At 65.4% G+C, this 43,590-nt stretch carries 33 protein-coding genes (1 of these 33 running past the window's edge); 9 read left to right on the top strand and 24 right to left on the bottom strand.

Features of this window, described 5'->3' with window-relative positions; all coding sequences use genetic code 11:
- The 3 genes from F3J44_RS22975 to F3J44_RS22965 form a co-directional block, all read right to left on the bottom strand.
- A partial coding sequence (locus tag F3J44_RS22975) for a non-ribosomal peptide synthetase (protein ID WP_167276344.1) occupies window positions 1–6,613 on the bottom strand: 6,613 nt, incomplete at its 3' end.
- A 1-nt stretch (window position 6,614) separates the two neighbouring features.
- Window positions 6,615–13,082, bottom strand: a complete 6,468-nt coding sequence (locus tag F3J44_RS22970; protein WP_167276340.1) for a non-ribosomal peptide synthetase — start codon at window positions 13,080–13,082, stop codon at window positions 6,615–6,617.
- A 324-nt stretch (window positions 13,083–13,406) separates the two neighbouring features.
- Window positions 13,407–14,390, bottom strand: a complete 984-nt coding sequence (locus F3J44_RS22965; protein ID WP_167276338.1) for a TauD/TfdA family dioxygenase — start codon at window positions 14,388–14,390, stop codon at window positions 13,407–13,409.
- 182 nt (window positions 14,391–14,572) lie between these two features.
- Here F3J44_RS22965 and azu point away from each other — a divergent pair, with 182 nt between their 5' ends.
- Together azu and F3J44_RS22955 are read left to right on the top strand one after the other, a co-directional pair.
- Window positions 14,573–15,025: an azurin gene (gene azu, locus F3J44_RS22960; protein WP_167276335.1), complete on the top strand. Its 453-nt coding sequence runs from the start codon at window positions 14,573–14,575 to the stop codon at window positions 15,023–15,025.
- Window positions 15,026–15,070: 45 nt separating this feature from the next.
- Window positions 15,071–16,723, top strand: coding sequence for a cyclic peptide export ABC transporter (locus F3J44_RS22955; RefSeq protein ID WP_167276333.1), 1,653 nt, complete (start codon window positions 15,071–15,073; stop codon window positions 16,721–16,723).
- Window positions 16,724–16,795: 72 nt separating this feature from the next.
- Here the strand turns inward: F3J44_RS22955 and F3J44_RS22950 are convergent, their stop codons facing one another.
- Both F3J44_RS22950 and cysK read right to left on the bottom strand, forming a co-directional pair.
- A complete protein-coding gene (locus tag F3J44_RS22950) occupies window positions 16,796–17,731 on the bottom strand; it encodes an aspartyl/asparaginyl beta-hydroxylase domain-containing protein (protein ID WP_167059520.1) in 936 nt (311 codons plus the stop codon).
- Between the two features lie 171 nt (window positions 17,732–17,902).
- Window positions 17,903–18,877, bottom strand: a complete 975-nt coding sequence (cysK, locus tag F3J44_RS22945) for a cysteine synthase A (protein ID WP_167059516.1) — start codon at window positions 18,875–18,877, stop codon at window positions 17,903–17,905.
- Window positions 18,878–19,012: 135 nt separating this feature from the next.
- Between cysK and F3J44_RS22940 the strand changes: the two genes are divergently transcribed.
- From F3J44_RS22940 to F3J44_RS22930, 3 genes are all read left to right on the top strand, one after another.
- The gene (locus F3J44_RS22940) at window positions 19,013–20,086 is read left to right on the top strand and encodes a DUF748 domain-containing protein (RefSeq protein WP_167276330.1); all 1,074 of its coding nucleotides are present in this window, start codon (window positions 19,013–19,015) and stop codon (window positions 20,084–20,086) included.
- A 213-nt stretch (window positions 20,087–20,299) separates the two neighbouring features.
- Window positions 20,300–21,145 carry a MoxR family ATPase gene (locus F3J44_RS22935; RefSeq protein ID WP_003254658.1) on the top strand — a complete coding sequence of 282 codons (846 nt, stop codon included), beginning with the start codon at window positions 20,300–20,302 and terminating at the stop codon, window positions 21,143–21,145.
- Between the two features lie 13 nt (window positions 21,146–21,158).
- Window positions 21,159–22,337 (top strand): VWA domain-containing protein, encoded by a 1,179-nt coding sequence (locus F3J44_RS22930; protein ID WP_167276327.1) that lies wholly within the window; start codon window positions 21,159–21,161, stop codon window positions 22,335–22,337.
- Window positions 22,338–22,401: 64 nt separating this feature from the next.
- Here the strand turns inward: F3J44_RS22930 and F3J44_RS22925 are convergent, their stop codons facing one another.
- Genes F3J44_RS22925 through F3J44_RS22900 form a run of 6 tightly spaced genes read right to left on the bottom strand, consistent with a single transcriptional unit; the run spans window position 22,402 to window position 26,631 of the window.
- Window positions 22,402–23,319 (bottom strand): biotin-dependent carboxyltransferase family protein, encoded by a 918-nt coding sequence (locus F3J44_RS22925; protein ID WP_167276325.1) that lies wholly within the window; start codon window positions 23,317–23,319, stop codon window positions 22,402–22,404.
- Window positions 23,316–24,002 carry a 5-oxoprolinase subunit PxpB gene (gene pxpB / locus F3J44_RS22920; RefSeq protein ID WP_167276322.1) on the bottom strand — a complete coding sequence of 229 codons (687 nt, stop codon included), beginning with the start codon at window positions 24,000–24,002 and terminating at the stop codon, window positions 23,316–23,318. The genes F3J44_RS22925 and pxpB overlap by 4 nt, the downstream gene beginning before the upstream one ends.
- A complete protein-coding gene (locus F3J44_RS22915) occupies window positions 23,999–24,772 on the bottom strand; it encodes a 5-oxoprolinase subunit PxpA (RefSeq protein WP_205300071.1) in 774 nt (257 codons plus the stop codon). Before F3J44_RS22915 ends, pxpB begins: the two co-directional genes overlap by 4 nt.
- Before the next feature lie 40 nt (window positions 24,773–24,812).
- Window positions 24,813–25,334, bottom strand: coding sequence for a DUF2937 family protein (locus F3J44_RS22910; protein ID WP_167059498.1), 522 nt, complete (start codon window positions 25,332–25,334; stop codon window positions 24,813–24,815).
- A gap of 9 nt (window positions 25,335–25,343) precedes the next feature.
- The gene (locus F3J44_RS22905; protein ID WP_167059495.1) at window positions 25,344–26,117 is read right to left on the bottom strand and encodes a class II glutamine amidotransferase; all 774 of its coding nucleotides are present in this window, start codon (window positions 26,115–26,117) and stop codon (window positions 25,344–25,346) included.
- Between the two features lie 13 nt (window positions 26,118–26,130).
- The gene (locus F3J44_RS22900; RefSeq protein ID WP_167059492.1) at window positions 26,131–26,631 is read right to left on the bottom strand and encodes an MFS transporter; all 501 of its coding nucleotides are present in this window, start codon (window positions 26,629–26,631) and stop codon (window positions 26,131–26,133) included.
- Between the two features lie 192 nt (window positions 26,632–26,823).
- Here F3J44_RS22900 and F3J44_RS22895 point away from each other — a divergent pair, with 192 nt between their 5' ends.
- Window positions 26,824–28,866 carry a S9 family peptidase gene (locus F3J44_RS22895; RefSeq protein WP_167276320.1) on the top strand — a complete coding sequence of 681 codons (2,043 nt, stop codon included), beginning with the start codon at window positions 26,824–26,826 and terminating at the stop codon, window positions 28,864–28,866.
- A 108-nt stretch (window positions 28,867–28,974) separates the two neighbouring features.
- Here the strand turns inward: F3J44_RS22895 and F3J44_RS22890 are convergent, their stop codons facing one another.
- Window positions 28,975–29,253 (bottom strand): hypothetical protein, encoded by a 279-nt coding sequence (locus tag F3J44_RS22890; protein WP_167276317.1) that lies wholly within the window; start codon window positions 29,251–29,253, stop codon window positions 28,975–28,977.
- Between the two features lie 132 nt (window positions 29,254–29,385).
- On the opposite strand from F3J44_RS22890, the gene F3J44_RS22885 reads away from it, so the two are divergent.
- Together F3J44_RS22885 and F3J44_RS22880 are read left to right on the top strand one after the other, a co-directional pair.
- Window positions 29,386–29,757, top strand: coding sequence for a YajD family HNH nuclease (locus F3J44_RS22885; RefSeq protein ID WP_016391897.1), 372 nt, complete (start codon window positions 29,386–29,388; stop codon window positions 29,755–29,757).
- 74 nt (window positions 29,758–29,831) lie between these two features.
- Window positions 29,832–30,302 (top strand): RNA methyltransferase, encoded by a 471-nt coding sequence (locus F3J44_RS22880; RefSeq protein ID WP_167059483.1) that lies wholly within the window; start codon window positions 29,832–29,834, stop codon window positions 30,300–30,302.
- 165 nt (window positions 30,303–30,467) lie between these two features.
- Here the strand turns inward: F3J44_RS22880 and F3J44_RS22875 are convergent, their stop codons facing one another.
- The 8 genes from F3J44_RS22875 to F3J44_RS22840 all read right to left on the bottom strand — a co-directional run bounded on the left by F3J44_RS22875 (window position 30,468) and on the right by F3J44_RS22840 (window position 40,265).
- The gene (locus F3J44_RS22875) at window positions 30,468–31,958 is read right to left on the bottom strand and encodes an aldehyde dehydrogenase (RefSeq protein WP_167059480.1); all 1,491 of its coding nucleotides are present in this window, start codon (window positions 31,956–31,958) and stop codon (window positions 30,468–30,470) included.
- Window positions 31,959–31,971: 13 nt separating this feature from the next.
- Window positions 31,972–32,865, bottom strand: coding sequence for a dihydrodipicolinate synthase family protein (locus F3J44_RS22870; RefSeq protein WP_167276314.1), 894 nt, complete (start codon window positions 32,863–32,865; stop codon window positions 31,972–31,974).
- Between the two features lie 75 nt (window positions 32,866–32,940).
- Window positions 32,941–34,269, bottom strand: coding sequence for an MFS transporter (locus F3J44_RS22865; protein WP_167276312.1), 1,329 nt, complete (start codon window positions 34,267–34,269; stop codon window positions 32,941–32,943).
- A 183-nt stretch (window positions 34,270–34,452) separates the two neighbouring features.
- On the bottom strand, window positions 34,453–35,772 hold the full coding sequence (locus F3J44_RS22860) for an FAD-binding oxidoreductase (RefSeq protein WP_167276310.1): 1,320 nt from the start codon (window positions 35,770–35,772) through the stop codon (window positions 34,453–34,455).
- 60 nt (window positions 35,773–35,832) lie between these two features.
- A complete protein-coding gene (locus tag F3J44_RS22855; protein ID WP_167276309.1) occupies window positions 35,833–36,549 on the bottom strand; it encodes a GntR family transcriptional regulator in 717 nt (238 codons plus the stop codon).
- Window positions 36,550–36,914: 365 nt separating this feature from the next.
- Window positions 36,915–38,312 (bottom strand): GABA permease, encoded by a 1,398-nt coding sequence (gabP, locus tag F3J44_RS22850; RefSeq protein WP_167276307.1) that lies wholly within the window; start codon window positions 38,310–38,312, stop codon window positions 36,915–36,917.
- A gap of 251 nt (window positions 38,313–38,563) precedes the next feature.
- The gene (locus F3J44_RS22845) at window positions 38,564–39,772 is read right to left on the bottom strand and encodes a hypothetical protein (protein ID WP_167276305.1); all 1,209 of its coding nucleotides are present in this window, start codon (window positions 39,770–39,772) and stop codon (window positions 38,564–38,566) included.
- 43 nt (window positions 39,773–39,815) lie between these two features.
- The gene (locus F3J44_RS22840) at window positions 39,816–40,265 is read right to left on the bottom strand and encodes a YcgN family cysteine cluster protein (protein ID WP_167276304.1); all 450 of its coding nucleotides are present in this window, start codon (window positions 40,263–40,265) and stop codon (window positions 39,816–39,818) included.
- Between the two features lie 146 nt (window positions 40,266–40,411).
- Here F3J44_RS22840 and F3J44_RS22835 point away from each other — a divergent pair, with 146 nt between their 5' ends.
- Window positions 40,412–41,005: a nitroreductase family protein gene (locus F3J44_RS22835; protein ID WP_167059456.1), complete on the top strand. Its 594-nt coding sequence runs from the start codon at window positions 40,412–40,414 to the stop codon at window positions 41,003–41,005.
- A 112-nt stretch (window positions 41,006–41,117) separates the two neighbouring features.
- On the opposite strand, the gene F3J44_RS22830 is transcribed toward F3J44_RS22835, so the two are convergent.
- The 4 genes from F3J44_RS22830 to F3J44_RS22815 form a co-directional block, all read right to left on the bottom strand.
- Window positions 41,118–42,050 carry a D-2-hydroxyacid dehydrogenase gene (locus F3J44_RS22830; RefSeq protein WP_167276302.1) on the bottom strand — a complete coding sequence of 311 codons (933 nt, stop codon included), beginning with the start codon at window positions 42,048–42,050 and terminating at the stop codon, window positions 41,118–41,120.
- Window positions 42,051–42,052: 2 nt separating this feature from the next.
- Window positions 42,053–42,346 carry a YcgL domain-containing protein gene (locus F3J44_RS22825; RefSeq protein ID WP_167276300.1) on the bottom strand — a complete coding sequence of 98 codons (294 nt, stop codon included), beginning with the start codon at window positions 42,344–42,346 and terminating at the stop codon, window positions 42,053–42,055.
- The gene (gene rnd / locus F3J44_RS22820; protein ID WP_167059447.1) at window positions 42,343–43,476 is read right to left on the bottom strand and encodes a ribonuclease D; all 1,134 of its coding nucleotides are present in this window, start codon (window positions 43,474–43,476) and stop codon (window positions 42,343–42,345) included. Before rnd ends, F3J44_RS22825 begins: the two co-directional genes overlap by 4 nt.
- Window positions 43,477–43,564: 88 nt before the next feature.
- Window positions 43,565–43,590, bottom strand: partial view of a phosphoethanolamine transferase gene (locus F3J44_RS22815; protein WP_167276298.1) — the 3' portion only. It continues 1,612 nt past the right edge of the window; only the last 26 of its 1,638 coding nucleotides appear in the window; its start codon lies beyond the right edge, outside the window; the stop codon is at window positions 43,565–43,567.

Here is a 43,590-nt window from a genome sequence, read left to right as displayed (position 1 = left end):
AGAAGAACTCCCACACCGACACGTCGAAGCTGAACGGGGTTTTCTGCAGCACGCTGTCGCTGGCGTCCAGGCCGTAGGCCTTCTGCATCCACCACAGGCGGTTGACCAAGGCCTGGTGGCTGTTGCCAGCGCCTTTCGGGCGACCGGTGGAGCCGGAGGTGTAGATCACATAGGCCAGGTTCAGCGGCGCCACGTCGATAGTCGGGTTGGCATCGCTGTAGCCGCTCAGGTCCTCGGTATCCAGGTCCAGGCTGCGCAGGCCAGCCGGGATCGGCAGGGTTTCGCGCAGGTGCGACTGGGTCAGCAGCAGGGCAACGCCGCTGTCCTCGAACATGTAGCTCAGGCGGTCCTGCGGGTATTCAGGGTCCAGCGGCACGTAGGCGCCACCGGCCTTGACGATGCCCAGCAGGCCAATGACCATCTCCAGGCTGCGTTCCATGGCGATGCCGACCAGGGCATCCGGGCCCACGCCCAGCTCGCCCAGCTTGTGCGCCAGTTGGTTGGCACGGCGGTTGAGTTCGGCGTAGCTCAGGGTGTGCTCGCCAAAGGCCAGTGCCGGGGCATCGGGGGTGGCGAACACCTGGGCTTCGATCAGCGAATGAATGCTGCGGGCATCTGGATAGGCGGCATGGGTGTCGTTCCAGGCCTGCACCATCTGCTGCTGCTCCTGCGGAGCCAGCATCGGCAGCTCGCCGACCACGGCGTCGGCATTGGCCGACAGCGCCTGCAGCAGGTTGGCGAAGTGGCTCGCCAGTTGGCCGATGGCCTCATCGCTCCACTGCGCACGGTCGTGGCTGTACTGCATCGACAGGGTCGCGCCCAGCTCCACCACCAGGGTCAGCGGGTAGTTGGTCTGCTCCTGCACCGCCACGCTGCCGAAACGCAGGCCGCCAGGGGCGCCTTGCTGCAGGGCCTCGGACACCGGGTAGTTCTCGAACACCAGGATGCTGTCGAACAGCGCGTCACCGCCCTGCCCCGCCCAGCGCTGGACATCGTACAGCGGCGTGTGCTCGAACTCGCGGGCAGCGAGGTTGGTGGCCTGCACCTGGCCGATCCACTCGGCCACGGTCTGTTCGGCACGTGGCGCACCGATCACCGGCAGGGTGTTGATGAACAGGCCGATCTGCTCCTCCACCCCAGCCAGTTCCGCTGGGCGGCCGGCCACGGTGGCACCGAAGCAGACGCTGGCCTGGCCGGTGCAACGCTGCAACAGCAGCAGCCAGGCCGACTGCACCAGGGTGTTGACCGTCACCCGGTTGGCGCGGGCGAACGCTTCGATGGCAGCGGTTTGCTCGCGGTCGAAGGCCAGGCGATGGTCGCCATAGCCGCTACCACCGCCGCTGCCGGCAATGGCCTGGGCCAGGCGGGTCGGTTCGTCCAGGCCCGCGAGCTGGGCTTTCCAGAAGGCCTCAGCAACCGCGGCATCCTGGCCTTGCAGCCAGGCGATGTAGTCACCGTAGTGGGTGGCCTGGGTGCGCGGTGTCACCCCGGCATAGCGCTGCAGCACTTCACCCAGCAGGCGCGAGGTGCTCCAGCCGTCCATCAGGATGTGATGGTTGGTGTAGATCAAGTGGTGGCTGGCTTCGCCGGTGCGCACCAGTACCAGGCGCAGCAATGGCGCAGTTGCCAGGTCGAAGCCGCGCTGGCGTTCGCCTTCGGCCAGGGTCTGCAGGGCCTGTTCCAAGGCCGGCTGGCCACGCCAGTCGTGCTCGCTGAAAGGCAGCTCGGCGTGCTTGCGCACCACCTGCACCGCCTGTTCCAGCTCGCCCTGCAGGATGAACCCGGTGCGCAGGATGTCGTGGGCATCCAACGTGGCCTGCCAGGCCTGCTTGAAGCGCTGCACGTCCAACCCGTCCACGTCCACGCGCAGCTGGTTGATGTAGTTGCCAGCCTGTTGGTCGTAGAGGGTATGGAACAGCATGCCTTGCTGCATCGGCGACAGCGGGTACAGCTTGGCGATCTGGCCAGCTTGAAGCGGCAGGCTGTCCAGTTGCCCCTGGGTCAGTGCTGCCAGCGGGAAGTCGGATGGCGTCACGCCCTGGTGCTGGGCATCGCAGCAATGTTCCACCAGTTCGGCCAGGGCCTGCTCGTAGGCCTGAGCCAGGCGCTCGATGGTGGCTGGGTGATGCACGTCGGCGCTGTAGGTCCATTCCAGGAACAGCTCGCCAGCGTAAACCTGGCCGGTGATGCTCAGCCAATTACCCAGCGGCGCACCGGCGCACTGGGTGCGCCCGGCCGGTTCACCGCTCGGGGTGAACAGCGCGTTGCCGGCACCATCGAAACTGGCATCGAACTGGCCCAGGTAGTTGAAGGTGACGCGGGGCTGGGCGGCCTGCGCCAGCTCGGCGCGCACCTGGGCGTCGCCCAGATGGCGCAGCAGGCCGTAGCCGATGCCCTTGTCCGGGATAGCGCGCAGTTGCTCCTTGATGGCCTTGACCGACTGGCCCAGGCCTTCGGCTGGGGTAAGGCGCACCGGGAACAGGCTGGTGAACCAGCCGACGGTACGGCTGAGGTCGAGGTCGTCGAACAGGTGCTCACGGCCATGGCCTTCCAACTGCACCAACACATCGGCTTGCGTGCTCCACTGGCACAGGGTGCGTGCCAGGGCAGTCAGCAGCAGGTCGTTGATTTGCGTGCGGTAGGCAGCTGGGGCCTGCTTGAGCAGCTTCTCGGTGCGCGCGGCATCGAGCCGGGAAGCGGCGGTACGGGCGTGGCGGTTGTCCAGGCTGCCCTGTGGGTTGTCGCGCGGCAGGTCATGGCTGGCACTGGCCAGCGCCTGCAGCCAGTAATCGCGCTGCCCTTGCAGGGCCGGGCTGCTGGCGTGGGCGGCCAGGCGCTCGGCCCACGTCTTGACGGGCGAGGTCTTGGCCGGCAGGGCCAGCGACTGGCCCGCGAGCAACTGTTGGTAAGCCAACTGCAGGTCTTCCAGCAGCACCCGCCACGACACCCCGTCGACGACCAGGTGGTGCACCACCAACAGCAGGCGCTGCTGGCCATCGGCGAAGTCGAACAGGGCGGCGCGCAGCAGCGGCCCGTGCGCCAGGTTCAGGCTGGCCTGTACCTCATTGCCGGCGGCGTCCAGCTCATCCAGCGAGGCCAGGGCACGCTGCTGCAACAGCGGCACGTCGCCCTGTGGCTGGAAGTGGGCCTGCCACTGGCCGTCAGCCGACGTGAAGCGCAGCCGCAAGGCATCGTGTTGCTCGACCACGGCGCGCAGCGCGGCTTCCAACTGCGCAACCTGCACCGCAGCATTCGGCTTGAGCAGCACCGACTGGTTCCAGTGCGAAGGTTCAGCGATAGCCTGCTCGAAGAAACGTACCTGGGCCGGCAGCAACGCAGCCTGGCCCTGGGTGGCGTTGTCTACCGGCACAGATGCAGCAGGCTGCTTGGCCTCGATACGCTTGGCCACCAGGGCCAGTTGGGCGACGGTTTGCTGTTCGAACAGCTGCTTGGGGGTAATCTTGATGCCTTGGCGCTTGGCCCGGGCGATGATCTGCAGGCTGAGGATCGAGTCGCCGCCCAGTTCGAAGAAGTTGTCGCTGCTGCCAACGCGCTCAAGCTTCAGCACATCGGCCCAGACGCTGGCCAGTTTCTCTTCGATGTCGCCTTGTGGCGCCACATAACCACGGCTGACCGCGCCCGGCACCGGCAGGGCGCGCTTGTCGAGCTTGCCATTGGCGGTCAGCGGCAGGCGATCAAGCAGCATCAACTGCGCCGGCACCATGTAGTCGGGCAAGCGTGCCTGCAACTGGGCCTGCAACTGCTGCCCATCAATGCCTGCCTGGGCCACGGCATAGCCCACCAGTTGCAGGCGCTCGGCATCACCGTCCAGCGGCAAGGCCAGCACTGCGGCCTCGCTGACGCCCGGCAGGGCGGCCAGCACCCGGCCGACTTCGCCAGGCTCCACGCGATAACCGCGGATTTTCACCTGGTCGTCGGCCCGGCCAATAAATTCCACCAACCCTTCGGCCGTCAGCCGGGCACGGTCGCCGGTGCGGTACAGCCGGGCACCGCCAGCGGCCGGCACGAAGCGCTCGGCGGTAAGCGCAGGTTGGCCCAGGTAACCTTGGGCGACGCCCTGCCCGCCCAGGTACAACTCGCCGGGCAGTAGCGCCGCCTGTGGGTTGAGATAGGCGTCCAGCACTTGCACGCAGGCATTGCCCAGCGGGCGACCGACCGGCACGGTACGGCAGCCCGGCAGCACCTCACCTGGCTCGAAGCTGAGCACCCCGACCGTGGTTTCGGTCGGGCCGTAGTGGTTGATGACCCGGCAGGCCGGGCGCAACTCGCGCACCTTTTGCACCAGGCTCCAACTGCAGGCCTCGCCGCCCAGCACCAGCGCCTGGGCCGGCAGCACGTCGGCAGCCCGTGCAGCCTGCAACAGGCCCTGCAAGTGGCTGGGCACAAGCTTCAGCGCACCGACCTGATGCTGGGCCATGTAGCTGGCAAAGCCATCCGGGTCGAACGCCAGTTCCTGGGGCAGCAAGTGCAGCAGGCGCCCAGAAGCCAGGGCACCGAACAGCATGGTGTGGCCCAGGTCGGCGGCGGTGGTGGACACCATCGCCATGCTCGCATCAGCCGGCAGGTCCAGGCGCTGCAGTACCGCCTGGGTATAGCTGGCCAACGCACCATGGCTGACGACCACGCCTTTGGGCTGGCCGGTCGAGCCCGAGGTGTAGATCAGGTAAGCCGGTTGCTCCGGGGCGAGCGCCAGCGCCACCGGGCGGTCGCTGCAACTGGCCCAGGTGCTGTCCTCATAAGCCAGCGCCTGAATGCCCGCCAAGCCTGCGAAACGCGCATCGCCCGGTTCGTGCAGCAGCAGCGCAGCGCCGCTGGAGGCGATCAACTGCTGCAGGCGCTCCTGCGGCTGCTGGGTGTCCAGCGGCAGGTAGGCTGCGCCGGTCTTGAGCACCGCGAGCAAGGCGCTGACCCACTCGACTGAGCGCGGCAGGCACAGCGCGACAATGCTGCCGGCCCCCACGCCCTGCTGGCGCAGGTACGCGGCCAGGCGGTTGGACGCCGCCTCCAGGCCCGCCTGGGTCAGCAAGCGGTCGGCGGCGCGCACGCCACCACGGGCTTGACCATCCGCCAGCGCCTGGTACCACAGGGCGAGTATATCGCCATGGGCATAAGCTTCGGTTGCGGCCGGCTGCAGGGCCGTGGCCTGCGGGCAGTCGACGATCGCCTGCTGGGGATCGCGCGCCAGCACTTCGAGCACCTGGCGCAGGGACTGCGCCATGCGCTCGATGGTGGCCTGCTCGAACAGGTCGGTGGCATAGGTGAAGTAGCCTTCGATGCCGTCGGTCTTGTCCGAGAAGTCGAACGCCAGATCGAAGCGGGCATCGCCACCGTCACGGGCAAAGCCTTCCACTTCCAGCGCACCCAGGCGCTTGCGCGCGCTGTCGCTGGGGGCCACGTGCTGGTTGATCTTGAACTGGAACAGCGGGTTGTGGGCCAGGTTGCGCTCAGGCAACAGGGCATCGACCAGATGCTCGAACGGCAGTTCCTGATGCGACTGCGCGCCGCCGATCACGTCCTTGGCTTGTTCCAGCAAGGCAGCAAAGGTAGCGCGCTCGTCCACTTGCAGGCGCAGCACCTGGGTGTTGATGAAGAAGCCGATCAGGCCTTCAAGTTCCTTGCGGTTGCGCCCGGCATTCGGCGCGCCGATGCGGATGTCTGCCTGCCCGCTGTAGCGCGACAGCACCACCGCCATGGCCGCGAGCACCAGCACGAACAGGGTGTGGCCGCCCTTGCGCGCCTGGTTGCGCAGGGCCTCGGCCTGCTCGCCGGCAATGTCGACGCGCACCACCGCGCCGCGCTGGCTTGGCGTGGCCGGGCGTTCGAAGTCAAGCGGCAGGCTCAGTACCGGTTGCTCATCGCCCAGTTGTGCTTGCCAGTAGTCCAGCTGGCGTTGCGCTTCGCCGGCTTCGAGCCAGGCGCGCTGCCAGATGGCGTAGTCGGCATATTGGATCGGCAGGGCCGGCAGTTGGGCCTCGCGGCCTTCGGCCAAGGCGCTGTAGAGCTGGATGAATTCCTGCACCAGCACATCGCTCGACCAACCGTCGGAAATGATGTGGTGCATGCTCAACACCAGTACATGTTGCAGTGGCGCCGCTTGCAACAGGGCCACCCGCAGCAATGGGCCGCCAAGCAGGTCGAACGGTTGCTTGAGCACAGCGTCCACAGCCTCGCTCAGCGTGGCCGCGTCGGGCTCGGCGGCAAAGGCCACGTGCTCCACCGGCACCGCGCAGTGCTCAAGGATTTCCTGGTGGAAGGTGCCCTCTTCGGAGGCGAAGCGGGTGCGCAGCGACTCATGGCGGCGCACCAGTGCATCCAGTGCCTGCTGCAACAGCGCCGGGTCCAGCGCACCGTTCAGGCGCACGGCCATCGGCACGTTGTAGGCTGGGCTGTCGGGCTCCAGCTGCCAGAGGAACAGCAGGCGCTGCTGGGCATAGGACAGCGGGATGCGGGCCATACCCTGGCGCGCGGGCACGATGGGCAGCAAGCGGAAGCTCTGCCCACTGGCCTGCATCTTTTCCAGGATCTGCTGGCGTTGTTCTACGGGGAGGCCAACGAAACGTTGGGCAATACGTTGTGCGGCAGTGAGTTCCATGTCAGGCCTCTGTGAATTCGTTCATCATTTTTTCGATATCGCTCAGGCCGTCGTCGCTAAGCGACAGCCCCTGTTCGTCCAGGGCCTGGGCGAACGCATGCAGTTCGGGGTGGCTGAAAATCAAGCGCAGCGGCACGTCCAGCCCCAGCTCCACGTTGACCCGCGAAACCACCTGGGCGGCCAGCAGGGAGTGGCCACCGAGTTCGAAGAAGTTGTCATTCAGGCCCACCCGGGCAACGTCCAGCAATTGCCCCCAGATGCTCGCCAGTTGCTGTTGGCGTTCGGTCTGCGGCGCCTGGTAGTCATGCTGCGGTTGGTTCGGGTCAGGCAATGGCAATGCCTTGCGGTCGAGCTTGCCGCTGGGCGTCAGCGGCATGTTCGCCAGGGTCACCAGGTAGGACGGGATCATGTAGTCCGGCAGGTGCGCCTTGAGGTACTGCTTCAAGGCCAGGCGCAGGTCACCACTGGCGCCCTCGGCCGGCACCGCATAGGCGCACAGTTGCTTGCCACTGGGCAGGTCGATGGCCAGTACCGTGGCTTCGCGCACATCCGGGTGGGCGCGCAGGCGCTGTTCGATCTCGCCCAGTTCGATACGGAAGCCGCGCACCTTGACCTGGTGATCGACCCGGCCGCGGTAGGCCAGCTGACCCTGTTCGTCGTAGCAACCCAGGTCGCCGGTGCGGTACAGGCGGCCACCGCCCACTGGGTCGAACGGGTCGGGAATGAAGCGCTCGGCGGTCAGCGACGGGCGCTGGTGATAGCCACGCGCCAGGCACCCTGCCCCGCCAATGAACAGCTCGCCGGGCACTCCCACCGGGGTGGGTGCCAGGCCATCATCCAGGGCATGCAAGGTACGCCCCGGCAATGCGCGGCCGATCGGCACACCACCCTGGCTAATCTGCTCGGCTGTCATCGTCGAGCAATCGTAGGTGGTGGCGACCACCGTGGCTTCGGTAGGCCCGTAGGTGTTCAGCAGGCGCACCGCTGGCGGGCCCTCGGCGAGCCAGGCACGCAAGGCGTCCTCTGGCACAGCTTCGCCACCCACGTGAATCTGCTTGAGCCGGCCATAGGCCTCGGGCGCGCGGCGCTCCAGCGCCAGCAGGCGCCAGTAGGCCGCTGGCAGGTCGGCCACGGTCACGCCATGGCGGTTGATTTCATCCAGCAAGGTTGCCGTGTCCCACAGCCGCAGGTCACGCAAGACCACGCACGCGCCGTGGGCCAAAGGCGGGAAGAACTGCTCGACGAAGCCGTCGAAGCTGAAGGTTGCGAACTGCAGCACGCGGTCGTTCGGGCTCAGGCGCGAGTAGTCAGCGGCCACTTGGCAGAACACCGACAAAGCCTGGTGGTCGATGGCCACGCCCTTGGGCATGCCGGTGGAACCGGAGGTGTAGATGACGTAAGCCAGGTTGTGCGGCGCGGCCAGGTTGGCCAAGGGTTCGCCCGACCAGGCCTGCAGCCACTGGGTGCCGGGTTCGAGCAACACGCAGGGCAACTGCTTGCCCAGTTGCAAGCGCTCACGCGAAGGGGCGTCGGCCAGCAGCAGGCCGATGTTGCTGTCCTCGACCATGTAGGCCAGGCGCTCTTGCGGGTAGTCCGGGTCCAGTGGCACGTAGGCGCCACCGGCCTTGTGAATGGCAATCAGCGCCAGGGCCATGCCCAAGCCACGCTCCACCGCCACGCCCACCAGGCTGTCGGGCCCCACGCCCAGCGCACGCAGGCGGTGCGCCAGCTGGTTGCTGCTGCGATCGAGCTCGGCATAGGTCATCTGCTGGTCGTCGAAAATCAACGCCACGGCATCGGGCCGCTGGCGCGCCTGGTGCTCCAGCAACTGGTGCGCGCACAGCCCATCGATGGCCGCCGGGGCCGGGTTCCAGCCCAAGGTCAGTTGCTGGCGCTCGGCCGGGCGCAAGAAGTCCAGCTCGGCGATGCAGCGCTGCGGCGCGGCGCAAATGGCTTCGAGCAGCGCCTGCCAATGCGCGGCCATGCGTTCGATGCGCGGCGCGTCGAACAGGTCGGTCGAGTAGTTGAACGAGGCCGTCACGCCATCGGAGCGCTCCAGGGTGTTGAGCGAGATGTCGTACTGCGCTCCTGGCTCCAGCAGGTCCACTTCCTTGACCTGCAAGCCGTGCAGGGCATCGCTGGACACCTGTTCGCCAAGGTCGCGCAGGTGGTTGTAGAGCACCTGGAAGAACGGGTTCACGCCCTGCTCGCGGTCCGGGTACAGGGCCTCGGCCACCTCCAGGAACGGCACGTCCTTGTTGGCCTGGGCCTGCAAGGTGGTTTCCTTGAGGCTGGCCAGCAGCTGGGTGAACGGTTGGCTGGCATCGACGCCGACACGGGCCACCACCACGTTGATGAAGAAGCCGATCAGGCCTTCGAGCTCCAGGCGGTTGCGGTTGGTGACCGGTACGCCGATGTTGATCGTGTCCTTGCGGCTGTAGCGCGACAGGACGATGGCGTAGGCCGCCAGGAATACATGGAACAGCGTGGCGTTCGACGCCACCGCCAGCGCCCGCAAGCGCTCGGTGAGGGCCAACGGCAGGCGCACGTCGAAGCGGCTGCCCTGGTAGCTCTTCTGCGATGGGCGCACTCGGTCGGCAGGCAGTTCGAGCACGTCGAAATCACCTTCCAGGCGGGCTTTCCAGTAGTCGATCTGTGCCTGCATCTGCCCTTCGGCCAGCCACTTGCGTTGCCAGGCGGCGAAATCGGCGTACTGCACCGGCAGCGGCTCGGGGGCATGGGCCTGGCCACTGGCAGCAGCGTTGTAGGCGGCGGCGAACTCACGCACCAGCAGGCTCATCGACCAGCCGTCGGAGACGATGTGGTGCAGGGTCAGCGACAGCAGGTGCTCCTGCGCCTGCACCTTGAACAGCCGTGCGCGCAACAGTGGGCCCTGCTCCAGGTCGAATGGCACGAAGGCTTCGGCTTCCAGCTTGCGCATCTGCGCGGCGTGGTCCTGGCCACTGAGGTCTTCGAAACCGATCGGCACCGTAGTCGCCGGCACAATGCGCTGCCAGGGCAGGCCATCGGCCTCGACGAACACCGTGCGCAGCGACTCATGGCGGGCTACCAATGCATCGAGTGCGGCTTGCAGCGCCGTGCGGTCAAGGTTGCCGTGCATGCGCACGGCCATCGGTGTGTTGTAGGCCAGGCTTTCGGGGTTGAGCTTCCAGAACAGCCACTGGCGGTTCTGTGAACGGGACACCGGCAATGGCTGCTGGCGGTCGAGGATTTCGATATCCAACCCCGCCCCCTGCTCACCTTGCGCAACGGCTTGGGCAAAAGCCTGCAGGTCGACAGTGTCGAACAGCGTGCGCAGCGGGATATCCAGGCCCAGTTGCTTGCGCACTCGCGACACGGCCTGGGTCGCCAGCAGCGAATGGCCGCCGAGGGCAAAGAAGTTGTCGCTCAGGCCAACCTGCGGCACCTGCAGCACTTCGCCCCAGATCTGCGCCAGCTGAATTTGCAGTGGGGTTTGCGGCGCCTGGTAGGCCACCTGGCTGGCCACAGGCTCGGGCAGCGCCTTGATGTCGACCTTGCCGTTGACGGTGACCGGCAGGTGCTCCAGCACCATCAGGTGGCTAGGCACCATGTGCTCGGGCAGCAGGGCCTTGAGGGTGTTGCGGATGGTTTCCTGCCAGGCCTGCGGGTCGGCCGGCAGCGGGCTGGGCACCAGCCAGGCGGCCAGCTGCAACGCAGGTGCCTGGCCAATGACACGGACCAGGGCGTTGGCCACGCCGTCCAGCGCACGCACCCGGTTCTCGATTTCGGCCAGTTCCACACGGTAGCCACGGATCTTCACCTGGCCGTCCATGCGCCCGGCGAACTGCAGGGCGCCTTCCTCGTCCTGGCGTACCCAGTCACCGCTGCGGTACAGCCGTTCGCCTGCGCCGTTCGGGTCGGGTATGAAACGCTCGGCGGTGAGTGCCGGGCGGTTGAGGTATCCGCGGGCAAGGCCGGCGCCGCCGATGTACAGCTCGCCCTTGGCCTTGGCCGGCAGGGCCTGCAGGCAAGGGTCCAACACCGCTACGTGGGTGTTGGCCAACGGCTGGCCGAGGTGCGTCTCCCCCGACAGTTGCGCCACCAGCACGCCGACGGTCGTTTCGGTCGGGCCATAGTGGTTGAACACCTTGAGCGCCGGAGCCAGTGCCTGGACCTTGCCAAGCAGGCCTGGGCTGATGGCCTCGCCGCCCAGCACCAGGCATTGGGCCGGGAGCGCCGCACGGCCTGCCGCCAGCATGGCGTCCAGGTGCGACGGCACGATCTTCAGCGCATCCACCTGATGCTCGGCCATGTAGCGGGCAAAGCCCTCGGCGTCCAGCACCTGGTCGCGCTTGAGCATGTGCAGGGTGCAGCCGCCACACAGGGCGCCGAACAGCATGGTATGGCCCAGGTCGGCAGCGGGTGTGGAAACCTGGGCCATGCTGCGGATTTGCTCGACCGGCAGGCGCGCGCGGATGCCATCGACGTAGTTGGCCAGGGCACCGTGGCTGATCGCCACGCCTTTGGGTTGGCCGGTGGTGCCGGAGGTATAGATCACATAGGCCAGGTTGGCCGCTGACGGCGCTTGGCGCAGGGTACCAGCGCTGGCGCCTTGCGCCCAGTCCAGGCACTGCACGCCAGCGGGCAGCTCGGCCGACCACGCGCCAGGCGCCAGCACCAGCCGCGCCTGGCTGTCGGTGAGCATGTAGGCCAGGCGCTCGGCCGGCTGCTCGGGCTCCAGTGGCAGGTAGGCAGCACCGGCCTTGAGCACGCCCAGGATACTGGCAAGCATGTCGACGCTGCGGTCGGCCAGCACACCCACCCGCGTGTCCGGCCCCACCCCGGCTTCGGCGAGGCAGTCGGCAATACGCTCGGCGCGGGCATCGAGTTCGGCGAAGCTGGCCTGCTCGCCTGCCGCCACCACGGCCAAGCGCTCGGGATGGCGCTGGGCGGCAGCCGCGAATCGGTGATGCACCAGGGTTTCGTCACGCTGACCGGCACTGACCTTGGCCGCTACCGCGCCTGGGAGGGCAAACTCACCCACCGCGCCGCTGGCCTGTGCGGCCAGCGCCTCGACCAGCGCCAGCCACTGCTCGCGCAAGGCTTCGATGGTGCTGGCGTCGAACACGTCGGTGGCGTAGGTAAACGCGGCATGCAATTGCCCTGCGCGCTCGTGGGTGTCCAGCGCCAGGTCGAAACGGGCGCTGTGCTTCTCTAGCGCGATCGGTGCCAGGCTCAGGCCAGAGCGGGTTTCGATGGCTTCGACGTCCGCCACTTGCGCCTGGTGGTTGAACAGTACGCGGAACAGGGGGCTGTCGCTGCTGCGCGGCAGGTCCAGGGCCTCGACCAACTGCTCGAATGGCAAGTCCTGGTGGCTTTGCGCACCGACGGCAGTTTCACGTACCCGCTGCAGCAGGCCTGCGATGTCCAGCAACGGATCGATCTCGGTGTGCAGCACCTGGGTGTTGATGAAGCAACCGATCAGGCCCTGGCTTTCCGCACGGTTGCGGTTGGCGATGGGCACACCCACGCGAATGGCAGCCTGGCCGCTGTAGCGTTGCAGCAGCAGCTTGAACGCGGCCAACAGCACCATGAACAAGGTGACGTTGTGCTGGCGGGCCACGCTGCGCAGGCGCTCGGCCACATCAGTTGCAATGGGGAATTCCAACCGGGCGCCGCGGTGGCTGGCACGCCCTTGGCGAACACGGTCCAGCGGCAGTTCAAGCACGGCGTGGTCATCGCCCAGGCGCGCTTGCCAATAGGCCAGCTGGCGCTCCTGCTCACCGGCTTCGAGCCAGCTGCGCTGCCACAAGGCGTAGTCGCGGTACTGGATGGGGAGTGGCGAAAGCGTGGCCTCGGTGCCTGCCACGGCGGCGTCGTACAGGTGCAGGAACTCGTCGATCAACACATTCATCGACCAGCCGTCGGCAACGATATGGTGCAGGGTGAGCAGCAGCACATGCTCCTGGGTAGCCAGGCGCAACAGGCGCACGCGCAGCAACGGCCCGGTGGCCAGGTCGAAGGGCGCCAGGGCTTGCGCTTCGGCAATCGCTTCTACCTGCTGCTGCCGCGCGTCGGCAGGCAGGTGGCTGAGGTCATCCTCCCCCAGTGGCAACGCGGCGCCAGCAGCGTCCACCTGTTGGCGCACATCGTCGCCGTCGGCGACAAAGCGCGTGCGCAGGGTTTCGTGGCGGGCGACCAGGGCATCGAACGCCTGTTGCAATGCAGCCCGCTCCAGTGGCCCTTGCAGGCGCACGGCCATGGGCAGGTTGTAGGCAGCGCTTTGTGGGTCGAGCTGCCAGAGGAACCACATGCGCCGTTGGGCGTACGACAAACGGTCACGCTCGGCCACCTCGACACCTGGCGCAATCGGCAACACGGAAAAATCCATGCCCTCGCCCTGCAACGCCTTGAGGAACAGGCGGCGCTTGTCGGGGCTGAGTTCGATAAAGCGGCGGGCGAGCTTGAGCGTTTGTTCAGCATTCATGTCGAGCGGAGTCCTGGCAGTCGAGCGGTAACTGACAGACGAAGGCATGGGGGGCTGATTTAGGTGGGATAAGGCGAGCTGGGAGTGACCGTGGCCAGGCACCTGCAGAGGAGCCTGGCTTTGCCGGTGTTCACGGATCGCGTTTTCACGCGCGCACGCTACCTACCTGATTCAACAGCGAATCCTGTAGGAGCGGGCTTGACCCGCGAAGCAGGCGACGCGGGGCATGGCACCGGCTGCGCCGGTGTTCGCGGGGCAAGCCCGCTCCTACAAGGGATGGCGGCGCGCTTGCGGGCAAGGTTTCCTGCGCGAGGGCAGACCCGGTCAGCGCACTAGTTCGCTGTGCCCCTCGGCCATGGCCACCACCACCTTGCGCTTGCCGGTAAACGGCGAGCGGGCGTGGGCCGCGAGCATGTTGTCGAGCATCAGCACGTCGTTTTCCAGCCAGGGGAAACTGATGGTGCACTCATCCAGCACGCCGCGCACTTCATCGAGCAGCGAGTCCTCGATAGCCGAACCGTCACCGTAGTAGACGTTACGCGGCAAGTCCTCTTCCTCGACGATGTCCATCAACGACTCGCGCACCTCCGGCTGCAGGTTCGACACATGGAACAGGTGCGCCTGGTTGAACCACACCGAATCCCCCGTGCGCGGATGCTGCGCCACCACCTGGCAGCGCTGGCGAGTGCGCAACTCGCCATCGTCCTTCCAGATGCACTCGATGGCATGCGCCCGGCAATAGGCCTCGACCTGGCGCGGGTCTTCGGTGTTGAACACTTGCGACCACTCCACATCCAGGCCATTGCCATAGTTGCGCACGTACATCAGCCCCTTTTCCACCAGGCGCTCGCGAATACGCGCCGGCACCCGCCGATATACCTCGCGGCTGTCGGCAATCGGCGTCTCACCGCCGGTTTCGGCGGGAATCACGCTGTAGAACCAGATTTTCATCGGCCATTCCAGGGTATAGGCCTGCTCGTTGTGCAGCGGAATGCTCTGGTGCGCTGGGTACTCGGTAGAGGTGTACACACCCTTGGTCACGTTGCTGCGTGGCGTGGAACCGAACTCATAGTTGAGCAGTGGGTGGCCGAAGGCAGCGGCGAACTGGCGGAAGGCCTCGGGGCCTCCCACGTCAAAGCCCCTGAACAGAATGCCACCGGCCTGTACCAGGTGGCGGTCGACCAGGGGCTGCAACTCGGCGAAAGCCTCCAGCAGGTCGATGCCCGGCTCTGGGGCACGTACCAGCAGTGGCAGGTTGCCGCGCGCGGCGTCCAGGGGTTCGATGGCAAAACTCAGCAGTTCACTCACGGATCGTCACCTCAAGCCAGGGCCGCATTGGCGGCGAATTCAGGAATATGCGCCGGCGTGGCGCGTTGCTAGAGGAACGAGCGGGGTCGCTGAAAATTCACCGCAGCAACAGGCATGGCTAAAGCGCAGCCCTGGCGATTCGTCTGAACGATGTGCACCCTTTTATCGCCCAGGAACCGTACATGACTCGCCAGCTTCTGCTACTTGCCCTGCTCGCCGCTGCCCCAGCCATCGCCTGGTCGGCCGACAACTGCACCGTGGAAATCCACGGCACCGACCAGATGACCTTCGACAAAGCTGAAATCGTCGTGCCCAAGGCCTGCACCTCGTTCACCGTGAAGCTCACCCACCCCGGCGACATGCCCAAGAACATCATGGGCCATAACTGGGTGCTGAGCACCCAGGCCGACATGCAAGGGGTTCTCGATGACGGCGCGAAGGCCGGTGAGGCCCAGGACTATGTACAGCCCAAGGACACCCGCGTGATCGCCCACACCCGCCTGATCGGCGGCGGCGAACAGGACAGCATCAGCTTCGACCCGCGCACCCTCAAGGCCGGCACGCCCTACAGCTACTACTGCTCGTTCCCGTTCCACAGCACCGTGATGAAGGGCACCCTGAGCCTCGGGAGCTGACCCCCAAAGCGCCGTCCTCCCCCCTATTCAGCGAGATCAAGCGTCATGAAAACCTCCTCCCCCGGGGCCATCCGCGAGCTGCTCGGCCTGCTCAAGCCCTACCGCCCAATCGTCATCGTCTCGGTGTTGCTGGGTGTTGTCGGCGGCCTGGCCGTAACTGCCCTGCTGGCCACCGTCAACCAAGGCCTGCACAACTCAGACGGCATGGGCCGTGGCCTGGTGCTGGCATTCGCAGGGCTGTGCCTGCTGGCGCTGGTGAGCAGCGTGGCGGCCGACACCGGCACCAACTATGTGGGCCAGAAAGTCATCGCGCGGCTGCGCAAGGACCTCGGCGCCAAGGTGTTGTCGGCGCCGATCGAACAGATCGAGCGTTACCGCACGCACCGCCTGATCCCGGTGCTGACCCGCGATGTCGACACCATCAGCGACTTCGCCTTCGCCTTCGCCCCGCTGGCGATTTCGCTGACCACCGTGGTCGGCTGCCTGGGCTACCTGGCCTGGCTGTCGTGGCCGATTTTCCTGATAACCCTGGCAGCGATCGGCATCGGTAGCGCGGTGCAGTACGTGGCCCGGCAAAAAGGCGTGGCCGGCTTCAATGCCGCACGCGATGCCGAAGACAGCCTGCAGAAGCATTACTCCGCCGTCGCCGAAGGGGCGAAAGAGCTGCGCATCGACCGCCGCCGCCGTTATGCGATGCTCACCCGCAACATCCAGGGCACCGCGGACTTCATCGCCAATACGCACATCCGCGCGATCAATATCTTCGTCATGGCCAAGAGCCTGGGTTCGATGCTGTTCTTCGTGGTCATCGGTCTGACCCTGGCACTGCAATCGCTGTGGCCGAGCAACGACCCGGCGGTGATGAGCGGCTTCGTGCTGGTGCTGCTGTACATGAAGGGGCCGCTGGAAACCCTGATTGGCAACCTGCCGATTCTCGGCCGCGCCCAGATTGCCTTCCGGCGTATCGCCGACCTGTCCGAGCGCTTCTCCTCGCCAGAGCCGCACCTGCTGCTGGAGCCGCCGGTCAAGCGCGCAGCACCGAGCACCGCGCACCTGGAGCTGCACGGTGTGGAGTACGCCTACCCTCCGGTAGACGGCAACGAACCGTTCCGCGTGGGGCCGGTGAACCTGAGCATCGAACCGGGCGAAATCCTGTTCATCGTCGGCGAAAACGGCTGCGGCAAGACGTCACTGATCAAGCTGCTGCTGGGCCTGTACACCCCGCAGCGCGGTGAAGTACGCCTCAATGGCGTGGCCGTCGGCCCTGAGGGGCTGGACGATTATCGCCAGCTGTTCACCACGGTGTTCGCCGACTACTACCTGTTCGACGACCTGCCCGAACACGAGCACGGCTTGCCCAGCGATGCCACGCGCTACCTCGAACGCCTGGAAATCGCCCACAAGGTCAGCGTACGCGACGGCGCCTTCACCACCACCGACCTGTCCACTGGGCAGCGCAAGCGCCTGGCGCTGGTCAATGCCTGGCTCGACCAGCGCCCGGTACTGGTGTTCGACGAGTGGGCGGCGGACCAGGACCCGACCTTCCGTCGGGTGTTCTACACCGAACTGCTGCCGGACCTGAAACGCCTGGGCAAGACCATCATCGTGATCTCCCATGATGACCGCTACTTCGACACCGCCGACAAGGTGGTGCACTTGAGCCGCGGCAAGATCGTCGAGGCGCTGGAGCCTGCCTGAGGCGTTTGCCCAGGCCAATGAAAAAGGGGGCGATCGCTGCAGCGATCGCCCCCTTTTTTCATGCCGGCAGCATCAGAACAGCCAGCGGTACAGCAGGTAGGCCACCACCACCGCCAGCACCGGCCGCAGGATGCGATAGGCCTTGGGGTTGGCGCGCTTGAACTGCTTCATGCGGGTGCTGAGCTTGTTGCTGAAGCGCTTGCTCCAGGCATAGGCCTGGTTGATACCGCCTACACGCTCGTCATCGGTGTTCTGCGGCGCCGTGGCGCGGCCGAGGAAGGCACTGACCTTGCGGTTGATGCGGGTCATCAGCGGGCTGCTCAGCGGGCGCTCGATGTCGCAGAACAGGATCACCCGGGTAACGTCGGTTTCGTTCTTCACCCAGTGCACGTAGGTTTCGTCGAACATCACGTCCTCACCGTCACGCCAGGCGTATTCCTCACCATCGACGTAGATGCGGCAAGCATCGGAGTTCGGCGTCGACAGGCCCAGGTGGTAGCGCAGGGAGCCGGCGAACGGGTCACGGTGTGGGTTCAGGTGGCTGCCACCGGGCAGCAACGCGAACATCGCGCCCTTGACGTTGGGGATGCTGCTGACCAGCTCGACGGTTTTCGGGCACAGGGCTTCGGCAGACGGCAGCGGCTTGTCGTACCACTTCAGGTAAAAGCGTTTCCAGCCTTTCTTGAAGAACGAGCCGAAGCCTGCGTCGTTGTCCTTTTCCGCAGCGCGGATGTACCCCTCGTCGAACAGGCGCATGGCCTCCTCGCGGATTACCTGCCAGTTGTCCTTGAGCACGTCCAGCTCAGGGAAGCGCTGGCGGTCCAGGTACGGCTTGGACGGCACGCCGGAAAACAGGTACATCAGGCTGTTATAAGGAGCGAACAGCGCCGAATGGTTGACGAATTGGCGCAAAACCGGCAAGCGCGCCTTACCGCGCAGGTGCACGTACAGCACGCTGCCGATGAACACCAGCAGGACACCCGCCTTGGCGAGAAAGGAAAAGGTCATGCAACACTCCTTGCAAAGAAAGCAGGCCAGCGCCGCCTGCTCCCAGAAAAATCATCCGGCCATCATAAACCCATCCCGCCCCGGTAAAAACAACCGGGGCCGGATCTCACTCATGAAGATTTTGCAATAAACCCGGCCAGCCAACCTTGCGCCGGATCAGTGGCAAGGCGGTTACTGCTGGTTTTCCTGCTCGCTGAACAGGTCGCTGAACAACATGCTGGACAGGTAGCGCTCGCCCGAATCGGGGAGGATTACGACGATGGTCTTACCCTGCATCTCCGGTTTTTCGGCCAGGCGTACCGCAGCGGCCATGGCCGCACCGCAGGAAATACCGCAGAGGATGCCTTCCTCCTGCATCAGGCGAATGGCCATGGCCTTGGCCTCTTCGTCGGTCACGGTTTCGACCTGGTCGACGATCGACAGGTCGAGGTTCTTCGGCACGAAGCCGGCACCGATGCCCTGGATCTTGTGTGGGCTGGGCTTGAGCTCTTCGCCTGCCAGGGTCTGGCTGATCAGCGGCGACGACACAGGCTCCACCGCCACCGAGAGGATCGACTTGCCCTGGGTGTGCTTGATGTAGCGCGACACGCCGGTGATGGTGCCACCGGTGCCCACGCCCGCCACCAGCACGTCCACCGCACCGTCGGTGTCGTTCCAGATTTCCGGGCCGGTGGTCTTTTCATGGATTGCCGGGTTGGCCGGGTTTTCGAACTGGCCAGGGAGGAAATACTGGGCCGGGTCGGAGGCGACGATTTCATTGGCCTTGTCGATCGCGCCCTTCATGCCCTTGGCAGGCTCGGTCAGCACCAGTTCGGCGCCAAGGGCCTTGAGCACCTTGCGCCGCTCCAGGCTCATGGACGCTGGCATGGTCAGCACCAGCTTGTAGCCGCGGGCAGCGGCGACGAAGGCCAGGCCAATGCCGGTGTTGCCCGAGGTTGGCTCGACGATGGTCATGCCCGGCTTGAGCCGGCCGTTGCTTTCGGCGTCCCAGACCATGTTCGCGCCAATCCGGCATTTCACCGAGTAGCCTGGGTTGCGCCCTTCGATCTTGGCCAGAATGGTCACCCCACGCGGGGCGATGCGGTTGATCTGTACCAGCGGCGTGTTGCCGATGGAATGGGCGTTGTCTGCGTAGATACGGCTCATGGCAGGGTCCTTGACATGAAAAAAAGCAGGGGAAGGTTTCAAGGGTAAGCCCGCCCCGCAAGTGCGTAAAGCCCGTTCGAACTCAGCCGGGCCGGCCGCGGTCAACCGTTACGACCCGCCCCGGAGAGCCTGTGCATGAAAGCGCGCTACCGCTGGCCCCTCATCACCCTGGGCAGCCTCGTCATCTTGCTGGTGGCCCTGCAACTGGCCCTGCCTTACCTGGTGCGCGACTACCTGAACGGCAAGCTCGCCAGCATGGGTGAATACCGCGGCCAGATCGCCGACGTGGACCTGGCCTGGTGGCGCGGCGCCTACCAGATCAATGGCCTGAAAATCGTCAAAACCACCGGCAAGGTGCCCGTGCCGCTGCTCGATGCGCCGCTGATCGACCTGTCGGTGAGCTGGCATTCGCTGATCTACGACCAGGCCGTGGTGGCCCAGGTAACCTTCGTGCGCCCCGAGCTGAATTTCGTCGACGGCGGCAACCAGCAGGCCTCGCAGACCGGCCGCGGCACCAACTGGCGCCAGCAACTGGAAAAACTGCTGCCCATTACCCTCAACGAGGTACGTATCGACAACGGCACGTTGAGCTTTCGCAACTTCAATTCCAACCCACCGGTGAACCTCAAGGCCACGCAGTTGCAGGCCAGCATTCGCAACCTGACCAACGTGCGCGACCAGAAGGGCCGGCGCGATGCGAGCTTCGAAGCCACGGCGCTGCTGCTGGGCGACGCCAAGGCCGAAAGCCGCGCCACCTTCGACCCGTTCAGCGATTTCGACGACTTCGAGTTTCGCCTGCGCGCCACTGGCATCGAATTGCGCCGGCTCAACGATTTTTCCAGCGCCTATGGCAAGTTCGACATCAATGCCGGGCACGGCGACCTGGTAATCGAGGCCCAGGCCGAGGAAGGCCGGCTGCATGGCTACATCAAGCCGCTGTTGCGCGATGTCGATGTGTTCGACTGGCAGCAGGATGTGGAGAACAAGAACAAGAACATCTTGCGCTCGATCTGGGAGGCCATCGTCGGCGCCGGGGAAACGGTGCTGAAAAACCAGCCAAAAAACCAGTTCGCCACTCGGGTGGACCTCAGCGGCAGCGTGCACCAGCAGAACATCAGCGCGTTCGAGGCGTTCTTGCAGATTCTGCGCAATGGGTTCATTCAAGCGTTCAATGCACGGTATGAGCAGCCTGCGCCTAAATCCGACTGATTCGGCGTGACGGGGCATTCAGAGAATGAATACCCGGTCTGCGTTTTCAGCTGCCTGGGGCCGCGTTATAGTCGGTGGCAAATCACAACTATTGTGTTGTCTGTTCCGGCCCTTTCGCGGGGCAAGCCCGCTCCTACAGATTTCCGCGATTCCTGTAGGAGCGGGCTTGCCCCGCGAAAGGGCCGGCACAGGCCCACCACAGAGGACAGACCCATGAAGTTCGAAGGCACCCGCGACTACGTCGCCACAGACGACCTGAAACTGGCGGTCAACGCGGCCATCACCCTCGAACGCCCGCTGCTGGTCAAGGGCGAACCCGGCACCGGCAAGACCATGCTCGCCGAACAGCTCGCCGCCTCGTTCGGCGCGCGTTTGATCACCTGGCACATCAAGTCCACCACCAAGGCCCACCAGGGCCTGTACGAGTACGACGCGGTGAGCCGCCTACGCGACTCGCAACTGGGCGTGGACAAGGTCCACGATGTGCGCAACTACCTGAAAAAAGGCAAGCTGTGGGAAGCCTTCGAGGCCGATGAGCGGGTGATTCTGTTGATCGACGAGATCGACAAGGCCGACATCGAGTTCCCCAACGACCTGCTGCAGGAACTCGACAAGATGGAGTTCTACGTCTACGAAATCGACGAAACCATCAAGGCCAAGCAGCGCCCAATCATCATCATCACCTCCAACAACGAAAAAGAGCTGCCCGACGCCTTCCTGCGCCGCTGCTTCTTCCACTACATCGCCTTCCCCGACCGCACCACCCTGCAGCAGATCGTCGATGTGCACTACCCGAACATCAGCCAGTCGCTGGTCAGCGAGGCGCTGGACGTGTTCTTCGATGTGCGCAAGGTGCCGGGCCTGAAGAAAAAGCCCTCCACCTCCGAGCTGGTCGACTGGCTCAAGTTGCTGATGGCCGACAACATCGGTGAAGCGGTGCTGCGCGAGCGCGACCCGACCAAGGCCATTCCGCCACTGGCCGGCGCCCTGGTGAAGAACGAGCAGGACGTGCAATTGCTGGAGCGCCTGGCCTTCATGAGCCGGCGCGGCAACCGCTGACAGGAGCCGGGCCATGCTGCTCAACCTGTTCAATGAAATGCGCGCGGGCAAGGTGCCGGTGTCGGTGCGCGAATTGCTCGACCTGCACCAGGCACTGCAAAAGCACGTGGTGTTCGCTGACATGGACGAGTTCTATTACCTCGCCCGTGCCATCCTGGTGAAGGACGAGCGCCATTTCGACAAGTTCGACCGCGCCTTCGCCGCTTACTTCAAGGGCCTGGAAAACCTCGACCAGCACATCGAGGCGCTGATCCCCGAAGACTGGCTGCGCAAGGAGTTCGAGCGCTCGCTCACCGACGAGGAACGTGCGCAGATCCAGTCCCTGGGGGGCCTGGACAAGCTGATCGAGGCGTTCAAGCAGCGCCTTGAAGAGCAGAAGGAACGCCACGCCGGCGGCAACAAGTGGATCGGCACCGGCGGCACCAGCCCGTTTGGCTCGGGCGGCTTCAACCCCGAGGGCATCCGCGTTGGCGAGGCTGGCAAGCGCCAGGGCAAGGCGGTGAAGGTGTGGGACCAGCGCGAGTACAAGAACCTCGACGACCAGGTGGAACTGGGCACGCGCAACATCAAGCTGGCCCTGCGCCGGCTGCGCAAGTTCGCCCGCGAAGGCGCCGCCGAGGAACTGGACATCGACGGCACCATCGACCACACCGCGCGTGATGCCGGGCTGCTGAACATCCAGATGCGCCCCGAGCGGCGCAACACGGTGAAGCTGCTGTTGCTGTTCGACATCGGCGGCTCGATGGACGCCCACGTCAAGGTGTGCGAGGAGTTGTTCTCGGCCTGCAAGACCGAGTTCAAGCACCTGGAGTACTACTACTTCCACAATTGCGTGTACGAGTCGGTGTGGAAGAACAACCTGCGCCGCACCTCGGAGCGCTTCGCCACCTTCGACCTGCTGCACAAGTACGGTGACGACTACAAGGTGGTGTTCGTGGGCGATGCGGCCATGGCGCCCTACGAGATCACCCAGCCCGGGGGCAGCGTCGAGCACTGGAACGAAGAGGCCGGGTATGTGTGGATCCAGCGCTTCATGGCGAAGTTCAAGAAGATCATCTGGATCAACCCGTACCCCAGGCAAGCCTGGGATTACACCGCATCGACGCACTTGGTGCGGGATTTGATCGAGGACAAGATGTATCCGCTGACCTTGCAGGGGTTGGAGGAAGGGATGCGTTACCTGTCCAAGTGATATAGCCTGTACCGGCCCTTTCGCGGGGCAAGCCCGCTCCTACAAAGCGAAAGGGCCGGCAGCCTTACAACCAACGGTCCAGGTATGCCTGCTGCTCCCGCCACGCCTGATCCTGCACTACCGCCCTGAACTGCACCTGCGCCCCCGGCATGCACTGCGCCAGCTGCGCCAACGCCAACGGCGTCAACGCCCCCAACCGCGGATACCCGCCAATGGTCTGCCGGTCATTGAGCAGCACGATCGGCTGCCCATCCGGCGGCACCTGCAACGCGCCCAGCGCAATCCCCTCGGAAATCATCGGCGCGCCCTGGTAGATCAGCTGCGGCCCCAGCAAGCGAATGCCCATGCGGTCGGCGCGGCTGTCCAGGGTCCAGTCACGGTTGAACGCTTCAAACAGGCTGGTGCCACTGAAATTACCAATCTGCGCGCCCATCACCAGGTCGAGCACAGGCTTGGCCACATAGCGCGGGCAAAGCGCCGCCGGTACTTCGCGCAAGGCCGGCGACTCACCGACGAAGCACAGCACCTGCCCCGTCACTAACGCTGAACCGCGCCCATCGATACCGCCCAGCTCCTCGCGCACGACCGTGGCACAGCTGCCCAGCACATCGTCGCCCAGGAACCCGCCCGGGGCCGCCAGATAGGCCCGCACTCCGTGCTTTGGCTGTTTCAGGATCAACCGCTGCCCTTTTGCCAAGCTGAAGCTGCGCCATGGCAGCAGTGGCTGATCGTCCACCCGTGCATCCAGGTCGGCCCCGGCCAGCGCCAGCACGCAATCCTGCTCCGCCACCCACGCAAAGCCACCCAGCGCCACCTCCACTACCGGTGCACCCAACGGGTTGCCCAGCAGCCAGTTGGCCCACTGCATCGCCACCCAGTCCAGCGCCCCGCCCTGGGTCACGCCCAGGTGGCGCACGCCAAAGCGCCCGGCATCCTGCAACTGGCACAGAGCGGTGCTGGCCTCGATATTCAATTGCTTCATCCTTGCGCCTCCACATCGCCGCCAAGGGCCAGGAACTCATCACGCGACACCGCCACGAAACGCACCCGGTCACCCGGCTGCAACAGGCTATAGCCCTCCCGTTCACGGTCGAACAGGCGCACGGGGGTGCGCCCGATCAGGTTCCAGCCACCCGGCGACACGGCGGGATAAGCCGCGGTCTGGCGTTCGGCGATACCCACGCTGCCCGCCGCCACGCGCTTGCGCGGCGTGCTCAGGCGCGGGCTGGCCAGGCGTTCATCCACCAACCCCATGAAGCCGAAGCCGGGGGCGAAGCCAAGGGCGAACACCGGGTATTCGCGCTCGCTGTGCAGGCGGATCACCTCGGCCTCGCCGAGGCCACTGCGCGCGGCCAGCACGGGCAGTTCCGGGCCGACACTGGCGTCGTACCAGACCGGGATTTCATGACGCCGGCCGCCCTTGCCGGTGTCCGGCTGCAAGCCGTCGAGTGCCTGCACGATCAACGCCCTCGCCGCCCCGGGCGGCAGGTCGAATTGCACCATCAAGGTGGTGTAGGACGGCACCAGGTCCAGCAGGTGCGCCCCGAACGCCTCATTCAGCCGCTGGCTGGCCGCGAGCATCCACAGCATGTTGGCTTCATCGATATGGTCGAACAGGCGCACCATCAGGCAGTCGATGGCCGCCACTTCGATACGCAGCTTCATCGCGCCTCCAGCGCATCCAGGGCCTGGCGTATTTGCCGCACGGCGGCGACCGAACCGTCGTTGTCGCCGTGCACGCAGAGGGTGCTGGCTGCCAGGGTCAACGCGCTGCCATCGTCGGCCACCAACGGCTCGCCCCGGGCCAGGCGCACAGCCTGCTCGACCACTCGCGCCGGGTCGTGGTGCACTGCGCCCGGCAGGCGCCGGGACAGCAAGTGGCCACTGGCGGTGTAGGCACGGTCGGCGAAGGCCTCGAACCACAGTGGCACGCCGATTTCATCGCCCAGGGCCTGGGCGGCGCGATTGTCCGCCGTGGCCATGAGCATCAGCGGCAGGTTGCTGCCGTAGGCCGCCACGGCTTCGAGCACGCTGCGCAGCGTCTGCGGGTTGGCCATCATGTCGTTGTACAGCGCGCCGTGGGGCTTCACATAGGCCACGCGGCCACCGAGCACCTTGCAGATGCCGTCCAGGGCGCCGAGCTGGTAGTGCAGCAGGTCGCGGATTTCTTCGCCGCTGCAGGCCATGGAGCGCCGGCCGAAGCCGACCAGGTCCGGGTAGGCCGGGTGCGCGCCGATGGTCACGCCGTGGTCCAGCGCCAGGGCCACGGTGCGGCGCATGGTGCCGGGGTCGCCGGCGTGGTAGCCACAGGCGATGTTGGCGCAGTCGATGAAGGGCATTACCTCGGCATCCAGGCCCATGCGCCAGCTGCCGAAACTCTCGCCCATGTCGCAATTGAGTAGCAAGCGTTCCACCACGTCGCCTCCGTTGTTCACGCACACCCCGGTAGGGGCGAGCAAAGCTCGCGATGCGCCCTCAGCGCCAGCTCTCTTTCACCGCCCGGCGCCGCCCGCCCAGGATCACCCAGCCAATCCCCAGCAACAGGCTTTCGACCAGCAAGGCCAGCAGGAACCCGGCACCCACGCCCCAGCCAATGGCTTCTGGCTTGAGCAGGATCTGGTAGCTGTAGCCATCGAGGGTTTCGTCGCGCAGCTGGGGGTCTGCCTGCACCAGCACATGCCAGGTGCGGCTGGCCCACGGGCCTTGCAGCGCCTGCCATTCATCCTCCAGCAACTGGTTGCGCACCAGCAGGCTCTCGATGCTGTTGGCGTCGCTGAGGAACACCGGGTCGTCACTGGTGCGGTAATGGCGCACCAGCGCTTGCAAGTCCCCCTTGAAGAACCGCTCGGCAGTTTGCTTGAAGCCATCGAGCGCCTGGCGCGACTCGAACAGGTGCGCCTCGACCCGCTGGCTGTAGTCCTTGACCAGCCCAGGCACCTGGATACCGGCCAGCAGGCCGAAGGTGAACAGCAGCAACCGCAGGTAACTTCTGAACATGCAGCGTCCTTAGCTTTGCCCATGCGCTACGCATTCGCCGTGCCGCCACAGGGCCCATTGCCCCGGTTCGTAGCGCTGCCAGGTCTCGTTCTCGGTCAGGGCCTCGGTGGCAATCACCGTGACCACGTCGTTGGGGGTCGTTTCGGTGTGAAAATCGACGATCAGGTCGACATCTTTCAAACGGGCCGCACCAAACGGCGCACGCCGGGTAATGTGCACCAGCTTGGTGGAGCAGAAACAGAACAGCCAGTCGCCGTCGCTGAGCAGGCAGTTGAACACGCCCTTGCCACGGAATTCGGCACAGGCTTCGACCAGCACCGGCAGCAGCTGTTCCACGGCAACCGGCTCGGGGAAGGCCGCACGCACACGGTTGAGCAGGTCGCAGAATGCCGCTTCGCTGTCGGTGTCGCCCACCGGGCGGTAGAACGTGGCCTGGCCCTTGAAGTCGCCCAACTGGCCGTTGTGCGCGAAGCACCAGTTGCGGCCCCACATTTCGCGCACGAACGGGTGGGTGTTGGACAGGCACACGCGGCCAACGTTGGCCTGGCGGATATGGCCGATCACCACTTCACTCTTGATCGGGTAGCGCTGCACCAGGTTGGCCACCTCCGACTCGCTGCTCGCGGCCGGGTCCTGGAACAGGCGCAGGCCGCGCCCTTCGTAGAAGCCGATGCCCCAGCCGTCACGGTGCGGGCCAGTACGCCCGCCACGCTGCATCAGGCCGGTGAAGCTGAAGACGATGTCGGTAGGGACGTTGGCACTCATGCCCAGCAATTCGCACATGGTCGGGCTCCGCTTACAGACGAGGCTCGACCCGGCCACGGCCACCGGCAGGCGGGGCGGGTGGCGGGTCGTTGCGGTAACGGTCCTGGCGCTCGGCGGCCAGCGAGGTATCGCTGACCATCGCGTTGTCCTCGGCGGCGCGGCGCTGGGCGGCCGCCTCGGCCTGCTCGCGGCGGGCGCGGGCGCGGTTTTCCAGCGGCCAGCGAATCAGCACGAAGACGATGTACAGGGCGAAGGCGATCATGCCGTACATGGCGATGTCCGACACCGCTCGCCAGGCATTGCCACCCACCTTGAAGGCCAGGTCCAGGGCGGTGATGGCGATGGCCGGGGCGAAGCTGTCCTTGACCGGGTCGACCACGGTCGGGGTCAGCAGCAGCACCGCCACGATCACCCGCAGCGGTTCACGCAGCCAGCGCCACATCCAGCCAGTGAGCTTGAAAGCCACCAGCAGGCAACCCAGGGCGGCGACGGCGTAGAGCGCCCAGGCGAAGGTATAGTCGTTCTGGATCATGGGGTTCGTGCAAGCCAGGCAAAGAGATGCCTATGATAAACACTTTTCCGGGCGCAGACAGCGTTTGCCTGTGCCGGCCTCTTCGCGGGGCAAGCCCGCTCCTACACAGGCGTCATTGCCGGTGATTCGTTTGTAGGAGCGGGCTTGCCCCGCGAAGAGGCCAGCACAGGCAACCCCATTCAAGGATCCCCAATGCCAATCAAGCCCCAACCCCCCATCGCCCGCCAGGACCAGGCTGCCGACCCCTACGCCTGGCTGCAACAGCGCGACACCCCCGAAGTGCTCGATTACCTGCAGGCGGAAAACGCCTACCAGCAGGCCTGCCTGGCCGACCAAGAGCCCCTGCGCGAACAGCTGTTCGAGGAAATCAAGGGCCGCATCCTGGAAACCGACCTGTCGCTGCCCTCGCCCTGGGGCCCCTACCTGTACTACACCCGCACCACCGCCGGTGACGAATACCCGCGCCATTACCGCTGCCCGCGCCCAGCCGACGACTCCAACACCGTCGATCAAAGCCAGGAACAGCTGCTGCTCGACCCCAACGCCCTGGCCGGCGGCGGCTTCCTGTCGCTGGGCGCGTTCAGCGTCAGCCCCGACCACCGCCTGCTGGCCTACAGCCTGGACACCAGCGGCGACGAAATCTACACCCTGTACGTCAAGGACCTGGCCAACGGCAGTGTGACCACCCTGCCCTTCGACGACTGCGACGGCAGCCTGACCTGGGCCAACGACAGCCAGACGCTGTTCTTCGCCGAGCTGGACGACACCCACCGCCCCTGGCGCCTGCGCCGCCATACCCTGGGCGACGCCGGGGCAAGCACCGTGTTCGAGGAGGCCGACGGCCGTTTCTTCCTGCACTGCTACCGCACCAGCTCCGAACGCCAGTTGGTGCTGCTGCTCAACAGCAAGACCACCAGCGAGGCCTGGGTGCTCGATGCCCAGACCCCGCAGGCCGCATTCACCTGCCTGGCCCCGCGGGTCGAAGGCCACGAATACTTCCCCGACCACGGCCAGCTCGACGGCCAGTGGCGCTGGTTCATCCGCAGCAACCAGGCCGGCATCAACTTCGCCCTGTATCACGCCCCGGCAGCCCCCGTACCGGGCCGCGAGGCGTGGCAGGAGCTGGTAGCGCACCGCGATGAAGTGATGCTCGAAGGCCTGAGCCTGAATGCCGGCGCCCTGACCTTGAGCCTGCGCGAAGGTGGCCTGCCGATCATCGAAGTCCACCCCCAGGGCCTGGCGCCCTACCGTGTGGAATTGCCAGACGCCGCCTACAGCCTGTATGTGCAAGACAGCCTGGAGTTCGCCAGCACCCGTGTGCGCCTGCGCTACGAAGCGCTCAACCGCCCGGCCCAGGTGCGCCAGCTGGAGCTGGCCAGCGGCGCCCAGCAGGTGCTCAAGCAAACCCCGGTGTTGGGCGAGTTCGACGCCGACGACTACGTCAGCCAGCGCCTGTGGGCCACCGCGGCGGATGGCACCCAGGTGCCGATCAGCCTGGTGCGCCGCCGCCAGGACCTGGACAAGACCGTGCCACTGTACCTGTACGGCTATGGCGCCTACGGCGAAAGCCTCGACCCGTGGTTCTCCCATGCTCGCCTGAGCCTGCTGCAACGTGGCGTGGCCTTCGCCATTGCCCATGTGCGTGGCGGTGGCGAACTGGGCGAAGCCTGGTATCGGGCGGGCAAGCAGGAGCACAAGCACAATAGCTTCAGCGACTTCATCGCCTGTGCCGAGCACCTGATCGCCGAGGGCGTGACGGCTGCCGAGCGCCTGGCCATCAGCGGCGGCAGCGCCGGCGGCCTGCTGATGGGCGCCGTGCTCAACCTGCGCCCGGCGTTGTTCCGCTGCGCCATTGCCGAAGTGCCGTTCGTCGATGTACTCAACACCATGCTCGACCCCGAGCTGCCGCTGACCGTCACCGAATACGACGAATGGGGCAACCCCGAGGAGCCCGAGGTGTATGCCCGGATCAAGGCCTATGCACCCTACGAGAACGTCAGTGCCCAGGCCTACCCGGCCATGCTGGTGGTGGCTGGCTACAACGACAGCCGCGTGCAGTACTGGGAAGCGGCCAAGTGGGTGGCGCGCCTGCGCACGCACAAGACCGACGACAACTTGCTGCTGCTCAAGACCGAAATGGGCGCCGGGCATGGCGGCATGAGCGGGCGCTACCAGGGGCTGCGGGATGTGGCGTTGGAGTATGCGTTCGTGTTTGGGGAGTTGGGGGTGGAGTGAGGGCTGGGGCGTCCGCCGCCAGGCATTCAGTGCCTGTGAGACCGAGCGCCGCCCGCGCGGCGCATCGCAGGCAAGCCTGCTCCTACAGGCGCTGAAATTGTGATGCCGCTAATCATCCTGCACCGGCGGTTTCGGCACCTCCGGGCGCAGGCCCGGTAGTTCCTGATCCTTTGGCGGCCCTGGCAGCGGCATCGGCGGCAACAGCGGCGCACCGGGCTGGCCATCGTCGGCCCTAGGGGGCGCGCTGGGGGTGATCTGCGGGTAAGGCGTAGGCGTTGCCGTGCCGGGTGCACCGGGCACCGGCGTGCTCAACCTGGGCGGCGTGCCGGCCGCCTCGGCCAGGGGCACGGCAGCCAACAGCAGCGTGGCGAGGATCGCAGAAAACATCAGCAACCTCCTGTCGGGAACCTTCCTACAGGCTACGCCGATATTCGAGTTTTCGCCTGTCCGCCTGCCACGCAAGCGCGCTAGACTCAATGGCATAACCGTCATCTGCCTGATCAGAACAAAGGAAATACCATGAGTTCGGCTTCCACCTCCGCCGCCACCGCCCGCCTCGACCGCATCCTCGCCGACGCCAAGCGCGACAAGGAGATGGGCTACCGCGACAAAGCCCTGAAAATGTACCCGCACGTGTGCGGCCGCTGCGCCCGCGAGTTTTCCGGCAAGCGCCTGAGCGAGCTGACCGTGCACCACCGCGACCACAACCACGACAACAACCCCCAGGACGGCTCCAACTGGGAACTGCTGTGCCTGTACTGCCACGACAACGAGCACTCGCGCTACACCGACCAGCAGTATTTCAGCGAAGGCTCGCTCAGCACCCCAAGCATCGCCAAGGCAACCCACAACCCGTTCGCCGCCCTGGCCGGCATGCTCAAGAAAGACTGACGGTCAGCACACCCCCCGCTGCTGCCGGCAAGCCCGTATAATCGCGCTCTTTTTTTCACGAAGGGCCCCGGCACGTGGCAAACAAACGGTACAGCTGCATCGGCCTGTTCAACCCCAAGTCTGCGGAGAACGTCGGTTCGGTGATGCGCGCAGCGGGTTGCTACGGCGTCAACTCGGTGTTCTACACCGGCAAGCGCTACGAGCGCGCACGCGACTTCGTCACCGACACCAAGCGGGTGCACTACGACATTCCGCTGATCGGCATCGACGACCTGCAACGCATCATTCCCCTGGGCTGCACGCCGGTGGCGGTGGAGTTGGTGGACGGCGCCCGGCCTTTGCCGGAATACACCCACCCAGACCGGGCGATCTACATCTTCGGGCCTGAGGATGGCTCGCTGAGCGAAGAGGTGCGCGGGTGGTGCGAAGAGACGATCTACATTCCCACCCAAGGCTGCATGAACCTGGCGGCGACGGTGAATGTGGTGCTGTATGACCGCATGGCCAAGGGGTTGAATACCCGCTCGGGGCCCAAGTTCAAATAGAAAAGGCCGCCTTTGCGTTGGCAGGGCCAATCGCGACCTGCGGTCGCTCCTACGACGGGAACGCAATGCCCCTGTAGGAGCGACCAAAGGTCGCGATGGGCCCTGCTGACGCAAGGCGGCCGGCTGGTGCTGAGCTCCGTCAGAACAGCACCGGTCTTGCTCAGGTCACGAAGCGTTGATCCAGATGGTCTTCAGCTCCGTGTACTGGTCATGGGCCCAGATGGACTTGTCGCGCCCACCAAAGCCAGACTCCTTGTAGCCACCGAACGGCGTGGTGACATCACCCTCGCCGAAGCAGTTGACCGTCACCACGCCCGCGCGGATTTCACGCGACAGGCGCAGCGCATTGCGCAGGCTGCCGGTGTAGGCCGAAGCGGCCAGGCCGTAGACGGTGTCGTTGGCCAGCTCAATGGCCTCGTCGATGGTTTCGAAGCTGGTCACGCTCAGCACCGGCCCGAAGATTTCCTCGACGAACAGCTTGTTGTCACGGCCCACGTTGTCGACGATGGTCGGCTGGATGAACACACCGTCCTCGGTTTCGCCACCCTGAACCACCGTGAGCTTCTGCTCGGCGGCGTATTCCAGGTACGACTTGACCTTCTCGAAGTGCGACTTGCTGACCATGGCGCCCAGGCGGTTATCCGGGTCCAGCGGGTCGCCCAGCTTCCAGTCCTTCAGGTGTTTGGCGATCAGGCCCAGCAGCTCGTCTTTCACGTCCTTGTGGACGATCAGGCGCGAGGACGCCGAGCAGTTCTCACCCATGTTCCAGAACGCACCGGCGGTGACGAACTGAGCCACTTCGTCGAGGTCTTCGCAGTCGTTCATGACCACGGCCGGGTTCTTGCCACCCAGCTCCAGGACGATGCGCTTGAGGTTGGACTCGGCGGCGTATTTCAGGAACAGGCGGCCGGTGTCGGTGGAGCCGGTGAAGCTCACCATCGGGATGTCCATGTGGCGGCCGATGGCCTCGCCCACTTCACGGCCACCGCCAGGCACCAGGTTGAACACACCCGCTGGAATGCCCGCCTCGTGGGCCAGCTCCGCCACGCGCAGGGCGCTGAGGGTGGTTTCCTTGGCTGGCTTGACCACGATCGAGCAACCGGCGGCCAGCGACGGGGCGATCTTCCAGGCCAGCATCAGCAGCGGGAAGTTCCACGGCAGCACCAGGCCGACCACGCCGATGGCTTCACGCACCACCATGGTCACGGCAGCGTTGCCGGTTGGCGCGGTGGCGTCGTAGATTTTGTCGATCAGCTCGGCGTGCCAGCGGATGGTGTGGATGGTTTCCGGCACGTCGACGTTCTGGCACTCGCTGACCGGCTTGCCGCTGTCCAGCGCTTCCAGCACGGCCAGTTCGTGGGCGTTGTCTTCGAGCAGCTGGGCGAACTTGAGCAGCACGTGCTTGCGGTCGTTGGGCTGCATCTTCGACCAGCTGCCGTCTTCGAACACGCGCGTGGCGGCAGCCACGGCGACGTTCACGTCATTGACGTCGCAGGCGGCGATTTCAGCCAGCTGCTGGCCGGTGGCCGGGTTGGTGGTGACGAAGGTGCGGCCAGAGATGGCATCGCGGAATTCACCGTCGATGAACGCCTGGGTGCGCAGCTGCAGTTCGGCGGCGATAGCCGCGTATTGTTCCTTGCTCAGCAATTCAGCCATTTTTCCAGCCTCCTTAGTTGATCTGGGCGATGGTGGCCTTCAGCTCGGTGACCACGCGCTTGAGTTCTGCCTTCTCGGCGTCATCCAGGTCGTACAGTGGCTTGCGCACGCCGCCGGTTTTCAGGCCGTTCAGGGCAACGCCGTTCTTGATCGACTGGACGAACTTGCCACCTTCGAGGAAGTCCATCAGCGGCATCATGGCGGCCATGATCTTGCGGCCCTTGTCGAAGTTCTTCTCGATCACGCAGGCCTCGTACAGGGCCACGTGCTCGCGCGGGATGAAGTTGGAGCCGGCGCAGACCCAGCTCTTGGCGCCCCAGGCGAAGAATTCCAGGGCCTGGTCGTCCCAGCCGCACGACAGATGGATGTTCGGGCGCTGGATGGCCAGGCGGTGCAGCTGGGCCATGTCACCGGAGCTTTCCTTGATGGCGACGATGTTCTTCACGTCGGCCACGGCGTCGAAGAACTCCTCGCCCATGCTCACGCTCATGCGGCCTGGGTAGTTGTAGAGCATGATCGGCAGGCCGGCAGCGGCGTCGACGGCTTTGACGTGCAGGGCGATTTCCTGCTGGGTCGGCAGGGCGTACGGCGGGGTGCCCACCAGCAGCGCGTCTGCCTTGATTTCCTTGGCGTGCTGGGCAAAGGCCACGGCGTCTTCGGTGCGGATGCCACCGGTGCCGACGATCAGCGGCAGGCGGCCGTTGAGCACGTCCTTGGCCTGGGCGGCCAGCTCGATGCGCTCCTGGGTGGTGTGGGCGTAGTACTCGCCGGTGGAGCCGCCGATGATCACGCCATGGATCTTCGACTCGACCAGGTATTCGAGCACGTCGGCGAACGCCGCCTTGTCGATCGAGCCGTCCGCAGCCAGCGGGGTGATTGCCGGGGTGTAGATGCCTTCGAATTTCACGGTAGGAACTCCTGCGCGTTGATCAGTGTTGTAAAGGCCACGGCGGATTCACGCCGTGGCAGGTTGTCATTCGGTTCAGCCCAGCGAAGCGGCCTGTTGCAGGTTCAGCGAACGGGTTTCCGGCGCCAGCGCAACCGAGAAAGCCAGGCCGACGAAGGTCACGGCAGCGGCGGCATACATGGTGGCGCCGATGCCATAGCTGTCCAGGGCGATGGGCACCAGCCAGGTACCGACGGCGGCACCGACCCGCGACATCGAGGTGCCCACGCCCACGGCGCCGGCACGGATTTCGGTGGGGAACAGTTCATTGGGGTACACCAGCTGCAGCACCTGGGCACCGCCGATGAACAGGGCGTAGGCGCCGAACAGCACGAGGATGAGCATCTCGTTGCCGTTGCTGAAAGCGCCAAGGCCAAGCAAGGCCAGCCCCGACCAGAAGAAGCTGTGCAGCAGCGTGGTGCGCCGGCCAATGGTGTTGAGCAGGCGGGTGCCGATGATGCAGCCGACCACGAACAGGCAGGTGATCGCCACCGAGCCGATCGACGCCCAGTCCCCTTTCAGATTCAGCGCACCCAGCACCTTTGGAGCGAAAGCGTAGACGGCGAACACCGGGATCACCGAGCAGGTCCAGAACATGGTGACGAACAGCATGCGCTTGCCGTAGCCCGAGTGCAGCAGGCTGAGGAACGACAGCTTGCGGGTCTTGGGCTCCTCAGGCAGGTTCTTCAGGCTGAAGCCATTGCCGTAGACACGCTTGATCACCTGCTCGGCCTCGGCCGAGCGGCCTTTGCTGATCAGCCAGCGCGGCGACTCCGGGGTGCCCAGGCGGATGGCGAACAGCAGCGCGCCGATCACTGCGGCGCTGGCCAGCACCAGGCGCCAGGCATCATCGCCACCGTGGCGCAGGATCGCCTCACCCACCATGTAGGCGGTGGCGGCACCGGCGAACCACAGCACGGTCAGGGTGGCCAGGCGTGGGCCACGGTTCTTCTTGGGCAGGAACTCCACCAGCAACGAGGTGGCCACGGGGTACTCGATACCCACCGCAATGCCGATGGCAAAGCGCAGCAGGAACAGGGTGAGCGCCGACTCCACCCAGAATTGCGCGACCGAGGCCAGGATGAACAGGGTCGGGCCAACGAAGAACACGCGCTTGCGGCCGAAGCGGTCGGTCAGCCAACCGCCGAAGAAGCCGCCGAAGAAGATGCCGATCAGCGCCGAGGCGGCGATCATGCCCTGCCAGAAGCTGGTCAGGTTCAGGCCTGCGGCCATCTGCACCATGGCCACGCCGATGATGCTCAACACATAGCCGTCGACGAACGAGCCGCCGCCGGAGCGCAGGGTCAACAACTGGTGGAAGTTGCTGATCGGTACATCTTCAATCGAAATATTCGGACTTGTCATTGTTGTTCCTACCACTTCTTCTGCATGCACATATTCAAGGCGAGCGCGTCCGCGACACTGAAAATTCCATTCAGCCCCGGGTGATCGGACGGCGCATCTCGATCATCAAATTCGGGCAAAGGGCGCCCGTGCCGGCTAACTAAAGCCTGCGTCAAACAGTCAATTGGCTACTTCAAGTAACGGTTAGCTTTCCTTGCCAGCGCGGAACTGCCCCCACATCAAGTTGGCGTTCAAGCCCAGGGAAACCAAGGGCTGCGGCGGGTTCGCACAAGGCCCGGGGGCATTGAGCAGAAACTCGATCAATTCGTTCTTGTCGCCGGCCAGCCAGTCGGCCAGCAACTTGCCGGTCACCGTGCCGCGGGTCACGCCCAGGCCGTTACAGCACAGCGCACCGAATACATTGGGGGCCAACTTGCCGAAGAAGCCCATGTGGTTGCGCGACAGGGCCAGTGCACCGCCCCAGGTGTATTCGAAGTCCACCCCGGGCAACATCGGGAAGCGCCGGGCGAACGAGTCGCGGTGGCGCTCGACGAAGCGTTCCAGGTACTTGCGGTTGCTGCGCCCGTCGGGGTTGTAGCTGAAGCTGTTGCGAATCAGCAGGCGGTTGTCGACGGTGCGGCGCATGGTAGTGCCAAACGGGTCGGCGGGAATCACGCCCCAGTAGGGCTTGCCGCCCAAGCGCGCCTGTTCGTCCTCGGTCAGCGGGCGGGTGATGCTGCCGTAGGTGAACACCGGCAGCATGCGGCCCTTGAGGAAGCCAAAGCTCATGCCGAAGGCGTTGGTGGTCAGCACCAGCTTGTCGGCGGTGATCGAGCCATTGGCGTGACGCAGCACGACCTTGTCGCCATATTCGACGTCGGTGATGGGCGTGTGCTCGTAAAGCGAGACGTTGCTCGGCAGGCTGTCGGCCAGGCCCTTGACCAGCGCCGAGGGTTGCAGCAGCGCGGTGCCTGGGGTGAACAGGCCCTTGCGGTAGAAGTGCGTGCCGATGTGCTCGGGCAGGTCGCGCCCTTCGATCACCTCGTAGGGCTGGCCAAGCTTGTCCAGGCCGCGGCGGTAGGCGTCGAGCACGGCGATGCCGCGGTCTTCGATGGCGGCCTGGTACTTGCCGCAATGGCGGAACTGGCACTCGATGTCGAAGCGCTCGATCAGTTCCTTGAGGTACGACTGGCCGCCTAGGTTGAGCTTGAGCACCGTCTTGGCGATGCCGATATCGCCAATGTAGTCCTCGGCACCGATGTCGTGGGGCAAGTCGATGGCGAACCCGGCGTTGCGCCCGGAGGTGCCGAAACCGACCTCCTGGGCCTCGATCAGCACGATCTCGTCATCGGGGAAGTTCGTTGCCAGCTGGCGCGCGGCGGCAAGGCCGGTGAAACCGGCGCCAACCACAACCCAGCGTGCCTGGCTATGGCCACGGTGGGCCGGCCTTGGCGTGCGGGGTTTGCTCAGGTGATACCAGCCACAGGTGGCATCATCAGCAGGTAACGAACTTATTCTTGTCATGTCACTAACCTGGTGCGTGTTGTTGTCGGTGGCCGACGCCTGGGCGCAGGCCTGGGTGGTTCAAATATGAATCGGCACATCCAGCCCATGCGGGGCGGCGTATTCGGCCATGCGCCGACGCGACAGCTCGAAGTGCTCGCGCACCAACTGGCCGGCAACCTGCGGGTCGCGGCGCTCGATGGCATCGATCATCTGGTCGTGCTGCTCGCAGGCGATTTCGAGGTCGCGCTGCATGTCGTCGGTGGTCGGGTGGCGGTAGAAAATCTTGCCCAGGCGGGTATGGTCGATCAGCAGGCGGCGCAGGCTCGGCATCAGGTAGTCGTTGTGCGCCATCTTGCCGATTTCCAGGTGGAAGGCGTCGTTGTAGAGCACGCGGTTTTCCACATCACGCTGTTCGATGGCCTGGCGGAACAGGGCCTGGATGCCGCGGAGGGTTTCGATTTCCGCGGCCGACGCATAGGTTGCGGCCAGCTGGGTGGTGGCAACGTAGATCAACGGCGCGGCGACGAAGAAGCTGTGCAGCGACTCGTGGTTCATGGCGGCCACGCGCGGGGCGCGGTTGGCTTCAAGCTCGATGTAGCCTTCGGCGGCGATCTGGCGCAGCAGTTCGCGAACCGGGGGGCGCGACAGGCCAAATTCGTCGCACAGGGCCAGTTCGTCCACCACGGCGCCTGGGGCCAGCTCCATGCTGAGAATCCGGCGGCGCAGGGCCTCGGCAAGGACGGCTTTGCGGTCCTGCGGCACTTCTGCTGCGAGTGGTTGAACGGTGGCTTTCATGGCGGCCTTCTTTGTTGTCATAGAGCTATGTCTACTATTTGTATAACGACTATAGGGCACTGTTAGACAATGTGTCTACAGCATTTTCGATGAACGGTGAAATCTGTCCGGGCCTTTGTTTTAAAGGGTTTTCGAGGGATTCAGGGGTGAGATTAAACACCCTTGGGGGCTGCATTGCCAAACCAGACAGGTAATTATCCAGACAAGACAGATTGGGCTTTTCAGCGCCTGCACGAACGAGCGCCGCCTGGGCGGCGCATCGCGAGCTGCGCTCGCTCCTACAGGGGATTTGCACCATCCTGGTAGGAGCGAGCAACGCTCGCGATGCGCCGCGCAGGCGGCGCTCGGTCTAGAACGAAGGCGAGTCAGGCAGCCGCCAGCGCCTCCTGCCGCGCATGCCGCTTGCTGGTAATTACCCCCAACACCAGGATCACCAGCGCCAATGCCAGGGTCAACGACACCTCCATCCGGTGCTGCGGCATCACGAACATGGTGCCCAGGGCGAACACGATGAAGCCAATCACCGCATAGGTCAGCCACGGGTACAGCCACATCTTGAAGGCGATTTCGACGTTCTGCTGCTGCAGGATGGCGCGCATGCGCAATTGCGAGAAGGCGATGGCCAGGTACACCAACAGCGCGATGGAGCCGGAACTTGCCAGCAGGAAGGCGAACACCTCGGCCGGGGCGAAATAGTTGACGATGGTGGCCAGCATGCCGATCAGCGTACTGCCGATCACCGCCGCCCGTGGCACGCCCACCTTGGAGGTACGTTGGATGAAGCCCGGCGCATCACCGCGCTTGCTCAGCGAATAGAGCATGCGCGAGGAGATGTAGATCGACGAGTTCAGGCAACTGGCTACCGCCACCAACACCACCATGTCCACCAGCAGCTTGGCGTAGGGGATGTGCATTATTTCCAGCGCGCGCTGGTAGGAACCCTGGACCGGCAGCAGCGGGTCGTTCCACGGCACCACCGAGATGATCACGAAGATCGACAGCAGGTAGAACACGCTGATGCGCCAGATCACCGAGCGGGTGGCCTTGGCGATGTTGCGCGCCGGGTCTTTGGACTCGGAAGCCGCGATGGTCACCGCCTCAGTACCCAGGTAGCTGAACATGGTGGTGAGCAAGGCGCCGATGATCGCCGTCCAGCCATTGGGCATGAAACCGCCCTGCTCGCCCAACAGGCGCGGCAAGCCGCTGACTTCACGGCCCGGCAGCACACCGGCCAGGGCCGCGGCGCCCAGGGCGATGAAGGCGACGATGGCGATGACCTTGAGCATGGCGAACCAGAACTCGAACTCACCGTACTTGGCCACGCTGAACAGGTTGGTGGCGGTCAGCAGCACGGTCATGCTCAAGGCAAAGAACCAGGCATCGATGTGCGGGAACCAGTTGTTGAGGACCACGCCAGCGGCGATGGCTTCGATGGGGATTACCAGCACCCAGAACCACCAGTACAGCCAGCCGATGGTGAACCCGGCCCAGCGCCCGATGGCGCGGTCGGCGTAGGTGGAGAAGGAACCGGTGTCGGGGCTGGCCACCGCCATTTCGCCCAGCATGCGCATCACCAGCACCACCAGCGCCCCGGCCAGGGCGTAGGCGACGATCGCCGATGGCCCGGCGGCGGCGATGGCATGGCCGGAGCCGATGAACAGCCCGGCGCCGATTACCCCGGCGATGGAAAGCATGGTCACATGGCGTTGCTTGAAGCCTTGCGCCAGCTGATTGCCGGCGCCACTCGCGCTTGTCGTTGTCATCCTGATCCCTGCTGTTGTTTTTTTGTGGAGGGGGACGTGAAGCTCCTGGGTCGAAACCCAGCGTGGATGAGCTTCGCGCGGGTTCAGGTTAATCCTGCGCAGGCTTGGCCCAGTTGCCCGTATCCGCCAGGGAGTTGACCAGACCGGACATTGGCGGGCGCACAAGGCCTATTGCAGAGCCTTTGCGACCGGCGAGAGGGGATGACGGTGACCTGTAGGAGCGGGCTTGCCCGCGATGAGGCCGGTGCAGGCTAGTGCAGGGCCTTGCTCTGCAACACCTCGGACCTTCGCCCCAGCACATTCTCACTGATCTGCACGAACTCCTCGGTGCTCACGCTTGGCAGGCGCATCAGCGCTCGGGTTACGTCGTCCAGCGAACGCTTGGCCTGGGTATGGATGCGGATTTCCTTGTCCAGCGCCTGCAGCAACACCACACCACGGGCAATCTGCGCCTGGCTGGCGTGCTCGCCACGCAACTGGGTGACCTTGCCGCCATGCTTCTGCAGCCGCGCCTGCCACACCTCATAGCGGTCATCGCTGATCCCCCCGGCGCGGCGCAGCAGTTCGCTGGCGTAATACTCGGTCAGGCTGTGGCCCAGCCAGTCGCTGTTGTCGCGCACGCGAATCTGCGCAAACAGCTGCACCAGCTCACGCAGCAGCGGGCTGCTGCCGTTCTCGCTGACCATCGGCCGGCTGCTGTGCAGGTAGATCGAACCGTTCGCCGCCATCGCCCCGCGCCACAACCCATCGCGCCCGCCCACCAGCAGCAGCTTGGCCGGGTTGCGCGGGAACACCGCCTGCAACTGCGGCCACACGAAGGTCAGCAGGGTCAGGCTGTCCATCCGGCGCATGCCCTGGCCCACTGGCGCGGCCACGGTGACGTCGGTTTCGCCCAGCCGCGCGCGGCGGCTGCCGAGGTCGCCGGCCAGCATCCAGCCGGTGGGGCGGTCGAACAGGCGCGATACGTTGTCGATTCGAAACTTGTCCTTGCCGATGCGGGGCCAGGCAGTCTCGATGCTTTTCCAGCCCTCGGGCAGGTCGACAGTCAGGCGCGCCACCAGCTCGGTGCCGTCCTGCTGGTCGAGGCGGGCCGGCGGCACCAGCTGGTCGCCGAGGAACAGCGCCCAGTGCGGGGTGATGCGCGAGGTGAAGGCACCATTGCGCTGCTTCTGCTCAAGCTTGACCCGGTAGCTGAGGCTGGTCTTGCCCGCCGCCGGGCGCCACACGCCCCGCTCGCCCTGCTGCTGCCATTGGCCATCGGCCTGGAAGCCGCTGTAGGCGCCGGCCTTGCCCAGGTCGAAGTCCAGGCTGCGCACCGCACCGCCGTCCTCCAGGGTCAGGCGCACTTCGGCCTGGCCACTGGCAGGCAACAGGCGCACCTGGTAGTCGAGGTCGACTTTCTTGGCCCAGGCCGTGGAACTGGCCAACAGGCCAAGGAGCAATACGAGCTGGCAACGCATGCAGAAACTCCTTGTCACTCAAGGGCGACGGCGCCCCACCCGGTTAACTGGCGCGGAAAATCAGGTGGTCTTCCCAGTCGTCTTCATCCACATCATGTTCACTGAGCATACGCCCCGATTGCGAAATACGCTGTTCATGCACCTGCTTGCGGTCACCGCACACCAGGTGATGCCAGGCCGGCAGGTCCTTGCCCTCGCTGACCAGGCGGTAGCCGCAGGTGCTTGGCAACCACTTGAACTGGTCGGCCTTGCCTGGGGTGAGCTGGATGCAGTCGGGCACCTGGGCGAAGCGGTTGAGGTAGTCGCTGCACTGGCAGGTGTGAAGGTCGAGCAGCTTGCAGGCGATGCGCGTGTAATAGACGCTGTTGTCGTCTTCATCCTCTAGTTTCTGCAGGCAGCACAGGCCACAGCCGTCACACAGCGACTCCCACTCTTGCGGGCTGAGTTGTTCGAGGGTCTTGCGCCGCCAGAACGGGGCGTTTTCAGCGATCATCACACGGGGTTCCTGCAGTCATCTCGGCGCCGCGGCGCGCGGCGGCGCCAGTCTAGAGCCTGGCCCGCAGCAACGCTAGACCGCTTGTCAGTGCCAGGGGTAACGCAGTAGCGTTGGCGCTTTGCCACCCACTTGCAGGAGCCACCATGAGTGCTACCCCCCGCATTGCCGACTACGCCATCAACGAGCAGTTCATCAACCGCTGGTCGCCACGCGCCTTCACCGCCGAGCCCATCAGCGAGGAAACCCTGCTGAGCTTCCTGGAAGCCGCCCGTTGGGCACCGTCGGCCTACAACTCGCAGCCCTGGCGCTTCCTTTATGCACGCCGCGACACGCCAAGCTGGGAGCGTTACCTGAGCCTGCTGGTGCCGTTCAACCGCAGCTGGGCGCAGCAGGCGTCGGCGCTGGTGCTGGTGATCTCCAAGACCACCTTCGCGGCGCCTGGCTCGACGGAAGAAAAACCAGCCCTGTGGCACACCTTCGACACCGGTTCCGCCTGGGGCCACCTGGCGCTGCAAGCCAGCATCAGTGGCTGGCACACCCACGGCATGGCCGGTTTCGACCAAGCCCTGGCACGCCAGGAACTGAAGATTCCCGAAGGCTATGAGCTGCATGCCATGGTGGCGATCGGCAAGCTGGGCGACAAGGCCAGCCTGGAAGAGGCGCTGCAGGCGCGTGAAGTGCCAAGCCCGCGCCGGCCGCTGAGCGAGTTGGCGGCTGAAGGGGATTTCAGCCTGTAAGGGTTGTATTGCCGGGGCCGGCCCTTTCGCGGGGCAAGCCCGCTCCTACAAGGGTTGCGATACCTGTAGGAGCGGGCTTGCCCCGCGAAGAGGCCGGCCCAGGTAAAACCAATCAATACCCCCGGTCGAAATCGACCTCCCCACGCAACCCCTGCCCCGCCCCATACGCCCGCACATTTTCAGCAAACAACCGCACCATCGCCGCCGGTGAGGTCGGCGCCGAACTGTGCCCGGTCAGCAGCAGCCCCCAGGCGGTCCAGAACGGATGCCGCTGGGGCAATGGCTCCTGCCGGCACACATCGATCACCGCGCCCGCCAGGTGCCCTTGCTTGAGCGCCTCGACCAGGTCGGCATCGACCACCGCCACCCCGCGCCCGGCATTGATGAACAACGCCGTGGGCCGGAAGCGCTGGAACAGCGCCGCGTCATACAGGTCGTGGGTAGCCGGGGTATCGGGCAGCAGGTTCAGCACGTAGTCCACCTGCCCAACCAGCCGCGGCAAGTCCGCCAGCCCCGCCACCTCGACGAACGGTGCCTGCTCGCGGGCACTGCTGGCAACGCCATACAGGGTCACGCCGAACGGCACGAGGAATTCGGCGACCCGCTGGCCGATATCGCCGGTGCCGACGATCAGCACCTTGCGCCCTTCCAGGCTGCGCCCAGGCCGCTCGTCCCAGCGCCGCTCCACCTGGCTCACCAGGCGCGACAACACCTCGCGCTCGTGGCCAAGCATGTAGGTGAGCATGTACTCGGCCATCACCTGGCCGAAGATGCCCACCGCACGGGTCAGGCGGTAATCACGCGGCAAGCCCTGGGCCAGCAACGGCGTGATCCCGGCCCAGGTCGACTGCATCCACTGCGGCTTGTGGCCCTGGCGCAACAGGCTGGCCAGCAAGTCGGGCTGGCCCAGCCAGACCTCGCACTGGGGGGCCAGGCGCGCCAGTTCGGCCGAGTCGCCGCTGGTCAGGATGCACAGCTCGGGCGCCGCTACGCCCAGCAGCTCGGCGTAGCGGGCGTGGTCATGCTCAGCGATCAGTACGCGCATGGTCAGGCCGGGTCGTTACGGCGCAGGAGCTCTTCGGGCAGGTGCTCGATGTAGTCGTCGTCCGGCGGCGGCATCTGCAGGTGGTAACCCTGGTTGTCGAGGTTTTCCAGGACCTTGTTGATGTCCTCGCGGGCCAGCTTGCGCTCGGGGCTGAGCACCAGGTCGAAGGCGTGCACGGGGTTGCCGAAGAACGGCAGCAGGCCTTCGGGCACCCGCTCCAGGCCATCGGCCTTGAGCACGTAGAGGTACATTTCGTTCTTGCGGGGGCTCTTGTAGATCGAGCAAATGCGTTTCATGGTTTGTCTCCGGCACCTGCCAGGTCATCGAGCAGGGCCTGGCCCATGCGCTCGCGGCGCCAGCCGCGCAGCGCATCGGGCAGTTGATAGGGGCCGTTGGGGTAGCCGCTCTTGAGCAGGGCTTCCAGGGCTTTCTTGCGCAGCATCAGCTCAGGGGCTATGCCTAGGCGCTCGCCTTCGGCCTGGCCGATGGCACGCAGGCGCTTGAGGATACCGGCGGCCTCGATCGGCAGCGGCTCGGGCAGCGGCGCGGGCCATTGCTCCGGCGGCAGGCTGGCGGCACGCTTGATCAGCTCAAGCAGGAAGGCGCCGTCCTGGCGGATGGTGCGCGGGTGCATGTCTTCGATCTTGGCCAGCGCCGAAAGGTTATCCGGCTGGCCCTTGGCCATGGGCCACAGCGAGTGTTCCTTGAGGATGCGGTTGCGCGGCACGTCGCGGCTGCGCGCTTCACGCTCGCGCCAGGCGCACAGTTCGCGCAGCACCGCCAGCTGCTGGCGGCCGAGCTTCCAGGCCAGCTTGACGTCGCGGTACAGGGTTTCGGGTTCCACTTCACGGCGCAGCGCGGCCACCAGTTCGGCGCCGTCTTCCAGCACCCAGGCGTACTTGTCGTCCGACAGCCGCGGGCGCAGGGCGGTGAACAGCTCGGCCAGGTGCACGGCATCCTCGGCGGCGTAGCTCACCTGGGTGTCCGACAGCGGGCGTTGCAGCCAGTCGGAGCGGGTTTCGCCCTTGGGCAGCTCGATGCCCAGCACTTCCTGCACCAGGCGCGAATAGCCCATGGAGAAGCCCAGGTTCAGGTAGCCGCCGGCCAACTGCGTGTCGAACAGCGGCTGCGGCAACTTGCCGGTCAGGCGCAGCAGCACTTCGAGGTCTTCGCTGCAGGCATGCAGCACCTTGACCACGCCGCTGTCCTCCAGCAGCTCGCCCAACGGCTGCCAATTGCGGATCAGCAACGGGTCGATGAGAAAGGCCCGCTGGCCGTCGCCGACCTGTACCAGGCCGGCCTTGGGGTAGAAGGTATCGACCCGCATGAACTCGGTGTCGAGCGCTACGAAGGGCAGTTCGCGCCACGTACGGCAGTGATCGGCCAGGGTCTGGTCGTCACGGATCCAGTGAATTTCGATGGCCACGAGGCTCTCCCACTAACATTGGCGCGCAGTATATACGGCGCGGGCCCTGCTGGTGAAACCTGCGCCATCCCTGCAATGGATGAACGGCTCAGCGCTTGGCGGTCAGCCAGGGCC

It is taken from the genome of Pantoea sp. Tr-811 (assembly GCF_011752535.1).
Taxonomy (GTDB): domain Bacteria; phylum Pseudomonadota; class Gammaproteobacteria; order Pseudomonadales; family Pseudomonadaceae; genus Aquipseudomonas.
Note: the sequence above shows the minus strand (reverse complement) of the source record. Positions and strands in the feature narration are given on the sequence as shown.

Excerpts from the sequence above, each read along its gene's own strand:
- F3J44_RS22970 (WP_167276340.1), bottom strand. The coding sequence starts at position 13,082 with ATGAATGCTGAACAAACGCTCAAGCTCGCCCGCCGCTTTATCGAACTC.
- azu (WP_167276335.1), top strand. The coding sequence starts at position 14,573 with ATGACTCGCCAGCTTCTGCTACTTGCCCTGCTCGCCGCTGCCCCAGCC.
- F3J44_RS22955 (WP_167276333.1), top strand. The coding sequence starts at position 15,071 with ATGAAAACCTCCTCCCCCGGGGCCATCCGCGAGCTGCTCGGCCTGCTC.
- F3J44_RS22950 (WP_167059520.1), bottom strand. The coding sequence starts at position 17,731 with ATGACCTTTTCCTTTCTCGCCAAGGCGGGTGTCCTGCTGGTGTTCATC.
- cysK (WP_167059516.1), bottom strand. The coding sequence starts at position 18,877 with ATGAGCCGTATCTACGCAGACAACGCCCATTCCATCGGCAACACGCCG.
- F3J44_RS22940 (WP_167276330.1), top strand. The coding sequence starts at position 19,013 with ATGAAAGCGCGCTACCGCTGGCCCCTCATCACCCTGGGCAGCCTCGTC.
- F3J44_RS22935 (WP_003254658.1), top strand. The coding sequence starts at position 20,300 with ATGAAGTTCGAAGGCACCCGCGACTACGTCGCCACAGACGACCTGAAA.
- F3J44_RS22930 (WP_167276327.1), top strand. The coding sequence starts at position 21,159 with ATGCTGCTCAACCTGTTCAATGAAATGCGCGCGGGCAAGGTGCCGGTG.
- F3J44_RS22925 (WP_167276325.1), bottom strand. The coding sequence starts at position 23,319 with ATGAAGCAATTGAATATCGAGGCCAGCACCGCTCTGTGCCAGTTGCAG.
- pxpB (WP_167276322.1), bottom strand. The coding sequence starts at position 24,002 with ATGAAGCTGCGTATCGAAGTGGCGGCCATCGACTGCCTGATGGTGCGC.
- F3J44_RS22910 (WP_167059498.1), bottom strand. The coding sequence starts at position 25,334 with ATGTTCAGAAGTTACCTGCGGTTGCTGCTGTTCACCTTCGGCCTGCTG.
- F3J44_RS22905 (WP_167059495.1), bottom strand. The coding sequence starts at position 26,117 with ATGTGCGAATTGCTGGGCATGAGTGCCAACGTCCCTACCGACATCGTC.
- F3J44_RS22900 (WP_167059492.1), bottom strand. The coding sequence starts at position 26,631 with ATGATCCAGAACGACTATACCTTCGCCTGGGCGCTCTACGCCGTCGCC.
- F3J44_RS22895 (WP_167276320.1), top strand. The coding sequence starts at position 26,824 with ATGCCAATCAAGCCCCAACCCCCCATCGCCCGCCAGGACCAGGCTGCC.
- F3J44_RS22890 (WP_167276317.1), bottom strand. The coding sequence starts at position 29,253 with ATGTTTTCTGCGATCCTCGCCACGCTGCTGTTGGCTGCCGTGCCCCTG.
- F3J44_RS22885 (WP_016391897.1), top strand. The coding sequence starts at position 29,386 with ATGAGTTCGGCTTCCACCTCCGCCGCCACCGCCCGCCTCGACCGCATC.
- F3J44_RS22875 (WP_167059480.1), bottom strand. The coding sequence starts at position 31,958 with ATGGCTGAATTGCTGAGCAAGGAACAATACGCGGCTATCGCCGCCGAA.
- F3J44_RS22865 (WP_167276312.1), bottom strand. The coding sequence starts at position 34,269 with ATGACAAGTCCGAATATTTCGATTGAAGATGTACCGATCAGCAACTTC.
- F3J44_RS22860 (WP_167276310.1), bottom strand. The coding sequence starts at position 35,772 with ATGACAAGAATAAGTTCGTTACCTGCTGATGATGCCACCTGTGGCTGG.
- F3J44_RS22855 (WP_167276309.1), bottom strand. The coding sequence starts at position 36,549 with ATGAAAGCCACCGTTCAACCACTCGCAGCAGAAGTGCCGCAGGACCGC.
- gabP (WP_167276307.1), bottom strand. The coding sequence starts at position 38,312 with ATGACAACGACAAGCGCGAGTGGCGCCGGCAATCAGCTGGCGCAAGGC.
- F3J44_RS22845 (WP_167276305.1), bottom strand. The coding sequence starts at position 39,772 with ATGCGTTGCCAGCTCGTATTGCTCCTTGGCCTGTTGGCCAGTTCCACG.
- F3J44_RS22840 (WP_167276304.1), bottom strand. The coding sequence starts at position 40,265 with ATGATCGCTGAAAACGCCCCGTTCTGGCGGCGCAAGACCCTCGAACAA.
- F3J44_RS22835 (WP_167059456.1), top strand. The coding sequence starts at position 40,412 with ATGAGTGCTACCCCCCGCATTGCCGACTACGCCATCAACGAGCAGTTC.
- F3J44_RS22830 (WP_167276302.1), bottom strand. The coding sequence starts at position 42,050 with ATGCGCGTACTGATCGCTGAGCATGACCACGCCCGCTACGCCGAGCTG.
- F3J44_RS22825 (WP_167276300.1), bottom strand. The coding sequence starts at position 42,346 with ATGAAACGCATTTGCTCGATCTACAAGAGCCCCCGCAAGAACGAAATG.